The sequence below is a fragment of the Pseudomonas sp. LBUM920 genome (assembly GCF_003852315.1).
Taxonomy (GTDB): domain Bacteria; phylum Pseudomonadota; class Gammaproteobacteria; order Pseudomonadales; family Pseudomonadaceae; genus Aquipseudomonas.
The window spans coordinates 2,842,838-2,900,508 of record NZ_CP027762.1 but is presented as its reverse complement, the minus strand read 5'-3'; the positions used below and the strand labels follow the sequence as shown (position 1 = coordinate 2,900,508).

Here is a 57,671-nt window from a genome sequence, read left to right as displayed (position 1 = left end):
TTGTCGGGCGCTACAGCCTCGCGGATTTCGGCGAGCAGGCCGTAAAGTGCCTGCGTGCAGGCGAACCGTTTGTGGTGAATGACAACCGCGTGGAGTTCAGCCCCGAGGAAGCTGCCGCCTACCAGTCGCTGGGCGTGACGGCGACGGTGTGCTTTCCGTTGATCAAGGATGGGCGCCTGACTGCATTGATGGCCGTGCACCATAAATTCGCGCGCCTGTGGTCACCGTACGACCTGGCGCTGGTGGGCGAAGTCACCGAGCGCTCCTGGGCACACATAGAACGTGTGCGCGCCGACGCCGCCGTACGCGAGGGCCTGGCCGCGATCACCGAGCTGAATGCCACCCTGGAACAACGCGTGGAAGAACGCACCGCCGCGTTGACCCAGGCTGAAGCGGCGTTGCACCAGTCGCAAAAGCTCGAGGCGATCGGCCAGTTGACCGGCGGCGTGGCCCATGACTTCAACAACCTGCTGACGATCATTCGCTCCTCGGTGGATTTTCTGCGCCAGCCGGGGCTGTCCGAAGAGCGACGCACACGCTACATGAGCGCGGTTTCAGACACCGTCGAGCGCGCCAGCAAGCTCACCAGCCAGTTGCTCGCCTTCGCCCGCCGCCAACCATTGAACCCGGAAGTCTTTGATGTGTGCGAGCGGGTCAAGAACATCGGCGAGATGCTTGAAAGCGTGACCGGCGCGCGTATCACTGTGCAGATCGAACTGCCCCGCCTGCCCTGCTATGTGCGCGTCGACCCGAGCCAGTTTGAAACCGCGCTGATCAATATCGCGCTCAATGCCCGCGACGCCATGGACGGGCGCGGCACCCTGACACTGAGCGTCGCCACGGTGGCAGCGTTGCCGCTGATCCGTGGCGATGCGCAAGTACAGCAGCCGTTTGTGGCGATTGCCCTGGCCGACACCGGCAGCGGCATTGCCGACGACACCGTCGAGCGCATTTTCGAACCGTTCTTTACCACTAAGGCGGTGGGCAAAGGCACAGGCCTTGGCCTGTCGCAGGTGTTCGGGTTCGCCAAGCAATCGAGCGGTAACGTCGACGTGGCCAGTACCCTTGGGCAAGGCAGCGTGTTTACCCTGTACTTGCCCGAAGCAGAAGCCGAGACGGTGCAGGCCAGCCTGCCACAAGAGGACCGCTCGCTGGACCACGACACCGCGCAGCGACATATCCTGATCGTCGAAGACAACCTCGAAGTGGGCCGCTTCGCCAACCAGATCCTGCAGGACCTCGGTTACCAGACCACTTGGGCCACCGATGCCGAACAGGCACTCGCGCTGGCCGGCCCGGATGTGATGGCCTTCGACGCGATTTTTTCCGATGTGGTGATGCCGGGCATGACCGGCGTGGCGATGACCAAACTGCTGCGCCAGCGTCGGCCGGACCTGCCAGTGGTGCTGACCTCCGGCTACAGCGAAGAATTGGCCGACAGTGGGTATGAAGGGGTCGAGTTCCTGGCCAAGCCCTACTCCGCGGACCAAGTGGCACGCGTGCTGGCCAAGTCGATGCAGCGCGCCTGACGCCTACTCCGCGATCGCTACCTGGTTACGGCCCATGGCCTTGGCGCGATACAGCGCCTTGTCGGCCGTGTTCATCAGGCTGTGCAGGTCCTGATCAAGGCTGCGGGTCGTCGCCACACCGAGGCTGGCAGTCAAGCCCTGCACCGGTTCGGCGGCGAGGCCAGAGATGGCCTTGATCAGTTGCTCGGCGATAGCCCGGGCGGTTTCCAGCGAAGTATTGGGCAACAACACCGCAAACTCCTCGCCGCCGAGCCGCCCATACACATCGGCCTGGCGAAACGATGCACTGATCACCCCGCCAATCTGGCGCAAGACCTGGTCGCCAGCCTGGTGACCGTAGGTGTCATTGATGGCTTTGAAGTGATCCATGTCCATCATCAGCGCGCACAGCGGCTGCTGGTTATGGCGACATTGCGCGTACAGCACCTGGGCATGCTCGAAGAATGCGCGGCGGTTCATCAATCCGGTCAGTTCGTCGGTCTGGGCGGCGCGCGTGGAAATCGTGTGCGCACGTTCCATTTGCCGGGTCAGGCGAAAGGCTTTTTCCAGGGCATCCGCCAATTTGCGCGTGGCGCTCGCCACAAAGGTCGAGAACACCAGCACTGCCACGCCCACACCCACTTGCATCGACGAGGGCTGGAACAGCAGCCACAGCGTGCAGGGGAACAGCACCAGGACCATGGAGCCCAGCGTCATGTAACGGTAGGCGGAATAACACGAGACAGCGCTGACCGACATGCCCACGGTGAACAACATCACCAGCACCTGGGAGACGCGGTCGTCGGTGGGCATCACCGCCAACGCGCCAATGCCCCACACACCCGCCGACAGCATCAATGTCACCCAGTAGCGACGCTCCCAGCGGTCGGGTGTACGTTCGCTGTTCGGGCAGCGAAACCATTGCATGAACATCTGCACGCGCAGCAGCGATGTCACTGCCAACACCGATAACCAGACCAGCATGACGGTGTGGTCAAAGCGGTCCCAGCACAACCAGCAGAGCATGACGGCGGCCAGGTAACTGCCAAAAATGGCGGCGAAGGATTGACGAAACAGTTGATGCAAGCGGTCGGTTCGCACCAACTCTTCTATCAAACCATCCTGGTCCTGCCCACGCCCTAGGCCGTTCATTCAATACGCCTGCTTCGACTGCCGCGACAAAGGCGCCATTGTGGCACCCTGCCAGCAGCGCGGACAACCGAATCCGGCACCTTGGTGACCTTAAAGCGATTCCGGCCGCAGAATCAGCACACCCAATGGCGGCAAATTCAACGACAGCGACACTGGCTGCCCATGACGTGGCTCATCCTGTGTGAAAACTTCCCCGCCGTTGCCGTAGTTGGAACCGGCGTACATGTCGGCATCGCTGTTGATCACCTCGCTCCAGCGCCCGGCAAACGGCACGCCGACGGCGTAGGCTTCACGCGGCACCGGGGTGAAGTTAGCGACGACCAGCACCGCTTTGCCGTCCTTGCTCCAGCGCAGCCAGGCATAGACGCTGTTGATCGCATCGTCGCCGATCAGCCACTGGAAGCCCTGGGGCGCATCATCCTGCTCATGCAGCGCCGGTTCCTCACGGTACAGGCGGTTCAAATCGCCCACCAGTTTCTGCACGCCCTGGTGTTCAGGGTATTGCAGCAGGTACCAATCCAATTGCTGGTCGTGGTTCCACTCGCGCCACTGCCCAAACTCGCAGCCCATGAACAGCAGCTTCTTGCCGGGGTGCATCCACATGAAACTCAGGTAAGCGCGCAGGTTGGCAAACTTCTGCCAGCGGTCACCGGGCATCTTGTCGATCAGCGAATGCTTGCCGTGCACCACTTCATCGTGGGAGATCGGCAGGATAAAGCGCTCGGACCAGGCATACACCAGGCCAAAACTCAGCTCGTTGTGATGGTGAGCGCGGTACACCGGGTCTTGCTGGATGTAATGCAGCGAATCGTGCATCCAGCCCATGTTCCACTTGTAGTTAAAGCCCAATCCGCCCTGCTGGGTGCTTTGGCTCACACCCGGCCACGCGGTGGATTCTTCGGCGATCACCAGTGCGCCCGGCGCTTCCAGCGCCACCACGTCGTTCAAATGACGCAGGAAGTCGATGGCTTCCAGGTTCTCGCGACCGCCATGGCGGTTAGGCACCCACTCACCGGCTTTGCGCGAATAATCGCGATACAGCATCGAGGCCACGGCATCCACCCGCAGGCCGTCGATATGGAAGTGTTTGAGCCAGTGCAGCGCCGAAGCCAGCATAAACCCATGCACTTCGGTGCGGCCCAGGTTGTAGATCAGCGTGTCCCAATCCTGATGGAAGCCTTCCAGCGGGTTGGCATATTCGTACAGCGCGGTGCCGTCGAACTGGGCCAAACCGTGGGTATCGGTCGGAAAATGCGCCGGAACCCAGTCAAGGATCACACCGATATTGGCCTGATGGAGGGCGTTGACGAAGAAGCCGAAATCTTCCGGCGAGCCAAAGCGCGCAGTCGGAGCAAACTGCGACAGCGCCTGATAACCCCAGGAACCGCCGAACGGGTGCTCCATGATCGGCATCAGCTCAACGTGGGTGAAGCCCAATTGCTGCACATACGGAACCAAGCGCTCGGCCAGCTCGCGCCAACCGTACTGGCGAGAGACTTCACCGGCCTCGTCGAGCTCGCATTGCCAGGAGCCGACATGCAGCTCATAAATCGACAGCGGCGCCGAGGGCTTCTGCTTGTCGGCGCGCGACTGCATCCACTCATGGTCTTGCCAGTCCACCTGCAACGGCGCGGCGACTTTCGAGGCGGTGTCAGGCGGCAGCTGGGTCGCCAGCGCCATCGGGTCGGCCTTGAGCGGCAGAATGCCGTGGGCACCGAGAATCTCGTACTTATAGGCCGCGCCCGGTTGCAGGCGCGGGATGAAGATTTCCCAGACGCCCGAGGGGTGGCGCAACCGCATCGGATGGCGGCGGCCATCCCAGATATTGAAATCACCCACCACCGACACGCGCCGGGCGTTCGGCGCCCACACGGCAAAGCGCACACCTTGCACGCCATCGACGCTGGTCACTTGCGCGCCGAGGCAACTGCTCAGGTCACGGTGATTGCCTTCGGCAAACAGGTACAAGTCCATTTCACCGAGCAGCAACTGGCTGAAACTGTAAGGGTCTTCTGTGATCTGCTCGCCGCCGGCCCACTGGATTTTCAGCAGGTAGCTCTGGCGCGTCTTGAAGTGGCCGACAAACAAACCTGGCACCGGGCTGGCGTCCAGATTGCCGAGTGTCTCACCGCTGTCTCGCGCCAGCACCTGAACACTCAGGGCTTCGGGCAGAAACGCGCGGATGAACTGGCCGCCTTGCTCGTCATCATGTGGCCCGAGAATCGAGAACGGGTCATGGTGTTCGGCGCGTACCAGTGCTTCGACGTCCTTGGACGCCGGCATTGCAGTCAGTTTCGGTTGCAGCGGTTCTTTATTTGTAAAGCTCATGACGTCTCCCCACCGCGTGCAGTTTTCGATATAGGTGTTAGCCCGCTGAGCAGACCGTGCAAACCTTGCAACGGCACCGGCAACCAGGTCGGGCGATTTTCCGCTTCGTAGGCCACTTCATACGCGGCCTTTTCCAGGCTGAACAACGTCAGCGCAGCGCTTTGGCCTTTGGCATCCTGCCAGTCATGCGCCAGTGTAGACGTCGCCTGATGATAAGCCTGGGTAAATGCCTGACGTGCTTCACTCAAGTACCGGTCGGTCACGCGCTTGCGGGCAATGTCCGCTTCGGGCGAGTGATCCACACCTTGCACATTCAAGGCCATGGCGGCGGCGTAATCGAACGAGCGCAGCACGCCACTGACATCTTTATAGGGGCTGTGCTTGCCGCGTCGCTCATGCAGCGCACGCGCCGGTTCGCCTTCAAAGTCGATCAAGTAAGCATCGCCCTTGACCACCAGTACCTGGCCCAGGTGCAAGTCACCATGAACCCGAATCCGCAACCCGCCGGCCGTGGCTTTCGCCAGGGCCTGAACGTGCGCGCCGATGGCTTTTTTCTGCGTCAGCAATTCACTGACCAGCGCCTGATCGGCAGGGTTCAATTGACTTTGATGAAGCTTGAGCAAGTGCAGCGCGCGGTCGATCTGCGCGCCAACGTCCTTGGCCCAGGCCTGGGTATCCTTGACGCTCGTGACTTCGGGTTTGAAGTCTTTGTTGGTGGTTGTTGCCGCCAAGACCGCGTGCATCTCACCCAGGCGCTGGCCGAGCAAACCGGCAAAGTCTTGCAGTTCGCCAAGGGCGTTGTAGTGCTGTTCCTGTTCGGACATGGCTTCGGCCAGCTCGTCACGAATCGCCCGCTCCAGGCTGTTTTGCGTCCAGGCCCACGCATCGCCCTGGTTGCTGAGGTAGCCCTGGGCAATCATCAACAGGTTGTCTTGCCCTTCACCGTCACGACGCACCATCGAGCCCAACAACGGCGAGATGTTGGGGTAACCGGCTTCGGTCAGGTAAGCGCTCATTTCCAGCTCCGGGTGCACGCCGGCGCTGACTTTGCGGATGAGCTTGAGCACCAGGCTCTCGCCCACGACCACCGAACTGTTGGACTGTTCGGCGGACAGGTAGCGCACCTGCGATTCGTCGCCCAGTTGCAGCTTGGCCAGATGCGGCGTGGCCTCAAAGCGCAAGTCACCTTCGCCGGTATTCAGCACGGTGCCGGCTTGCAGGCCATGGATCACCGCGCGAATAAAATGCTCAAGGCTGAAGGCGTCGGTTACCAGGCCGACCTGACGCGCACGGCGTACACGGGCCAGTGCCAACTGCTGCGGCAACGCGCTGGTGAACTGGTCTTCGCCCAGAAAGCCAAATGGCAGTTGATAGCGGCTGACCTGGCCGGCGCTGCTCACCTCGATTTCGCTGAGCAGCACCGGGTGCTGCGGGTCGCCAAAGCGCACGCCGTAGGCAATGCGCACACTGTCGATGGCGGTGTCCTTGCCGGCAAACCAGCGCCGCTTGGGCAACCAGGTGGGCAACGAGGTTTGTTCCAGCGTGCTGCGGCACGGTTCTTCGAGCAGTTCTTCCATGCGTTTTTTCAATACCAGGGTGGTGAAGTCCGGGATGCTCTGCGCCGGTTCCACATGCCAGCTCGGCATCTGGTTTTCCGCCGCCAGCACAAACCAGTAGAAACCGTAAGGCGCCAGGGTCAGCAGGAAATTGAGCTGGCCAATCGGCGGGAAGGCATTCCCGCCGAGCATCTCCACCGGCACCATGCCGGCGAACGCCGACAAGTCCAGTTCGGCGGCCTGGGCACTGCGTGACACGTTAGCCACGCACAGGATGATTTCCGTGCGGCCATCTTCGCCGGTGAATTCACGGGTGTAGGCCAGGATGCGGCGGTTGCTCGGCGAGAGCATTTTCAAGCTGCCACGGCCGAAGGCCTTGGACTGCTTACGCACCGCGAGCATGCGCCGGGTCCAGTTCAGCAACGAGTGCGGGTCCTGAGCCTGGGTTTCGACGTTGACCGACTGGTAGCCGTAAAGCGGGTCCATGATCGGCGGCAGCACCAGGCTTGCCGGGTCGGCGCGGGAAAAGCCGCCGTTACGGTCGATGGACCACTGCATCGGCGTACGCACGCCGTCGCGGTCGCCCAGGTAGATGTTATCGCCCATGCCGATCTCATCGCCGTAATACAGGGTCGGCGTGCCCGGCATCGACAACAGCAGGCTATTGAGCAGTTCGACACGGCGGCGATCACGTTCCATCAGTGGCGCCAGGCGTCGACGAATACCCAGGTTGATCCGCGCGCGACGGTCGGCGGCGTAGTAATTCCACAGGTAGTCGCGTTCTTTGTCGGTGACCATTTCCAGGGTCAATTCATCGTGGTTGCGCAAGAAGATCGCCCACTGGCAGTTGGCGGGAATCTCCGGGGTCTGGCGCAAAATATCGGTGATGGGGAAGCGATCTTCCTGGGCCAGCGCCATGTACATGCGCGGCATCAGCGGGAAGTGGAACGCCATGTGGCATTCATCGCCGTCGTCACCCTTTTTGTCACCGAAGTACAGCTGCGTGTCTTCCGGCCATTGGTTGGCCTCGGCGAGCAGCATGCGGTCGGGATAATGCGCGTCGATCTCGGCACGGATCTGCTTGAGGACGTCGTGAGTTTCCGGGAGGTTTTCGTTATTGGTACCGTCGCGTTCGATCAGGTACGGAATGGCGTCCAGGCGCAGGCCGTCGATGCCCATGTCCAGCCAATAACGCATCACCGACAGCACCGCCTTCATCACCTGCGGGTTGTCGAAGTTGAGGTCCGGCTGGTGGGAATAGAAACGGTGCCAGAAGTACTGACCGGCGACCGGGTCCCAGGTCCAGTTGGATTTTTCGGTGTCGAGAAAGATGATGCGGGTGCCGTCGTATTTCTGGTCGTCATCGGACCACACATAGAAGTCGCGCGCGGCCGAACCCGGCTTGGCCTTGCGCGCACGCTGGAACCAGGGATGCTGGTCGGAGGTGTGGTTGATCACCAGTTCGGTGATGACCCGCAGGCCGCGTTGGTGGGCTTCGGCAATAAACCGCTTGGCGTCGGCCATGGTCCCGTAGTCGCTGTGCACGCCACGGTACTCGGCAATGTCATAGCCGTCGTCGCGGCGTGGCGAGGGGTAGAACGGCAAGAGCCAGATGGTGTTCACGCCCAGGTCGGCGATGTAATCGAGCTTGGCGATCAGCCCGGGAAAATCACCGATGCCGTCGTTGTTGGAGTCGAAATAGGATTTGACGTGAACCTGATAAATCACCGCGTCCTTGTACCAGAGCGGGTCTTTGATAAAGGTGGCAGCCTTGGGTTTCTTCGCCATTGGAAACTCCTGAAAATTCTGAAAAAACCAACTGGTGGAACACGCTCCCTGCAGGCGCCGTGTGCCGACGCCTGCAGGTGACTGGCTGGTTTCAGGAGGTGGTGATTCTCCAAATTCCAAACGGCATATGCGGCTCCAGCCGCGTCCACTGAGTCTTGCCGTACCAGGTCCAGCGATGCCCGTTCATCAAGTCTTCGCCTTGGGTCTGGGCGTCATCCGGCAAGCCCAGCTCCCACAGCGGCAACTCGAAATGGGCTTCCTGGGCATTGAACGGGTCGAGGTTCACCGCGACGAGGATGAAATTGCTGCCGTCTTCACTGCGCTTGCCGAAGTACAAAATGTTGTCGTTCCAGGCGTTGTAGAGCTTCAACCCCAGGTGCGTTTGCAACGCGGGGTTCTGCCGGCGGATACGATTGAGCTGCGCGATCTCGGCAATGATGTTGCCGGGCGCCGTGAAATCGCGCGGGCGGATCTCGTACTTCTCTGAATCCAGGTACTCTTCCTTGCCCGGCACCGGCGCGGCTTCGCACAACTCGAACCCCGAATACATGCCCCACAGGCCCGAGCCCATGGTGGCCAGTGCGGCGCGGATCAAGAAACCCGGCCGCCCGGATTCGTGCAGGAAGCCGGGGTTGATGTCCGGCGTGTTGACGAAGAAATTCGGTCGGTAGCACTCGCGCCAGGGCGATTCGTTCAATTGCGCAAAGTACTCGCTCAACTCGGCCTTGGTATTGCGCCAGGTAAAGTAGGTGTAACTCTGCGAATAACCGACCTTGCCCAGGCGCGCCATCATTGCAGGCGTGGTGAACGCTTCGGCGAGGAATATCACGTCAGGGTGTTTGCCGCGCACGTCGCTGATCAGCCATTGCCAGAAGGGCAGCGGTTTGGTGTGAGGGTTGTCGACCCGAAAGGTCTTCACGCCCTCTTCCACCCAGCCCAGCACGACGTCACGCAACTCAGTCCACAGGCTCGGAATCGCGTCGGCGGCATAGAAGTCGACGTTGACGATGTCCTGGTATTTCTTCGGCGGGTTCTCGGCGTATTTGATCGTGCCGTCCGGGCGCCAGTTGAACCAGCCCGGGTGCTGCTTGAGCCACGGGTGGTCCTGGGAACACTGGATGGCGAAGTCCAGAGCGATTTCCAGGCCGTGGTCGGCGGCGGCCTTGACCAACCGACGAAAGTCATCGCGGCTGCCCAGTTGCGGGTGGATGGCTTCATGGCCGCCCTCCTCGCTGCCAATCGCGTACGGGCTGCCGGGATCATCGGGGCCGGCGGTCAGGGAGTTGTTCTTGCCTTTGCGATGGCTGCGCCCGATGGGATGGATCGGCGGGAAGTACAGCACGTCAAAGCCCATGTCATGGATCATCGACAGCCGAGAGTGCACGTCGTTGAACGTGCCGTGGCGGGCAGGATCGTCAGTGATCGAGCGCGGAAACAGCTCGTACCAGCTGGCAAACTGCGCCGCGGTGCGCTCGACATCAACCGGATAGACCGGGCTGACGCTCAAGTAGGCACGGTGGTCGGCCTGGGTCATCAGGTGTGCACTGTCTTCGTGCAGAAACTGCGCGACCTGCTCGGTTTCCAGCAAACCGGACAGTTCGTGGTGCAACAGCATCAGGCGATCGCGCAGCTCGTTGTCACTGCGCTCGGCGGCCTGCAACACCAGGCTGCGACCTTCCTGCAACTCAAGGCTGACTGGCACGCCGGCCTCGTGTTTCTTGCGCAGCTCATAACAGAAGCTGGCAAAGGTATCGATCCAGGCTTCGATGCAATATTGGTGGGGGCCTTGCTGCGTCACAGTGAACGCGCCTTCCCAGCCATTGTTGCCGACGTCGGTCATCACCACGCTGTGCCAGCTTTCGTCCTGCAACGGGCGCCAGCGGATCAGTACGGCAAGCTTGTCGTGGCCATCAGCAAAGACCTTGCTGGTGACATTGATGCGCTGGCCGACCACGGCCTTCACGGCAAACTCGCCGCCGTCGATCACGGGCGCGGTACTTTCGATAGCGATCCTGGGCAATAACAACGCCTGGGACAGCGGCAAAATGGAATCGTCTGGAGCCAGTGTTTCAGCAGTCATCGAGCATCTTCCCCTTACGCCCTGTGGACGCTCTTTGCTTGATCCGAATTCTGATATGGCAACGCTCTCCCTGAGCAGGGCCGTAATAGGTCCGAGCCTGGCGTCAGGTGAAAAGTTCAGGTGGATATGTCGCCATTGGGCGGGGAATCAATTCCCCCAGGCGGATGTCCACCGCAAGAGCAAAGCACAAAGGAGGCCACACCGATGAATATCCCGATTCCGGCTGAAACACCCGATCCGAACATCGACGACCCAACGTTACCGCCCGCTGAGCCGAAGCCGATCCCTGAACAGGAACCCCCTGAAAACGATCCACCGCCGGTGCAGGAACCGCCAACGAGCGAGCCGCCGGCCATTCTGTGACGAGGCCCTTATAGGTTCAGCGTCCGCTCGCAAGGCACGGCGAGTACTGCCGACGCAGTACTGGCCGTTGAACCGTGACTCGCGAGCAGGCGTTGACGCAGAAAATTCCCACTCACTAGAAAGGCAAAGCCCTAATTCCAACCGATGCGATCGTTCTCATACTGATTTTGCGCTGACTTCATTTCCAGGCCCCTGGCCCCAGCGCTCGTCCGATTGGTTTTTGAGGATTCATCATGTCGACTATCCAGCAGCCGTCTCGTGCCCGCGCCGAACTCATCCCAGGCCACCTTCATTCCCACCCCATGCCGCCATCACCCGTGAGCGTGTCTGCTCAAGCGCTGGACGCCCTGCTCCGGTCGGCGCCGAACACCACCCGCGAGCCGATGCGTGCAGATGGTGCCGTACCCGCCGACCAGGCGGCGCTGGAAAAACAGCTCAAGCAACTCTGCGACCAGCTGGACCGCAAAACCGTTGAGCGCCTGATGCGCGACCCTGAGTCCAGCGAGTCAAAAGACACCTTCAACACCATCGACAGGCTGTTGACCCCCGACAACCTCAAGTGCCTGTTGAACAGCCCCAACGCAACGTCCTGCATCAAGATCCTCGCCAGGATCGAAACCCAACTGAACAAAGGTTCGCTCGACACGGTCTTGAGCCCCATTGAAACCGAGCAGGTCGGCGCCTATCGCAACTATGTGGAGGCGGCGCTGTTCGCGTTGAAAGCCAGCTTGATGAAAGCCTCACCGAGCAGTCGCTTTGATATGGTTCGCGCGTTCTCCCGCCAGGAACACGCGCCCCTGACGAGCATTCAGGACTATATGCATAGCCTGCAGGTTAAGAGCAAACACCTCTGCGACATTGCCACTCAGGTCCGGAAGGTGACCGAGCCGTTGCAATATGCGCATCTTGAAGATTGGCAGCGACGGGACCACTACGAGTCCGACTGTAAAAACCACCCCAAGACCTACAGTTTCACTAACACGCTTGAGTCCACGCTCGAGCACCCGTGTGAAATCAGGCACTTTGTCACCGACCGGGACAAGCTGGACGTCACCGGCATTCGCCGGCAACTGAATAAACCGCTGCACTGGGTCAACCAGTTATCCGGCGCCAGTGGTGAGATGCAGTTGAAATACTCGCGTGCGCACAACGCCAGCGTGCTGGTGATTGCCGGCAACCAGGGGGAGCCTGCGCTGGTTGCAAAGATATTTGGTCAGGTCAAAGAAAACGATCTACTCACCTGATCGGCGGTCATCCTCAATCTCGAATGCCCTGACGATCCGGGGCATCACGCTGAATACCGCCAAGGCCAGCAAGGTACTGAGCACCGCTGTCGATTCGCGGCCCATGCCGGCGGCAACCCCGATTGCCGCAGTCATCCACAGGCCGGCAGCGGTGGTCAGGCCTTTGACGTGCTGGCCCTGCTCATCTTCCTTGCCTTTGAGAATGGTGCCGGCGCCGAGAAATCCGATGCCGGCAATCACGCCTTGAAGCACCCGGCTCATCGCATCCGCCTGGCTGCCGGACGTCTGCGGCACCAATACAAACAGCGCGGCGCCCAACGCCACCAGCATGTGGGTGCGTACACCGGCCGCCTTGCCCTTCTGTTCCCGTTCGAACCCGAGAATACCGCCCAGGAGCGCGGCGATCAGCAAGCGCACGGTGATCTGGGTGAGTTGTTTCGCATCGCCGATGTCGGCAAATTCGGCTTGCAGGGTTTGCCACACTTCGCTCCACCAGGCATCCATGGAAAGCGGTCCTTTGTGATTATGGGTCTAGCATGGACAACGGCGACCGCCAGTCAGTTGCCTGGAACGCAGGGCAACCGGGTGAACCCTAATGATCACCCGCCAATGGAAAAGGAGATCACCATGCCTGTACGTATCGATAACCAGACGTGCTACTTCAAGGTTGATGAAGACGGCCAGGAGCGCAGCCTGCCTGCGCCCGACGTGACGGTCAGTACCGACAGCCTCAAAGCCATGTCTTTTGTGACGCTGGATAACGACAGGATCTACATCACCGAGGCCGAAGCCGATGCCTTGACCGTCGCCGGCGCCGTGGATGGACGCAAACACTTAAAGGCGACCGACAGTGATTCGGTAATTTGATTGATCTGTATCAATGTGCGCTGATTAGCGCTGCACTCCTGGCGCCACGGAGTGCAGCGACCGGCCACAGCCTTGTAGACGAACCCCATCTGATCCGCTTTTTATCGCCCTAGCTGAGTCTGTTATGCACACAGAGCGGCGTCCATAGTTCATCCGCCTGATGGAGGCTGATGAGCGAACGACCATGAGCGAAAGAATCCCAACCGTGGAAACCTTTGAGCCCATACACCCAAAGAAGGTGAAGGCCAAATCCAGCGACAACCTGATCCATACCCGCAGCTTTACCGGCCTGTTTCGTACCTTGCGCATAGCCGGCGCCGCGGTGCTGTTCCTGGCCTTTTTCGGCACCGTATGGCTGAACTGGGGTGGGCGCCAGGCCGTGCTGTGGGACCTGGCCGAGAGCAAATTCCACATCTTCGGCGCAACCTTCTGGCCCCAGGACTTCATCCTGTTGTCGGCGCTGCTGATCATCTGCGCCTTTGGCCTGTTTGCCATCACCGTGTTCGCAGGCCGGGTGTGGTGCGGCTACACCTGCCCGCAAAGCTCGTTTACCTGGCTGTTCATGTGGTGTGAAAAGGTCACCGAAGGCGAACGTAACCAGCGCATCAAGCTCCACGCAGCGCCATGGAGCCTGAACAAGCTGGCGCGGCGCTCGGCCAAACATGCCTTGTGGCTGGGCATCAGCGTGTTGACCGGGCTGACGTTTGTCGGCTACTTCACGCCCATCCGGCCTTTGGCCTTGGAGCTGCTGACGTGGCAAATGGGCGGCGTCAGCCTGTTCTGGGTGCTGTTTTTCACCGCGGCCACGTACATCAATGCCGGCTGGCTGCGTGAAGCGGTGTGCATGCACATGTGCCCCTATGCGCGCTTCCAGAGCGTGATGTTCGACAAGGACACCCTGACCATTTCATACGATGCGGCGCGTGGAGAACACCGCGGCCCGCGCAAACGAGACGTGACGCCCGCCGACGTCGGCCTGGGTGACTGCATCGACTGCCAGCTGTGCGTGCAGGTGTGCCCTACCGGCATTGATATCCGCGACGGCTTGCAGATGGAGTGCATCGGCTGCGCGGCCTGCATCGACGCCTGCGATTCGATCATGGACAAAATGGGCTATGCCCGCGGCCTGGTGAGCTATACCTCCGAGCATCAACTGCAGGGCGGCAAAACCCACCTGCTTCGGCCGCGATTGATCGGCTACAGTGCCGTGCTGCTGGTGATGATCGCCGCACTGGTGGTGGCCCTGGTAGGACGGCCGATGGTGTCGCTCGACGTCACCAAGGACCGCGGCATGTTTCGCGAAAACAGCCAGGGCTTGATCGAAAACATTTACAGCCTCAAGGTCATCAACAAAACCCAGCAGCGCCAGGACTATCGCCTGGCGTTGGTGGACGCCGAGGGTTTCGTGCTGCAAGGCAAGACCGAGCTCAGCCTGGCGCCGGGGGAAATCAGCGATGTGCCGGTGTCGGTGGCATTGTTGGCCGACAAGCCGGCGAGCAGTTCACAGACCCTGCGGTTCAAGGTGACAGACGTGGATGAGCCGTGGATCTACAGTGCGGCCGACAGCCGCTTTGTGGCGCCGATGAACCGCTGAGGTCTAACCGACACAGGCCCCCAGCCACTGTTTGCCCTGTGTTCATAATGAGAAAACTGTTTTTAAGGTCTTCATGAAACGCTACGAAAAATTCGCCGATGACATCGCAGAACTGATCCGCTCCGGCGTGCTCGGGCCCGGCCAGCGCGTGCCGTCGGTGCGCTATGCGAGCCAGACCTACGGCGTCAGCCCGTCCACGGTGTTCCAGGCGTATTACCTGCTCGAACGCCGTGGGCTGATCCGCGCGCGGCCGCGCTCCGGTTACTTCGTCAACACCCATGCACCGAGCCCGTTTTCCGAGCCGGTGGTGAGCGAGCATGTGCACGAATCCACCGAAGTCGATGTGAGTGAACTGGTGTTTTCGGTACTGGACTCCATCAAAGACCCCAACACCGTCCCCTTCGGTTCGGCCTTTCCCAGCCCGATGCTGTTCCCTTTGCCACGCCTGGCACGTTCGCTGGCCAGTGCCAGCCGCGAAATGGACCCACGCCTGGTCGTGACCGACATGTCACCGGGCAACCCGCAGCTGCGCAGGCAAATTGCCCTGCGTTACATGGTTGGCGGCCTGATGCTGCCGATGGAAGAGTTGCTGATCACCAACGGCGCGCTCGAAGCCCTGAACCTGTGCCTGCAGGCCGTGACCGAGCCGGGCGATCTGGTAGCCATCGAAGCGCCGGCGTTTTATGCCTGCCTGCAGGTGCTCGAACGTCTGAAGCTCAAGGCCGTGGAAATTCCGGTGCACCCACGCGACGGCATCGACCTCAACGCCTTGGCGCAAAGCCTTGAGCGCTACCCGATCAAGGCCTGCTGGACCATGACCAGCTTCCAGAACCCGATGGGCGCAACCCTGCCGGAGGCCAAAAAGCAGGCGTTGGTGGAACTGCTGCGCAGTCACCAGGTGCCGCTGATCGAAGACGACGTGTACGCCGAGTTGTATTACGGGCAGCAAGCGCCCAAACCGGCCAAGGCCTTCGACACCGAAGGCCTGGTGATGCACTGCGGCTCCTTTGCCAAAAGCCTGGCCCCGGGTTACCGCGTTGGCTGGGTGGCCGCCGGGCGCTATGCGCAGAAGGTCGAGCGCTTGAAGCTGATGACCTCGTTGTGCCCATCAATGCCGGCGCAGGCGGCGATTGCCGACTACCTGCAACACGGCGGTTATGACCGCCATTTGCGCAAGTTGCGCTATGCCCTGGAAGAACAGCAAAGCGCGATGCTGGCGGCCATCGCCCGCTATTTCCCGGCCCAGACACGGGTCAGCCAGCCGGCTGGCGGGTATTTTTTGTGGCTCGAACTGCCGGAGCAAACCGACTCGCTGAAGTTATTCCAGATGGCCCTGGCCCAAGGCATCAGCATTGCGCCGGGGCCGATTTTCTCGGCGACCCAGCGCTTCAGAAATTGCATCCGCTTGAATTACGGCAGCCCGTGGACCGAGGCGTCGGAGAAAGCGATGGAAACGCTGGGGCGGATCGTGCGCTCGTTTTGAACAGGCTCGCCGCAGCCAGACCGTCGGGCAACGCCCCTCCGGTTAGCGAAGACGTTTCAGCCTTGTTACACTCGCCGCCCCTCAACGCTCATGGATGACGCCGATGCTTCGCCCACTGTTATCCGCCCTTTGCTTGCTGGCGCTTGCCAGCCAGGCCCTGGGCCAAACCACTGCCGCCACCCCTGATCAGCTGTTCAGCGATTTCTCCCGCTGTGACGCACGCTTTTTCGAAACCCTCAACACCGCTTCCCTGCCCGCCGGCACCCTGCGCGTGGCCAAACAGGGCAACGTCAGCGCTCCATTGGTCATGAACCCACTGCAGGAAGGTGGTCGCTATCAGGCCTTTGAGCAACCGCTGATGGTCAACGGCGTGCGCCTTGTGGGGTATCACAATGAAGCCATGTCGCTGCCCAATGTCGGCAATTTGCTGTTCTGGGGATTCGTCGCCGAAGGTTCGGTGAGCGATGTTGCCGAGCACCTCAAGCCTTTGATCGCCGACCACGCACGTCTGGTAGCAGAACGAGGCAGCGTCAGCCGCGCCGATATTCGCCGGGTAGGCGACCCGATCGGCCAATGGCGCACCGAAGGTTTGGCGGGACCGGGCGTGGCCACGCCCTTTGGCTTTGTAGAGCGTACGCTGAGCCTGGAAAAAGGTCCGACCGAGGGGCGTACGAAGATCTTCTGCTCCTTGCAAGGCACCGTCACGCCTGCCCTGCTGCAAGTCTATCGCCCCGACCTCAACGCCAATCTGCTGGACTGACCAAGCATGCCTAACGCCTCTATTCGTGGTTTCGCCCTGCTGGCCGTTGCCGCAGTTGTCACCGGTTGCGCGCACCAGCCAACCCCCGCCGAACTCAACCTGCAGCATTGCGTCAACACCAGCAAGGCCATGAGAGCCGAGCAAAATCAGCAGGTGATTCAAGAGTCAGAGCTGTGCCTGACGAAGAACACCCTGCCGCCCAAAATCAAGAGCACCGTGTACCTGTTGCAGTCAGTGGCCTACACAAACCTCAAGCAGTATCCGCAAGCCATCAGCGCACGCGAAAAATCCATCGCCACCAACCCGCACCCCGAACCGCGTGCGACCCTGGAACTGAGCTACCTGTACCGCCTCAATGGCAACCCGCAAAAAGCCCTCGAACTGGTGCAGTCCAATCTGGATGCCGGCCTGGGTGAGAATGGCAAAGGCGCCGGGTTCAACATGCCGACGTTCTATCATTTGGGCCTGGCGCTCTACGACCTCGGCCAGTACCGCGAAGCCGCCGAAGCCTACAGCGCCGGACTGATCAAACAGCCTGACTACGCGTGGGCCTACTACCAGCGAGCGCTGGCTTACGACCGACTGGGCGACAAGGAAAACGCTCGACGCGACTTGACCCAGTTCGCCAAACGCGTCGACCCAAGCTCGGTGGAGGCGCAACACAAGGCCCAGTTGGCGGCGTATCAGATCAAGCTGCCCTGAACGTCACCGTGAGGCGCCCCTTGGGTGCCTCACTCAACAGCCGGCCAACAGCGGTGATCAGCGACCGCCGCCCAGGTCCAGGAAGGTGCCGGTGGTGTACGAGGCCTTGTCCGACAGTAACCAGATAATCGCCTCGGCCACTTCGTCCGGGCGCCCGCCACGGGCCATCGGAATGCCGGATTCAAGTTTGCTGACCCGGTCCGGATCACCACTCAGGGCGTGGAAGTCGGTAAAGATATAGCCGGGCCGCACGGCGTTAACGCGGATCCCTTCACCGGCAACTTCTTTCGACAGCCCCAGCGTGAAGGTGTCCAGTGCTCCCTTGGAGGCGGCATAGTCGACGTATTCACCCGGCGAACCCAGGCGCGCCGCCACTGACGACACGTTGACGATACTGCCACCCTGCCCGCCATGCCTTGGCGACATGCGCAGCACCGCATGCTTGGCGCACAGGATCGGCCCGAGCACGTTGGTTTTCATGATCTTGAGGATGCGGAATTCGGACATCTCGTCGACCCGCGACTTATGCCCCACGGTGCCGGCGTTGTTCACCAGCGCGGTGACGCGGCCCAGCTCGGCATCCACGCGACCGAACAGCGCGACCACTTCATCTTCGATGCTGACGTCCGCACGCACTGCAATCGCCTGGGCGCCGAGGGCGCGAACCTGTTCGAGCACGCTATGGGCGGCGTTTTCGTCGGACTGATAGTTGATGCAGATGCGGTAACCCTCGCGAGCGGCCAGCAATGCCGTCTCGGCGCCGATGCCGCGGCTGCCCCCAGTGATGATGACGACTTTGTCCATGCGTGCGGTCTCCTGACTCAACCTGATGTTTAGGGTTGGGGCCAAGAATACTCGTCACGCACGGCTTTTGTCAGGCGCTACCGCCTCTTCGGCACGCTGGATATCGGCCATGAAACCGTCAGCCGGCAAGGGATGCCCCAGCAGATAGCCTTGCAGCGAGTTGCACCCCAGGCGGGTGAGGAAACTCTGCTGCACATCGGTCTCCACGCCCTCGGCGACAATCCGCAGCCCCAGGGCCTGACCGAGGGCGACGATGGCCGAAACGATGGCGGCATCGTCGCTGTCGTGTTCCAGGTCGCGGACAAACCCGCGATCGATCTTCAGCTCATTGGCGGGCAGGCGCTTGAGGTACATCAGGCTCGAATAGCCGGTGCCGAAGTCATCGATGGACAGATCAACGCCCATGTCCGACAACTGCTGCAACACCGTCATGCTCGCGTCGGCGTCACTCATGGCAGTGGTTTCGGTAATTTCCAGGGTCAGGCTATTGGCCGGCAGCTGGTGACGGTCCAGGGCTGCGGCAACACTCTTGACCAGCCCGGCATGGCAAAACTGCAAGGCCGAGAGGTTTACCGCAATGCGCCAGTCTTCATAGCCCTGCGCATACCACAGACGCATCTGACGACAGGCTTCGTTCAATACCCACTCGCCGATAGGAATGATCAAACCGGTCTTTTCCGCCAGGTCGATAAACGTCGCAGGCAACAACAGCCCCTGCTGCGGATGCTCCCAGCGCAGCAAGGCTTCGGCGCCGACCGGGATGCCGCTCACCGCATCGAACTTGGGCTGGTAATACAGACAAAATTGCTCGTGCTCGAGGGCGTTGCGCAGGTCCTGCAATAACTGCAACTGCTTGCGCGCGTTGGTGTTCATCGACACATCGAAGAAACTGTAGCCGTTCTTGCCCATGCCCTTGGCGTGGTACATGGCGGCGTCGGCGTTCATCAACAACTCTTGCGGGTTGCTGCCGTTGCCCGGAAACAGCGCGATACCGATGCTGGCGGAGATTTTCAGTTCATGCTCGGCAACCTTGAAGGCACGGTTGATCAGGCCGACCTGACGTTCGGCGAGGCCGACGGCGTCGTCCGGCTGCGTCAATTGCACCAGCAACACAAACTCGTCCCCGCCGATACGGGCCAACGTGTCATGGCCGCGCAGGTCTTCGCGCAAGCGCAGGCCCACCTCGCGCAACAACTGGTCACCCATGTGGTGACCAAACGCATCGTTGACCGGTTTGAACCCATCCAGGTCGATAAACATCAGGGCAAAGCAACCGCCCTGCTCCTTCACCGCCTGAATGGCTTGCTGAATACGGTCGGCGAGCAACGTGCGATTGGGCAGGCCGGTGAGCATGTCGTGCAGGGCCAGGTGCGTCAGTTCCTGGTTGGCCAGGGTCAGGGAGTCGGCGAGTACGGCGGTGCGCGCCTCCAGGCGAGCGTCAAGCAACGAAGTCAGCAACGCGATGATCAATACCGCCAGCGTGGTCACCAGCACCAGGTTGTCCAGGCCCTTGCCACTCAGGCCCGTCAGTGCGGCGCCGCAGAAGCTGTTGTCATCAAAGCGCGCGGCAGCCATGCCGGTGTAGTGCATGCCCACGATTGCAATGCCCATCACCACGGCTGCGCCACCGCGTGCCAGGCGTACGTAAGGCGTGCTGCGACGCAAGTTGAAGGCGATCCACAGCGCAGCGCCGGACGCGACGACCGCGATCAACAATGAAGCGCCGAACAGGGTCGGGTCGTAGTCGATGCCCGGCGTCATGCGCATCGCGGCCATGCCGGTGTAGTGCATGCTGCTGATGCCCGCGCCCATAATCAGCGCACCGAACGCCAGTTGCCACGCCGGCAGGCGTGGCTGGCTGACCAGCCATAAGGCAAAGCCGCTGGACAACACGGCGATCAGCAGGGACAGCGCGGTAATGCCCAGGTCAAACCCGAGGGCAAACGGCAGGCGCAAGGCCAACATGCCGATAAAGTGCATGGACCACACGCCTACGCCCATCGCCAATGCGCCGCCCGTCATCCACACATACACGGCGCGGCCCCGGGCGGTCGCAAGACGGCCGGCGAGGTCCAGCGCGGTGTAGGACGCCAGGATCGCGACGAACAGGGAAATCACGACCAAGGAGGGGGAATAGCTACCGATCAGCATGGAATTTCTCAGAACTGACGGGCCTGGAGCGCCCGTGCCAAGTGGCAAAGCGGGCGATTGTAGCGAGAATAATTATGGGCGCGTTGATTAATTATCATGGGGCCACTAGTGGCGTTTTGACGTCAATCTACTGGCTTAATATTGCGGTGCTCGGGGGGTTGAAGTTGCGTCTGTATCGACGTCTTCGGCTCCGGGAGGGGCTTGCCCCCTCCCCCCTGCAGATGGCAGCAACGGACAGTTGCTCAATCACTCCTTGAACGCTACCTGCCCATCCCATCCACCGCCCAGCGCCGCAATCAACTGCACACTGGCCACCAACCGCGTCTGCAACAACGTCAGTACAGTCCGCTCATTGCTCAGGGCCGTAGCCTGCACCGTGACGACATCCAGATACGCAATCAACCCGGCCTTGTACTGATTCTGCGTCAACCGCAGCGATTCGCGCGCAGCTTCCAGCGCTTCATTGCTGACGACCGCCTCGTCCTCCAGCACCTTCAACTGCACCATGTAGTTTTCCACCTCGCGAAAACCATCCAGCACCGTCTGGCGATACTTGGCTACCGTCTCGTCATAGGAGGCCACGCTGCGATCGACCTCCGCCGAACGCTGCCCACCGTCGAACAACGTCATCGCCAACTTCGGCCCCACCGACCAGAAGCGGTTCGGCAAGCTGATCCAGTCGGCGTAGGTGCTGCTGGAATAGCCGCCCGCCAGACTCAAGGTCAAATCCGGATAATAAGCCGCCTTGGCCACACCGATATTTGCGTTTGCAGCGATCACCGCGCGCTCAGCCGAGGCAATGTCCGGACGGCGCTCCAACAGTTGCGACGGCAGGCTCACGGGAATCTGCGGCAACGCTGGAATATCTTTGCTCACCGCCAGGTTGAAGTTGGCCGGTGCCTCGCCGATCAACACCGCGATGGCGTTTTCCAACTGAGCCCGCTGCCAGATCAAGTCGATCAGGCTGGCCTGGGTGGTCTTGAGCTGAGTTTGCGCCTGAGCGATCGCATCCTTGCCGGACACACCGGCGCGGTATTGGTTTTCGGTCATTTGCAGCGAACGCTGATACGTGTCCAGCGTGGCTTGCAACAACCGCGTCTGTTCATCCATGACACGCAGTTGCAAGTAGTCCTGCACCAGCTCCGATTGCTGGCTCAAGCGCATCGCCGCCAAATCCGCCGAGCTGGCCTCGGCCGTGGCTTCATTGGCTTCCAGACCGCGACGCAATTTGCCCCACACATCTGCTTCCCAACTCACGCCCAGTTGCGCGTTGAGGGTGTCGCGGATACCGCTGCTGGAACTGCTCAGGCTGGCGTTACTGCTGCCGGTGCCCTGGCTCGCGCGGGTTTTTCCGGCACTCAGGTCCACCGTTGGAAAGAACGCACCGCGCGCGCTGCGCACCTGGGCCTGGGCCTGACGGAAACGCGCTTCGGCCTGGGCCACGGTCTGGTTGGCGTTGTTCAGGCGCGTCACCAGGTCATTCAGCTGGCGGTCGCCGTACAGCTCCCACCAGGCGCCCCGCGCCAGCGAATCGCTGGGCGTGGCCTGGCTCCAGCCCTGGGCTTCTTTGAACTGCACCGGCTCGATGACATCCGGGCGTTTGTAGTCAGGCCCGATGGCGCAAGCGCTGAGCAATGCGCCACACAGCAGGAGGCTGGCAACGCGCAAACCACGGGGCATGCTCATGGCCAATTGGGTCAAGGTTGAATCGCTCATAGCGCAGTGTCCAAGGCAGCATCGGTACGCACGCCGCGCCAGGCGTTGAAGCGGTGGCGCGCGCGGTCAAGATAGAGGTAAACCACCGGGGTGGTGTAAAGGGTCAGGATCTGGCTGAACACCAGGCCGCCGATAATCGTCAGGCCCAGCGGCTGGCGCATTTCCGCGCCGTCGCCGGAGCCGAGCAGCAATGGCAAGGCGCCGAGGATGGCGGCCAGCGTGGTCATCAGGATCGGGCGCAGGCGCAACAGGCAGGCACTGCGGATCGATTCCAACGGGCTCATGCCGTCATGGCGCTCCAGCTGCAGGGCCAGGTCGATCATCAGGATCGCGTTCTTCTTCACCACCCCGATCAACAGGAACAAGCCCAGCAGTGAGATCAGGCTGAACTCGCCGCCCAGCAGGTAGATCGAGAGCAACGCGCCGACACCGGCCGACGGCAAGGTCGAGAGGATGGTCAGCGGGTGAATGTAGCTTTCATACAGAATGCCCAACACCAGATAAACCGCCACCAGCGCGCCGAGGATCATGAACGGCTGGCCCTTCTGGGTCGCCGCAAACGCGTCGGCGGTGCCGGCCATCTTGGCGATCACGTCTTCGGGCAGGCCGACCTTGGCAATCGCGCGCTCGATGGCGGCCGTGCCCTGCTCCACCGTTACCCCGGGCGACATATCAAACGCGATGTTTTCCGAGGCGAACTGGCCTTCATGGCTGACCCGGTCGTCGGCCAGGCTGTTCTCGTAATGGGCAATGGTCGATAACGGCACCCGCGCACCGGTGGAGGTGATCACCTGCATCTGGTTCAGGGTGATCGGGTCCTGGGCGTATTTCGGGTTGACCTCCATCACCACCTGGTACTGGTTGAGGCTGTCGTAGATGGTGGAAATCTGCCGTTGGCTGTAGGCATTGTTCAGCACCGCCGTGACCATGCTCATGTCGATGCCCAAGCGCTTGGCCTGGTCACGGTCGACCACCAGCGTTACCTGCGCTGCACCACGGCCTTCACGGGCGTCGATGGCGGTCAGCTCCGGCAGCTCGCGCAACGCGGCGACCACTTTCGGGTACCACAGGCGCAACGCGGCCAGGTCACCACTTTGCAGGATGTAGGAATACTGCGCGCTGGTCTGGTCGCGACTGCCGCCAAATTGCAGGTCCTGGTCGGCCATCAGGAACAAGCGACCGCCCGGCACCAGCGGTACTTCCTTGCGAATACGCTCGATCACCGCCTGGGCCGAGATCTTGCGCTCGGCGATAGGCTTGAGGCGCACCAGCATCACCGCGTTGTTGGTGCCGTTGTTGCCGCCGATAAAGCCGGCCACGCTGAGCACCGCCGGGTCCTTGAGGACCGCCTTGCGAAAGGTCTCCATCTTCGGCTGCATCACGTTGAACGACAGCCCGTCGTCGCCGCGCACAAAGCCGATCAACTGACCGGTGTCCTGCTGCGGCATAAAGGTTTTCGGCACCACCACGTACAGCGCGATGTTCACGCCCACGGTAAGCAACAGGCTCAGCAGGGTCAGGCGTCGGTGACGCAGTACCCAGTCCAGGCTGGTGGCATACACCGCCACCATGCGCTCGTTGATCCTGTGGCTCCAGCGCTGCAAACCGCTCATATGCCCCTTGATGTGCGGTTTGAGCCAACGCGCGCAGAGCATCGGGGTCAAGGTCAGCGAGACGATCAGCGAGACGATGATCGCCGCCGACAAGGTGATGGAAAACTCTCGGAATAGGTTGGTGACGATACCGCCCATAAACAGGATGGACAGGAACACCGCCACCAGCGACACGTTCATCGACAACAAGGTAAAGCCGACTTCCTGCGCGCCCAGATACGCCGCCTTCATCGGCGGCACGCCGTCGTCGATATGCCGGGAAATGTTCTCCAGCACCACGATGGCATCGTCCACCACCAGGCCCGTGGCCAGAATCAGCGCCATCAGCGAGAAGTTGTTCAGCGAGAAGCCGAACAGGTACATCACCGCAAAGGTGCCCACCAACGACACCGGCACCGCCAGGGTCGGGATCAACGAAGCACGGAAATTGCCCAGGAACAGGTACACCACCAGCACCACCAGGGCCACGGCAATCAGCAAGGTCATCTCGGCTTCATGCAGGGTCGCGGTGATCACCGGGGAACGGTCCATGGCCAGGTTGAGCTTGACGCTGGACGGCAACACCGCCTGCAACGCCGGCAGCTGGGCCTTGATCTGCCGCACCGTCTCGATGATGTTGGCGCCGGACTGGCGGTTGATCACCAGCAGCACCGCCGAATCATTGTTGAAAAAGCCGCTGTTGTAGCGGTCTTCAACGCCGTCGCTGATTTTTGCCACGTCGCCCAGGCGCAAGGCCGCGCCGTTCTGGTAGCGAATCAGCAGCGGCTCGTAATCCTTGGCCTTTTCCAGTTGGTCGTTGGCCTGGATCTGCCAGTTGCGCTCGCTGTCTTCCAGCGAGCCCTTGGGCCGGCGCTGGTTGGCATTGGCAATGGTGTTGCGCACGTCGTCCAGGGCCACGCCGTACTGGTCGAGGGCCTTGGGTTCCAGCTCGATGCGCACCGCCGGCAGGGAGCTGCCGCCGATCTGCACTTCACCCACACCCGGCACCTGCGACAGGCTTTGCGAAAGAATGGTCGAGGCCAGGTCGTACAACTCGCCCTTTTGCAGCACGTCGGAGGTCAGCGACAGCACCATGATCGGCGCCTGGGACGGGTTGATCTTCTTGTAGGTCGGCATGCTGCGCATACCGCTGGGCAGCAGGTTGCGCGAAGCGTTGATGGCCGCCTGCACTTCGCGCGCCGCGCCGTTGATATCCCGGTCGGAGTCAAAGGCGAGGATTACCCGCGTCGAGCCCTGGCTCGACGAACTGCTCATGGTGGTGATGCCGGCAATCGCGCCGAACGAGCGCTCCAGCGGCGTGGCCACGGTGGACGCCATCACCTCGGGGCTGGCCCCGGGCAAACTGGCCGAGACCACGATCACCGGGAAGTCGATCTGCGGCAACGGCGACACCGGCAGCAAGTTGAAGCTGACGCCGCCGAGCAACATGATCGCCAGGCTCAGCAGCATGGTCGCTACCGGCCGGCGAATGAACGGTCCGGACAGGTTCATGACTCAACCGGCTCCAGGCTTTGCGGCTCTTTGCGCCAGCGGCGGCCAAGGCGGTCGAAGTACAGGTAGATCACCGGCGTGGTGAACAGGGTCAATACCTGGCTCACCAGCAAGCCGCCGACCATCACCAGGCCCAGGGGCTGGCGCAGCTCGGCGCCGGAGCCGGTGGCGAGCATCAACGGCACCGCACCGAACAGGGCGGCCAGGGTGGTCATCAGGATCGGCCGGAAACGCAGCAGCGCCGCCTGGTAGATCGCGGTCTGCGGGTCCAGGCCCTGGTTACGCTCGGCGTCGAGGGCGAAGTCGATCATCATGATCGCGTTCTTTTTCACGATACCGATCAGCAGGATGATGCCGATGATCGCGATCATGCCCAGGTCATTGCCGCTGAGCAGCAATGCCAGCAAGGCCCCCACCGCTGCCGACGGCAAGGTCGAAAGGATGGTGATCGGGTGGATGTAGCTCTCGTAGAGTACGCCCAGCACGATGTACATGGTGACCACCGCCGCCAGGATCAGCAGCAAGGTGCTCGACAGCGACGCTTCGAACGCCTGGGCCGCGCCCTGGAACTGGGTCTGCACCCCCACTGGCATGCCAATGTCTTTCTGGGTCTGGTTGATCAGCTCCACACCTTTGCCCAGCGCGACGCCGGGGGCCAGGTTGAACGACATCATCACCGCCGGGAACTGGCCGATGTGCGCGATCGCCAACTGCGCCTGGCGCTGCTCCACGTGGGCCAGGCTCGACAGGCGCACCTGGCCGCCGTCGGCGGTCTTCACGTGGATCTGGTTCAGCGCCGCCGGGCCGAGGGTTTCACCGGATTGGGCCTGCAAGACCACCCGGTACTGGCTGGCCTGCGTATAAATGGTGGAAATCTGCCGCTGGCCAAAGGCGTCGTACAGTGCGTCGGTGATGGTCGATACGCTGACGCCCAGGCGCGAAGCGGCGTCGCGGTCGATCACCAGGAACACCTGCAGGCCTTTGTCCTGCAGGTCGCTGGCGACGTCGGTAAGTTCCGGCAACTGGCTGAGGGCGTGTACCAGCTTGTCGCTCCACAGCGCCAGCAGGTCGGCGTCGGGCGACGACATGCTGAATTGGTACTGGGTACGGCTGACGCGGTCTTCGATCGTCAGGTCCTGCACCGGCTGCATGAACAGGCGAATGCCCACCAGCTTGTCGATTTCCGGCTGCAGCCGTGTGATCACCTGGGCCGCACTCAAGTCGCGCTGGCCGTGCGCCTTGAGGTTGATCAACAGGCGCCCGCTGTTGAGGGTGGCGTTATCGCCATCCACACCAATATAGGACGACAGGCTTTCCACCGCTGGATCAGCCAGGATCACCTTGGCCAGCTCTTGCTGGCGCTGGCTCATCGCGGCAAACGAAATCGACTGCGGCGCTTCGGAAATACCCTGGATGACCCCGGTGTCCTGCACCGGGAAGAAGCCCTTGGGCACCACCAGGTACAGCACGACCGTCAGGCCCAGGGTGGCGATGGCCACCAGCAAGGTCAGCGGCTGGTGCCTGAGCACCCACTGCAACTTGCGCCCGTAGGCTTCGATCAGCCAGTCGATCCAGGCGCCGCTGGCCTTGTAGAAACGGCCCTGTTCTTCTTCCTTGGGTTCGCGCTTGAGCAGCCGCGCGCACATCATCGGCGTGAGCGTCAGCGAGACCACCAGGGAAATCAGGATCGCCACCGCCAGGGTGATCGCGAACTCGCGGAACAGCCGCCCCACCACGTCAGCCATGAACAACAGCGGGATCAACACCGCGATCAGCGACAGGGTCAGGGAAATCAGGGTGAAGCCGATCTGCTTGGCGCCCTTGAGCGCAGCATTGAGCGGCGTCTCGCCCTCCTCGATATAGCGCGAGATGTTCTCCAGCATCACGATGGCATCGTCCACCACAAAACCGGTGGCGATGGTCAGGGCCATCAGCGTGAGGTTGTTGACGGAGAAGCCCGCCAGGTACATCACGCCAAAGGTGCCGATCAGCGACAGCGGCACGGCGATGGACGGAATGATCGTGGCGCTGACACGGCGTAAAAACAGAAACGTCACCATCACCACCAAGGCAATGGCGATCAGCAATTCATGTTGCACATCGGTGACCGAGGCGCGGATGGTCTGGGTACGGTCGGTGAGCACCGTCACGTCCAGGCCGGCCGGCAGGTTTTCGGTGATGCTCGGCAGCAACGCCTTGATACGGTCGACGACCTCAATCACGTTGGCGCCCGGCTGGCGCTGGATATTCAGCAGCACGGCCTGGTTTTCGTTGGCCCAGGCGGCAAGGCGCTCGTTTTCGGCGCCGTCGACGATCTGTGCCACATCCTTGAGGCGCAGGGGTGCGCCATTGTTGTAGGCCAGGATCAATTCGGCGTATTGCTGGGGCGAGACCAACTGGTCGTTGGCGTCCAGCATCGACACCCGCGTCGGGCCGTCGAAGTTGCCTTTAGGCTGGTTGACGTTGGACGCGGCGATCAGCGTGCGCACGTCCGACAGGTTCAAGCCATTGGCGGCCAGGGCCTCGGGGTTGACCTTGATGCGCACGGCCTGGCGTTGGCCGCCGGCGATGCTGACCATGCCGACGCCACTGATCTGGGCAATCTTTTGCGCCATGCGCGTATCCACCAAGTCATTGAGCTTGGGCAGCAGCATGGTCTTGGAGGTAATCGCCAGAGTCAGCACCGGGGTGTCCGCGGGGTTGACCTTGTTGTACACCGGCGGTGCCGGCAAATCCTTGGGCAGCAGGTTGGTCGCGGCGTTGATCGCGGCCTGCACCTGTTGCTCGGCGACATCCATATTGATGTCGAGGTTGAAACGCAAGGTCAGCACCGACGCACCGCCCGAGCTGGTGGACGCCATTTGGGTCAGGCCGGGCATTTGCCCGAACTGGCGCTCAAGCGGCGCGGTGACCGCGCTGGTCATCACATCGGGGCTGGCGCCGGGGTACAGGGTCATCACCCGGATGGTTGGGTAATCCACCTGGGGCAAGGCCGACACCGGCAGCAAGCGATAGGAAATGATGCCGGCCAGGACAATGGCCAGCATGCTCAGCGTGGTGGCAACCGGGCGAAGGATAAACAACCGCGACAGGTTCATGAACCGACCTTTTGCGCCTTGCCGGCGTTAGCGCCGGTCTCCCCTTTTGCCGCAGGCTTGCCTTGCAGGTGCTCGGTCGGGGTGGTCGGCACGTCGCTGCTGTCGTTGACCACTTCGATTTCGCTGCCATCCTTCAAGCGGTCGGTGCCTTCCATCACCACACGGTCGCCGGCCGCCAGGCCTTCCTTGATCACGGTGTTGTCGCCATCAGTATCGCCGACCACCAGTGGCTGGACCTTGACCTTCTTGTCGCCGTCGAGCTTGTAGACGAAGGTGCCGTTGTTGCCAAACTGAATCGCGGCAGACGGCGCCAGCACCACGTTGTGCAGGGTGTCGGCGAGCAGGTGCACGTTGACGAACTGGTTGGGGAACAGCGCCTGGTCCTTGTTATCGAAGCGGCCCTTGAATTTCAGGGTACCGGTGGTCACGTCGATCTGGTTGTCCAGGCTTTGCAGCACACCCACGGCCTGTTTTTTGGCGTCGCCACGGTCCCAGGCCTCCACCGGCAGCTTGTTGCCGGCGTGGTAACGGGCAAGGACGGTGTCCAGGGTGTTTTCCGGCAGGGTGAAAACCACACTGATCGGCTGCGTCTGGGTGATCACCGCCAGGAAGGTCGTGTCGTTGGCCGCCACCAGGTTGCCCACGTCGACCTGGCGCAAGCCCACACGGCCACCGATAGGCGCGCGGATCTTGGTGAATTCGAGGTTGAGCTTGGCGTCGTCCACTGCGCCCTGGTTGGTCTTGACCGTGCCCTGATATTGCAGGACCAGCGCTTCGGCGGTGTCCAGGGTCTGCTTGGCGATACTGTCCTGGGCATACAGGTCGCGGTAACGCTGGACATCAACCTGGGCGTTTTTCAACTGCGCCTGGTTTTGCAACAGCGTGCCCTGGGCCTGCAGCAAGGCATTCTGGTAGCTGCGCGGGTCGATTTCCGCCAGCAGGTCGCCAGCCTTGACCATCTGCCCTTCTTCAAAGGCAATCTTCACCAGCTCACCGCCCACCCGGCTGCGTACGTTAATGGTATTGAGCGCGGTGACCGTGCCCAATGCCTTGTAGTACACCGGGAACTCACCCAGCACCGCCGGCGCCACGCGCACGGGAATCGGGCCGGTGGAACCCCCGAAGCCCGGGCGCATCATCCCCGACTTGCCGGCATGCCCGGCCGGTTTTTTCTCGCCGGCATCCTTGTGGCTGCCGGGCCAGAACTTCCAGCACAGGACGGCGATAACCAGCAGCACGAGCAGGCCGAACAGCCAGCGGCGGGAGTTGCGGGGGGAGGATTGCATGGAGTGATCAACCATTGGGCGCGAGAGCTTCTACTTTGGGAGGCTGAAAGATAAGCACTGAGGCGCATTAAGAAAAGCGCCTTTACCGGCTATTTACCTTGGATTACAACTTTTAACTTCTGGCCTTAGTTTATGGGCTATTTAGCTAAGCCGCTGACTCTAAATGAAAACGGCCTGGACTAGGCCAGGCCGCAATCATCTATCAAGCGTGTTACTGCGAAAAGACAGTAATGCGCTGAAACAGTTACTTCAAAACAGCCAGGGCGGCTTCGTAGTTCGGCTCTTGGCCGATTTCGCTGACCAACTCGCTGTGCAGCACGTTGTTGTTTTCGTCCAGTACCACAACGGCACGGGCGGTCAGGCCGCGCAGCGCGCCTTCGACAATCGACACACCGTAGTCAACGGCGAAGCCCGGGTCGCGGAAATCCGACAGGTTCTTCACGTTTTCCAGGCCTTCAGTGCCGCAGAAACGGGCCTGGGCAAACGGCAGGTCGCTGGAAATGCACAGCACCACGGCATTGTTCAGGTCGTTGGCCTGAGCATTGAACTTGCGTACCGAAGTGGCGCAGGTTGGGGTGTCAACACTTGGGAAGATGTTGAGTACTTTGCGCTTGCCGGCGAATGTGGCCAGGGTTGCGTCCGACAGGTCGCCGGCAGTCAGGATGAAATCGGGGGCCTGGGTACCGGTTTGCGGCAGCTCGCCTTCAACCTTGATTGGGTTACCACGATGGGTGACTTGAGCCATGAAGAGAATCCTTATGCTGGGTTTATTGAAACGAATTCGAGACGCAGAAGTTAACCACAAACGGGCGAAGCTACCTATGGCCGGGCGTAAATTGTCATGCGGGCGCCCGATTAACAACGGCTATGGTTTAATTGCGCGCTTTTCGCCCGCCCTTCAAGGAATCCGTTGTTGATGAATCAGCCCGCCACCAAAGTCCTGGTCATTGGTTATGTCTGGCCGGAACCACGCTCCTCGGCCGCCGGCGGGCACATGATGCAGATATTGCAGAGCTTCCTGGACCAGGGCTGGGACATCACGTTCAGCAGCCCGGCAACCGTGGGCGAGCACAAGGCCGACTTGCCGGCGCTGGGCATCACCGAATGCGCCATCGAACTCAATAACAGCAGTTTCGATGATTTTATTCGCGAGCTGGCCCCGGATATCGTGGTATTCGACCGCTTCATGATGGAAGAGCAATTCGGCTGGCGCGTAGAGAAATGCTGCCCCGACGCCCTGCGCGTGCTGGAAACGTCCGATTTGCAAAGCCTGCGTGACGCTCGCCACCAGCGTTTCAAGGACCACCTCAAGGCCCACCCCGAGAGCGATGACTTCAGTGCGCTGTTCAATCCGGCGTTAAAGGAAGAATTCCGGCGGATGGCCGACACCGACCTGGCCAAGCGCGAAATCGCGGCGATTTACCGCTGTGATATCAGCCTGGTGATCTCCGACGTGGAAATCCGCCTGCTCACCGAACAGTTCAAAGTGCCCGCCGCCCTGCTCCACGGGTGCCCGTTGATGCTGGAACCGCCGACCGAACCCTTCGCACCGTTCGAGGACCGTGCGCACTTTCTGAGCATTGGCAACTTCCGCCATGCGCCCAACTGGGATGCGGTGTTATGGATGAAGAGCAGCCTGTGGCCGCTGATCCGTCAGCAATTACCAGGCGCGCAGTTACATATCTACGGTTCCTACACCCCGCCCAAGGCCACGGCATTGCACAACCCAGCGCAAGGGTTTCATGTGATGAACTGGGCCGAAGACGCCCTGCAAGTCATGAGCGCCGCGCGTATCTGCCTGGCACCGCTGCGCTTCGGCGCCGGGATCAAGGGCAAGCTGATGGACGCAATGCTCTGCGGCACGCCGAATGTCACCACGCCCATCGGTGCCGAAGGCATGGGTGATGAGCAACCGTGGCCGGGTGCGATCGAACACAGCGCGCCGGCCCTGGCAGCCGCCGCCGTGGCGCTGTACCAGGACCGCGAACGGTGGACCCAGGCCCAGGAGGATGGCCGGCGCCTGCTTGCCCGCCGCTACGACCAGGCCCTGCACGGCCCGGCGCTGGTGCAATGCCTGGAGCAGTGCCGCCTCCGGCTCGCGGCCCATCGCCGGGACAACTTCACCGGCAGCATGCTGCGCCACCATGCGCATAAAAGTACGCAGTACATGTCCCAGTGGATCGAGGCCAAAAACCGCAGCGTCTAGCCATCGAGGCTGGCGAGGTCGCGCGCAAGGGGGCATTATCCCTGGCAGCAACCACAATAAAGCGACGGCAGCATGACCCGAGCAACGCGAATCACCGACCCTTCCTACGAGCTGATGGACGATCACAACGGTCTGTCCATCATCTATCGCCAACACGGCTTCCCGTGCCCGCTGGTGCGCTGGCATTTCCACAAGGAATACGAGCTGCACTTGATTGTCGCCAGCTCCGGCAAGGTGTTTATCGGCGATTACATCGGCAATTTTTATCCGGAAAGCCTGTTCCTCACCGGCCCCAACCTGCCCCACAACTGGATCAGCCAGGTGGAGGAAGACGAGGTCGTGCCCAAGCGCGACATGCTGGTCAACTTTACCGATGAGCTGTTCGAGGGCGGCAGTCAGATCTTTACCGAGCTCAAGAGCCTCGCGCCGTTGCTTGAGCGCGCACAATACGGCATCGAGTTCCGCTGCAAAAAAACCATCGCCCAAGCCATGACGTTGATGCAGCGCATCGAAGACGCCCAGGGCATGGCGCGCCTGGGGCACTTTTTTATCTTGCTGGAAGTGCTGAGTGCGTGTGAGCACTACCAATTATTGTCTGGCGTGACCACGCCGCAACTGGCGGATGAGCACAGCATCGACCGCACCAACCGCGCGGTGGACTACATTTTCGCCCACTACGCCCGCGAGTTATCGCTGGAGGAAGTCGCGGAATACCTGGGGATGAAGCCGACGTATTTTTCCCGCGTATTCAAACAGGCCACGGGGCGCACGTTTATCGAGTTCGTAAACCGGTTGCGCATCAGCAAGTCCTGCGAATTGCTGGCAGACGGCGATAAAGCCGTGACCGACGTGTGCTTCGAGTCGGGTTTCAACAACATCTCCAACTTCAATCGGCGCTTTCAGCAGCTCAAAGGCATGACGCCCTCCCACTACCGGCGCCTGGCGGTGCAGCGGCTGACGGAACAAAACCTGGCTTAACTGTTTCAGCAACCTGGCTGATGAGTGCAAAAAAGTATCAGTCCAAGTGCGCCCAAGGATTTGTCATAACCCCATTTGAAGGCTGTAATCAACGCACACTCTTCCTGACTGTTCGTAGGAAGACACAACAACAATAACTGTCCTTCTGTAGCCCCTGGGCGCAGAAATGGAGTGCGCGATGAAGTTCACAGCAAAAACGCTGCTTGCCTGTTCTTGCATGACTGTATGCATGACCCTCAGCGCCGTCAGTTTTGGCGCGCAAACCCTGACCATTGCCACCGTCAACAACAGCGACATGATCCGCATGCAAAAACTCTCGAAGACCTTCGAGACCGAGCATCCGGACATCAAGTTGAACTGGGTGGTGCTCGAAGAAAACGTGCTGCGCCAACGCCTGACCACCGACATCGCCACCCAGGGCGGACAGTTCGACGTGTTGACCATTGGCATGTACGAAGCCGCACTCTGGGGCGCCAAGGGCTGGCTGGAGCCGATGAAAGATCTGCCGGCGTCCTACGACCTCGACGATGTTTTCCCTTCAGTGCGTGACGGTTTGTCCGTCAAGGGCTCGCTGTACGCCCTGCCGTTCTACGCCGAAAGCTCGATCACCTACTACCGCACCGACCTGTTCAAGGACGCCGGGCTGACCATGCCCGAGCACCCGACCTGGACCCAGATCGGCGAATTCGCGGCCAAACTCACCGACAAGACCAAAGAGCAGTACGGCCTGTGCCTGCGCGGCAAAGCCGGTTGGGGTGAGAATATGGCGCTGATCACGACCCTGGCCAACGGCTACGGCGCGCGCTGGTTCGATGAGAAGTGGCAACCCGAATTCAACGGTCCCGAGTGGAAGGACGCGCTGAACTTCTACGTCGACAACATGAAGAAATCCGGCCCGCCGGGTGCATCCAGCAACGGTTTCAACGAAAACCTGGCGCTGTTCAACAGCGGCAAGTGCGCGATTTGGGTCGATGCCAGCGTGGCCGGCTCGTTTGTCACCGACAAGACTCAGAGCAAGGTCTCCGATCACGTGGGCTTCACCTTTGCCCCGCACGAGACGACCGACAAGGGCACGTCGTGGCTGTACTCCTGGAGCCTGGCGATTCCCACCAGCTCCAAAGCCAAGGACGCGGCCAAGGTCTTCACCAGTTGGGCAACGTCCAAGGAATACAACCAGCTCGTGGCCAAGACCGACGGCATTGCCAACGTACCACCAGGCACGCGCAAGTCGACCTACAGCGACGAATACATGAAGGCCGCGCCGTTTGCCAAGGTAACGCTGGAATCGCTGAAAGTCGCCGACCCGACCAAACCGACCCTCAAGCCGGTGCCGTATATCGGTATCCAGTTGGTGACCATTCCTGAATTCCAGGCCATTGGTACCCAGGTCGGCAAGTTCTTCTCGGGCGCGCTGACCGGTCAGCAAACGGTGGATCAAGCCTTGACCGCCGCGCAGACCACCACCGAGCGTGAAATGAAGCGGGCGGGCTATCCCAAATAAGCGGGTTCATCCCTGTCAATGTGGGAACGGCTTTATGTAGGCGCTGCTTTCATGTGGGAGCTGGCTTGCCTGCGATACAGACACCTCGGTCTTTCTGTTTAAACCGAGTTGATGCCATCGCAGGCAAGCCAGCTCCCACACAAGCCAGCGCCCACATTGACCGCGCTTCGACTCTAGTTTTGCATGTACCTGACTGGTTCTGATCCTATGAATACCACCACTGCCAAAGTGCAAACCGCCGCGCCTGAAAAGCCGCGTAAAAGCCGCCTGGCCAACCCCGGCTGGTTCCTTGTCAGCCCCTCGGTGGCCTTGCTGCTGCTGTGGATGATCGTGCCGCTGGGCATGACCCTGTACTTTTCGCTGATCCGCTACAACCTGCTCTACCCCGGCGAAAACCAATTCGTGGGCCTGGAAAACTTCACTTACTTCATCACCGATTCAGGCTTCCTGCCCGGCGCCACCAATACGTTGCTGCTGGTGGGCAGCGTGCTGTTGATCAGCGTGGTGTTCGGCGTGTTGATCAGCGCCCTGCTCGAGGCCAGTGAGTTTTTCGGCCGTGGCGTGGTGCGGGTGATGTTGATTTCACCGTTCTTCATCATGCCCACCGTCGGTGCGCTGATCTGGAAGAACCTGATTTTTCACCCGGTGTCGGGGATTCTCGCCGCCGTGTGGAAGCTGTTCGGCGCCGAGCCCGTGGACTGGCTGGCGCACTACCCGTTGCTGTCGATCATCATCATCGTGTCGTGGCAATGGCTGCCCTTCGCCATCCTGCTGCTGATGACCGCCATGCAGTCCCTGGACCAGGAACAAAAGGAAGCCGCACGCCTGGACGGAGCCGGCGCCATCGCGATCTTCTGGCACCTGACCCTGCCCCACCTGGCGCGCCCGATTGCCGTGGTGGTGATGATCGAAACGATCTTCCTGCTCTCGGTGTTTGCCGAAATCTTCACCACCACCAACGGTGGTCCGGGTTACGCCTCGACCAACCTCGCCTACCTGATCTACAACCAGGCGCTGGTGCAGTTCGACGTGGGCATGGCCTCGGCCGGCGGCTTGATTGCCGTGGTCATCGCCAACATCGCGGCGATCATCCTGGTGCGGATGATCGGCAAAAACCTGACTGACAAGCCTTGAGGGCCGCGCCATGACGCTTCAACAATCCCGCCGCCTGCAAAGCCTGTTGCTCGGCACCCTGGCCTGGGCCATCGCGATCCTGATTTTCTTCCCGATCTTCTGGATGGTGTTGACCAGCTTCAAGACCGAAATCGACGCGTTCGCCACCCCGCCGCAGTTCATCTTCACGCCGACGCTGGAGAATTACCTGCACATCAACGAGCGCAGCAACTACTTCGCCTACGCCTGGAACTCAGTGGTGATTTCGTTCAGCGCCACGGCCTTGTGCCTGCTGATTTCGGTACCGGCCGCCTACTCCATGGCGTTCTACGAAACCCAGCGCACCAAGGGCACGCTGCTGTGGATGCTGTCCACTAAGATGCTGCCGCCGGTGGGCGTGCTGATGCCGATCTACCTGCTGGCCAAGAGCTTTGGCCTGCTGGATACGCGCATCGCGCTGATCATCATCTACACCCTGATCAACCTGCCGATTGTGGTGTGGATGGTTTACACCTACTTCAAAGACATCCCCAAGGACATCCTCGAAGCCGCGCGCCTGGATGGCGCTACGCTGTGGCAGGAAATGGTCCGCGTGCTGCTGCCGATTGCCAAGGGTGGCCTGGCCTCCACGGTATTGCTGTCGCTGATCCTGTGCTGGAACGAGGCGTTCTGGTCGTTGAACCTGACCTCCTCGAATGCCGCACCGCTGACCGCGCTGATCGCCTCCTACTCCAGCCCCGAAGGCTTGTTCTGGGCCAAATTGTCCGCCGTGTCGACCCTGGCCTGTGCGCCGATCCTGATTTTCGGCTGGATCAGCCAGAAACAGCTGGTGCGCGGTTTGTCCTTCGGCGCCGTCAAGTAACGGTTTCTTATAAAAATTCCAAGTGGAGGCCCATCCCATGGCCAACCTGAAAATCAAGAATCTGCAAAAAGGCTTCGAAGGCTTTTCCATCATCAAGGGCATCGACCTGGAAGTGAACGACAAGGAATTCGTCGTGTTCGTTGGCCCGTCGGGCTGCGGCAAATCCACCCTGCTGCGCCTGATTGCGGGCCTTGAAGAAGTCACCGAAGGCACCATCGAGCTGGATGGCCGCGACATCACCGAAGTCACCCCGGCCAAGCGCGACCTGGCGATGGTGTTCCAGACCTACGCGCTGTACCCGCACATGAGCGTGCGCAAGAACATGTCGTTTGCCCTGGACCTGGCCGGCGTCGACAAGAAGCTGGTGGAAAGCAAGGTCAGCGAAGCGGCGCGCATTCTCGAGCTCGGCCCGCTGCTGGAGCGCAAGCCCAAACAGTTGTCCGGCGGCCAGCGTCAGCGTGTGGCCATCGGCCGCGCGATTGTGCGTAACCCGAAGATCTTCCTGTTCGATGAACCGCTGTCCAACCTCGACGCCGCCCTGCGCGTGCAAATGCGCCTGGAACTGGCGCGCCTGCATAAAGAGCTGCAGGCGACCATGATTTACGTGACCCACGACCAGGTCGAAGCCATGACGCTGGCCGACAAAGTGGTGGTGCTCAACAGCGGCCGCATTGAACAAGTCGGCTCGCCGCTGGAGCTGTACCACCAGCCGGCCAACCTGTTTGTGGCAGGCTTTCTGGGCACGCCGAAAATGGGCTTTCTCAAGGGCAAGGTCACCCGTGTCGAAGGCCAGGGCTGCGAGGTGCAACTGGACGCCGGCACCACCATCAGCCTGCCATTGAGCGGCGCCACCCTGAGCGTCGGCAGCGCGGTGACCTTGGGCATTCGTCCGGAGCATCTGGAAATCGCCTCGCCCGGCCAAACCACGCTGACCGTCACCGCCGACGTCGGCGAACGCCTGGGCAGCGACACCTTCTGCCACGTGATCACCGCCAACGGCGAGCCGCTGACCATGCGGATTCGTGGCGACATGGCCAGCCAGTATGGCGAGACCCTGCACCTGCACCTGGACCCGGCGCACTGCCATCTGTTCGACACCGACGGCGTGGCCGTGGCCCGTCCACTGCGCGCTGCCGCCTGATTTCGCGAGATTTGTGATGAAACTGAATAAGCAGAACCTGACCCAACTGGCGCCGCAAGTGAAGGTCCCGTCCTATGCGATTGCCAGCACCACGCAGGGCATCGCGCATATCGGCGTCGGCGGTTTCCACCGCGCGCACCAGGCGTATTACACCGATGCCTTGATGAACACGGGCGAGGGCCTTGACTGGAGCATCTGCGGGGTCGGCCTGCGCGCCGAAGACCGCAGGGCTCGCGATGACCTGGCTGGCCAGGATTACCTGTTCACCCTGTATGAACTGGGCGACACCAACGACACCGAAGTGCGCGTGATCGGCTCGATCAGCGACATGCTGCTGGCCGAAGACGGCGCCCAGGCGTTGATCGACAAGCTCGCCGCCCCGCAGATTCGCATCGTTTCGTTGACCATCACCGAAGGCGGCTACTGCATCGACGACAGCAACGGCGAGTTCATGGCCCACTTGCCGCAGATCCAGCATGACCTGGCGCACCCCAAATCGCCGAAAACCGTGTTCGGCTTTATCTGCGCGGCGCTTACCCAACGCCGCGCGGCCGGTGTGCCGGCGTTTACCGTCATGTCCTGCGATAACCTGCCGCACAACGGCGCCGTCACGCGCAAAGCGCTGCTGGCTTTCGCCGCCCTGCACAACGCCGAGCTGCACGATTGGATCAAGGCCAACGTGAGCTTCCCGAACGCCATGGTCGACCGCATCACGCCGATGACCAGCACCGCCCACCGCTTGCAGCTGCATGACGAGCATGGCATCGACGATGCCTGGCCGGTGGTGTGCGAACCCTTTGTGCAGTGGGTGCTGGAAGACAAGTTCGTCAATGGACGCCCGGCCTGGGAAAAGGTCGGCGTACAGTTCACCGATGACGTCACGCCCTACGAAGAGATGAAGATTGGCCTGCTCAATGGCAGCCACCTGGCCCTGACGTACCTGGGTTTTCTCAAGGGTTACCGGTTTGTGCACGAGACCATGAACGACCCGGTGTTTGTCGCTTACATGCGCGCCTATATGGATCTGGACGTCACGCCAAACCTGGCGCCGGTGCCGGGCATCGACCTCGCCGAATACAAGCAGACCCTGGTGGATCGCTTCTCCAATCAGGCGATTGCCGACCAGTTGGAGCGGGTGTGTTCGGACGGTTCGTCGAAGTTTCCCAAGTTCACCGTGCCCACGATCAATCGCTTGATTGCTGATGGACGTGAGACTGACCGCGCGGCGCTGGTGGTCGCGGCCTGGGCGCTGTATTTGAAAGGTGTGGATGAGAATGGGGTGAGCTACACGATCCCGGATCCGCGTGCGCAGTTTTGCCAGGATTTGGTGAGTGATGATGCGTTGATCAGCCAGCGATTGTTGGGTGTGGAGGAGATCTTTGGCAAGGCTATTCCCAATTCTCCTGAGTTTGTGGCAGCGTTTGAGCGGTGCTATGCAAGCCTGCGCGACAAGGGCGTTACCCAAACCCTGCAAAACCTCTTGAAGAAATCGGCTTAACAATGTGGCAGGGGGCTTGCCCCCGATGGCGGTGTATCAGTCAAATACCCATCACTGACCCACTGCTTTCGGGGGCAAGCCCCCTCCCACATTTGATCGGGTTTTCAATCCAAAAAACCACACTGCTGAGCACTCCACCATGACCCGGCAAAACCTTTACCTTGGCATCGACTGCGGCACCCAAGGCACCAAAGCCATCGTCCTCGACGCCACCAGCGGCAAGGTACTGGGCCTGGGCGCCGCCGCGCACACGCTGATCAGCGGCGCCAATGGCCGGCGCGAACAACATACCCAGGAATGGCTGGACGCCTTTACCGAAGCCACGCACCGCGCCTTGCAACAGGCCGGCGTGGACGGCCAGGACATCCTCGGCATCGGCGTTTCCGGCCAGCAGCACGGGCTGGTGCTGCTGGATGACCAAGGCCAGGTGCTGCGCCCGGCCAAACTGTGGTGCGACACCGAAACCGCACCCGAAAACGACCGCCTGCTGCAACACCTGGGTGGCGAAAGCGGCTCCCTGGAACGCCTCGGCGTGGCGATTGCACCGGGTTACACCGTGTCCAAACTGCTGTGGACCCGCGAGCAGCACCCGGACGTGTTCGCACGCATCGCGCATATTTTGCTGCCCCATGATTACCTCAACTTCTGGCTCACCGGCCGCGCCGTCGCAGAATTCGGCGATGCGTCGGGCACCGGCTATTTCAACGTGCGCACGCGCGAATGGGACGTGGCGCTGCTTCAGCACATCGACCCCAGCGGCCGCCTGCAAGCTGCCTTGCCTGAACTGATCGAGGCGCATCAAAGCGTGGGCACGATCCTGCCAGCCATCGCCGAACGCCTGGGCATCAACCCCAACGCCCGCGTCTCCAGTGGCGGCGGCGACAACATGATGGGCGCCATCGGCACCGGCAACATCGCACCGGGCGTGATTACCATGAGCCTGGGTTCGTCGGGCACCGTGTATGCGTTTGCCGATCAGCCGACTGTGAGCCCACAAGCGTCGGTGGCGACTTTCTGCTCCTCCAGCGGCGGCTGGTTGCCATTGATTTGCACGATGAACCTGACCAACGCCACCGGCGTGATTCGCGAACTGTTCGACCTCGACCTGGCCGCCTTCAACGCCTTGGTCGCCCAAGCCCCCATCGGCGCCGACGGCGTCAGCATGCTGCCCTTTCTGAACGGCGAACGTGTGCCCGCCCTGCCCCACGCCACCGGCAGCGTGCACGGCTTGACCATGACCAACCTGACGCGCGCCAACCTCTGCCGTGCGGTAGTCGAGGGCACCACCTTTGGCCTGCGTTATGGCCTGGACCTGCTGCGCCAGACCGGCCTGCAAAGCCTGCGCATCCGCCTGATCGGCGGCGGTTCAAAAAGCCCGGTGTGGCGCCAGATGGTCGCCGATATCATGAACACCGAAGTCGTCTGCACCGAACAAAGCGAAGCCGCCGCCCTGGGCGCGGCGATCCAGGCGGCGTGGAGCCAGTCCGGCGAGTCCCTGGCCAGCTTGTGCGACAAATGCGTAAGCGTCGACCCGGCCAGCCGCACGCTGCCGGTGGCGGCCAGTGTCAGTGCCTACCAACACGCTTACGAGCGCTATCAACAACTCGTGGCAACCCTTTAAGAGCGAACGACTATGTATCTGGTGTGTGGCGAAGCGCTGTTTGATTTTTTCAGCGAGGAGGATGCCAGCGGTCAGGCGTCCAAGGTCAATTACAAGGCAATTGCCGGCGGCTCGCCGTTCAACGTGGCCGTGGGCTTGCGCCGTCTGGGCATCGACTCCGCGTTGTTCGGCGGGCTGTCCAATGATTTTCTCGGCCAGCGCTTGCTGCACGTGCTCAAGGACGAGGGCGTCAGCGAGCAATTTCTGGTCGAATTCCCCGCGCCGACCACCCTGGCGATGGTGGCTGTGGGCGCCAATGGCTCACCGCAGTACAGCTTTCGCGGCGAAGGCTGCGCCGACCGCCAGCTGCGGGTGGTGCACTTGCCCACGCTGGGCCATGAAATTCGCGGGCTGCACATCGGTTCGTTTTCGCTGGTGGTACAACCCATCGGCGACACGCTGCTGCACCTGGTCAAGCGCGAAAGCGGCAAACGCCTGATCAGCCTGGACCCCAACGTGCGGCTGAACCCGCAGCCGGATATCCAATTGTGGCGTGATCGCGTGGGCGAGTTGGTCAAGCATGCCGACCTGATCAAAGTCAGCGACGAAGACCTGCACCTGCTCTACCCCGACCAGTCGCCGGAAAGCGTGCTGCAGGGCTGGTTGCAGCACCGCTGCCAACTGGTGTTTCTCACCCGAGGCGGCGACGGCGCAACGGTGTTCAGTCGCCAGCACGGCAGTTGGTCTGCGCCGGCGGTCAAGGTGGTGATGGCCGATACCGTGGGTGCCGGTGACACCTTCCAGGCGGCGTTGATTGCCTGGCTGACCGAGCAGCAGCTTGATTCGGTAGAGGGCCTGCAACAACTGTCGCGCGAGCAGATCGACAGCATGCTCGGCTTCGCCATTCGCGCCGCCGCCCTGACGTGCGGCAAGACCGGGCCGGACCTGCCATACCGCGCTCAGCTGGGCTGATTACCCATCACAGCAGGCCACGTCTTTGGTGGCCTGTTGTCAGAACGCACGCGGCCCCCGCAGGGCCGTCAGCGCGAACAAAGCCTGCTGGCCGAGACGGGTGGCGGGCACATCTAATGCGTTGGGCTGTTTGTCAGCCAACACCGCAAGGTTGATAGATGAAGGTTTTGTCAGCCAAGGCAAAATTAATCGATGGTTAATCCCGCGAGCCGAGAGTGAAGGTGTACCCACTTGCGGAGAACTACCATGAAACTGCGCACTTTGATGCTTGGCGGCGCATTGGCGCTGGCATCCGTCTCGGGCCTGGCCCAGGCCGACACACAAGCCACTGCGACCAAACCGGTGCCCTACCAGTACGGCATGCCCATGAACGTTAAAACGGTGATTGCAATGCATGAAACCGACACCAACGTTTGCAAAGTCATCAATGCCGATATCAAGTTCGTCGATACTGCGGGCAAAGTCGAAGACGTCGGCTACCGGAAAATGTCCGAAGCCTGCGATTTCCAGAATTGATCCTTCACACTGGCGACAGAACCGTATTGGGCCTGGCATCTACCAGGCCCGCAGTTCCCCAGTGACTCAACCTCGCAACAACGGCTGATGACTAGCCGCGCCCTCCCACTCTTTGCAGAGCGGTTGAATGGGTGTGTTTGAGGTCTTCGCGCAAGCCGCTGATCAGGTTGCAAATGGCTCGACTGCTGTCGAGTTTGTCAGCGTTTATACCTTTTACTTCCAAATCCACCCGGTCGCGGTCACGGTCGTCATAGACTTTGATCGTCAACGAAGCATCTTCGGCTTTGGTGCATTCGCACCGTTTAGGCAGGAAACTTCCTTCAATAATACTGCGAAGTTCTAATTCCGAAAGCATGGCCAACCTCTCCTTTCATGAGACTGCCAACAGATTGTTATGTGTGCGGCAGGCGCGTGCCTGCCACGTCTTACCGACCCTGGAAGACGCTTACAATCACCAGCGTACTCGGCAAAAACCGTTCTCGTTGTAACTTTTCCTCATAAGCGGCACGCGGGTTTATATAACTCTGAAAACTCAGCGCAAATCCTCGGCGAACAGCGTTGATTAAACGGTTATGCACTAAGTTGAACCTTGCGCTGCGACTCTTTCTGCAACATGTCGCAAACTATCAAAGTTGATATTGGCCCCGGAATTCACCGCCACCAGGGTTTGCCCACGCACGGAGTTTTGCGCCACGTACTGGCGGATGCCCGCTACCGCCAGCGCGCCGGATGGCTCGGTGATGGAGCGCGTATCGTCATAGATCAACTTGATCGCACTGCACAGCTGGTCGTTGCTGACAGTGATGACTTCGTCCACCCAGTCGCGGCAGATTTCAAAGCCATACGCGCCGATCTGCGCCACAGCCGTGCCGTCGGCAAACCCGTCAACGCTGGGCAACACCACACGCTCGCCCGCGCGCAGCGCCGCCAACAGGCAGCTGGAACCTTCAGGTTCGACACCGACGATGCGCACCTGAGGCCGCAGGTATTTGACATACGCCGCGATCCCGGCGATCAGACCGCCACCGCCCACCGGCACGAAGATCGCGTCCAGCGCGCCCTGTTGCTGGCGCAGAATTTCCATCGCCACGGTGCCCTGGCCGGCGATCACGTCCGGGTCATCGAATGGCGAAACGAAGGTGCAACCCGAGGTCTCGGCCAATTGCAGCGCATGCGCCAGGGCAAACGGAAAGCTCTCGCCGTGCAGCACCGCCTCGGCGCCTCGGGAGCGAACGCCGAGCACCTTCAACTCAGGCGTGGTGCAGGGCATCACAATGCTTGCCTTGATCCCCAGTTCGCGCGCCGCCAGCGCTACACCTTGGGCGTGGTTGCCCGCCGACGCCGTCACCACGCCCCGCGCCTTCTGCGCCTGCGTGAGCTGCACCAACTTGTTGTACGCCCCGCGGATTTTGAAAGAAAAAGTCGGCTGCAGGTCTTCGCGCTTGAGCAACAGCTGATTGCCCAGCAAGGCCGAGAGTGCCGGTGCCGCTTGCAAGGGTGTGCGCACTGCCAGGTCATAGACCGGGGCGGCGAGAATCTTTTTCACATAGTGTTCAAGCAATGCCGTATCAGCGGTGTGGGGGACGGGGCACATGCTCATGGGGTGTCTCCTGGCTTTTTTACAGGGCCCCGAGACGGAAAAACAAAACCCGCCTCAAGGGCGGGTTGGGGTGCAGCCGTGTGCTATCCCGCCAAATGAGGAATGGCGGTAATAATGCTTGGCTGGCTGCGGAAGGCTTGAAATGTCATGTCACGAAATTAACCGCCACTCACCGGCCACGTCAATGCCCAACCACCGATTATCCAGCAGGGGTTTACGGCAAGCATACGAAACGTATACGCTTTGTATATAAATACAACACAGTGAACGTCATGGGCATCGTCAAGATCACCGACCAATTGCACGAACAACTCCGCTTGGCCAGCGCTGCCATGGACCGCTCCATCAACGCCCAGGCCGAGTTCTGGATCAAGATCGGCCTACTCGCCGAACTCAACCCGCACCTGCCCTACAACGAGCTGATCAACAAGCTGTTGCTGGACAAGCCCGACCTGATCCGGGGCCGCAGCTGATGACCAAGACGGCCGCCCAACTGGCAGTGATGCGTGAATCCGGACGCCTGCTGGCCAAGGTTTTCGACATGCTTGACGGCTTTGTCGCCGCCGGCCGCTCCACCCTGGAGCTGGACAGCGCCGTCGAGGCGTTCATTCGTAACGACCTCAACGCCCGCCCGGCAAGCCTGGGGCAATATGACTATCCCTTCTGCATCAACACCTCGATCAACGAGGTGGTGTGCCATGGCATGCCCAGCGCCAAGGATATTCTCAAGGACGGCGACATCATCAACATCGACATCACCTTGGAAAAAGGCGGTTTTATCGCTGACGCCAGCAAGATGTACATGATCGGCACCGTGGCGCCCAAGGCGCGGCGCCTGGTGGAACAGACCTTTGAGGCCATGTGGGCCGGCATTCGCCAAGTCAGGCCGGGCGCGCGCCTGGGTGATATCGGCCATGCGATCCAGAGCCATGCGCAGGCTAACGGCTACAGCGTGGTGCGCGAATACTGTGGCCATGGTATCGGCCGCCAGATGCATGAAGAACCGCAAATCCTCCACTTCGGCCGCCCCGGCACCGGCCTGGAACTGCGTGAAGGCATGGTGTTTACCATCGAGCCGATGCTTAACCAGGGCAGCGCAAAGGTGCGCGACTTGAAAGATGGCTGGACGGTGGTGACCAAGGACAACAGCCTGTCGGCGCAGTGGGAGCACACCGTGGCGGTGACGGCCGACGGGTTTGAGGTGCTTACCTTGCAGGTGCCGGATTGAGAAGTGTAGATGTGGGTGTGGCGACTGGTGCTGGGGCCTTTCCATTATTGGAGTGACAGCAGTTAAGTGGTTAGATCACGAGCAAAGCCGTGGCGGCCTGATTTTAGACGCTGAACCCAATCAAATGTGGGAGCTGGCTTGCCTGCGATGGCATCAACCCTGTTTACCTGATGGACCGAGGTGCCTGCATCGCCGCCAAGCCAGCTCCCACAGAAAAGCCCAGCACTGCATTGCTGCCAGCCGAATTCGGTCAACTTGTGGGAGCGGGCTTGCTCGCGAAGGCGGTGGAACAGTCAGCTAATTTGTAACTGACCCACCGCCTTCGCGAGCAAGCCCGCTCCACATTTTTGGATCTGATTACACCAAGGGATTCGGTGTGCAACGCGGGCCCGGAGCGTGGGTAAGGCGCACTACCAAACGGGCCTTAGCGCAGCAACGGCTGTGTACTCACACCCCACTGGCCCCGCCCGCGATTCGCTTCAGCCCCAGCACCATCAAGCCCGCCCCCAACGCCATCGCGGCCATCAGCAGCGGGTACGACACCCACCACGGCGTACCCGCCGTCATCATGCTGAATTCCGACATGCCACCCACACTGGCAATCAGGTTAAGCGGCAGGAACACCACGTTAATCAGGGTCAACTTGCGCAGCAGGTTGTTCATGCTGTTGTTCATCAGGTTGCCGCGCGCATCGATCAGCCCGGAAAACACATTGGAGTAGATCTCTGCCTGCTTGTAGCACTGGTGGTTCTCGATGATCAGGTCATCGATCAACCCCAGGATCTCAGCACTGAAATGCTCTTTTTCAGCGTGATTACGCAACCGCGACAACACCGCGCCGTTGCTGTGCAGCGCATTGATGTAATAGATCAGGCTTTCGCTGAGGCTGAACATCTGCATCAGGTGATGGTTGCTCATCGACGCGTTGAACTGCTGCTGCAATTCGCGCGCAACCAGCTTGATCACCTTGAGGTGGCCCAGGTAGTGGTGGATGTTGTTGAGCAACAAATCCAGCAGCACATCCAACGGCGTGTGCAGCGGCCGGCGCGCGCCGAGCCCGGACAGCGGGGTTTCATCGGTGGCGATCACCAGCAGGCGATCCTGCGAAAACAACAAGCCGCACGACGACACCTCAAACACCAGGTTGCCGCCGCCGGAGTAGTTTTCCGGGCGTTTCCAGATCAGGAACAGGTTGTCGGGATGAAATTCGATGCGTGACACTTCATCCGGGTCAAGGGCCGAGGCCAGGGCATGTTCATCCAGCTTGTGGTGGTCACGCAGCCATTCGCGTTCGGCCAGGTCCGGGTTGTTGAACAACATGATCGGCGCATCATCACTTCCCGCGCCGCACAACTTCCCACCGGTCAATTCAAAGCGCTGGATCATCGCGCGTCACCACACCTGGCCCTGGCGCTTCAACTCCAGGCGCCGCACGAACTCCTCCAGCACCAGGGCGTATAGGTCGTCCTGCAGGTAGGCGTCTTCGATACCGGCATCCATGTTGGGGTTGTCGTTGACCTCGATCACCACCACCTTGTCGCCGGACTGCTTGAGGTCAACACCGTAAAGGCCGTCGCCGATCAGGTTGGCGGTCTTCACCGCCAGTTCTACCACCGCCTTGGGTGCTTCGTGGACCGCCAGGGTGCGGCATTCGCCGTTGATGTCCTGGCCGATAGCCTTGTGGTTGTAAATCTGCCAATGGCCCTTGGACATGAAGTACTGGCAGGCAAAGATCGGCTTGCGGTTGAGTACACCGATGCGCCAGTCGTACTCGGTGTAGAAAAATTCCTGGGCCAGCAACAGCACCGAATGCTCGAACAACTCAGCGGTGGCCTTGAGCAAGGCCTCCTGGCTTTCCACCTTGATCACACCGCGCGAAAAACAGCCGTCTGGGATCTTCAACACCAGCGGGAAGCCCAGGCGCTCGCCCACCCGCTCGAAATCTTCCGGTCGCTCCTTGTACAGAATCTCGGTGGCCGGCATGCCCAGTTGGTGGCTGTTGAGCAGGTCGGTGAGGTAGACCTTGTTGGTGCAGCGCAGGATCGACGCCGGGTCGTCCATCACCACCAGGCCTTCGCTCTCGGCCTTCTTGGCGAAGCGGTAGGTGTGATTATCGACGCTGGTGGTCTCGCGGATCAGCAAGGCGTCGTACTCGGCGAGGCGCGAGTAATCCTTGCGCTCGATCAGTTCCACATCGATGCCCAGGCCCTTGCCGACCCGCACGAAGTTTTCCAGGGCGCGGGCATTGGAGGGCGGCAATTGCTCCTGCGGATCGTGCAGGATTGCCAGGTCGTAACGGGCCAGCCTGCGTGAACGCGGTTGGCGCCAGATCTTGCGGCTGAAGTTGTCGAGGGCGTGGGCAAACTGGTCTTCCTGGTCATCACGCAACTTGTGCAACACGCCGGATTTGACCCCTTCGATGTGCCAGCCGTTGTTCTTGCGAAACTCAACTAACAGAATCGGGCACGGGAAGGTTTCAAACAACTGACGGGCCAACTCCTGCAACGGCTCTATATTGGTCCGGCCAAAATAAAGTGTCAGGGTAAAGCCTTCGGTGTTGCTGTAGAGGTGATGACTCAAGGCTTTATCGAGGGTTTTATCCAGGTCATCCAGCGACAGGCCATACAGCGACTTTTTCGTCAGTTCACTGATGGTGCGCACCGACGGAATCACCTTGTGCCCGCGCGCCTCGGCCAACAGCGAGCAGTAATAACCATGCCCCAGGTACTTGTAGCTGCGGCACAGGTTGATCACCTGCACACGCTTGCCCGTCTCGCTCTCGCGGGTTTGCTCCAGGTATTCCTGAGCGGTGACGATGTCTTCGCTGGGGAAATAAGAAGCCCAATCTTCCTTGCGTTCGACAATGATCACGACTTGACTGGAACCCTTGAGAGGTGCGGAAAAATAACCGTTGGAAGTTATTGTCGCCGCGACGGTTTGCTCGGATACTTCACGCCAATGACTTTGTACCGCCGACATAATATTTGATCCGCTTTAGAGAACTCGACCTTTTCTATTAAGCACGATCTTTTAGAGAAGTCCCGTTTCGTTACGCAACTTTTACGGCGGTCATATGGCTCTTTCCTTTCGCGTTGCAACCCCCGCTGACGTGCCCGAATTGGTGGCACTGGAACAGCACTGTTTCACCACCGACCGGCTTTCGCCGCGCAGTTTCCAGTGGATGATCAGCCGCGCTCATGGCCAGTTGCTCGTCGCCGAAAATGACAGCGTTTTGCTCGGTTACGCCTTGGTGCTGTTCCATCGCGGCACCTCACTGGCTCGCCTGTACTCCATCGCCATCGCCGAACATGCGCGCGGTATGGGCCTGGGCAAGCAATTGCTGGCGCGCATCGAAGCCTGCGCCGTGGCGCATGATTGCGCCTACCTGCGCCTGGAAGTGCGCACCGACAACCCCGGCGCCCTCGCCTTGTACGAGCGCAATGGCTACCGGCGCTTCGCGCTGATCAATGATTATTACGAAGACCATGCACCGGCCCTGCGCCTGGAAAAACGCATCGTCCAGCACCAGGACGCGCGCCCGCAAAACGTGCCGTATTACCAGCAAACCACCGACTTCACCTGTGGCGCCGCGTGCCTGCTGATGGCCATGGGCGCACTGGTGCCGACGCGCGTGGCCGGCCGGCGCGAAGAACTGCAAATCTGGCGTGAAGCGACCACCGTGTTCATGACCGCCGGCCACGGCGGCTGCAGCCCGCAAGGCTTGGCCCTGGCAGCATGGCGCCGGGGCTTTTGCGTGCGCATGCAGGTGAATGTACGGGGCCCGCTGTTTCTGGACGGCGTGCGCGACCAACATAAAAAGGACGTCATGCGCCTGGTGCACGAAGCATTTGAAGAAGAACTGGCCGGCAGCGACGTCGAGCAGGTGCTCGGCGGCGCGTTGGATTTGCCGCAGGTACTGCGCGATGGCGGGCAGCCGCTGGTGTTGATCAGCAGCTACCGCCTCACCCGCTCCAAGTCGCCGCACTGGGTGATGGTCACCGATTGCGACGAGGACTTTGTCTACCTGCACGACCCGGATGTGGACCACAGCCAGCACCGCCAGCCCCTGGACTGCCAGCACTTGCCGGTCAGTCATGGGGAGTTCGAACGCATGTGCCGCTTTGGCAATAACAAGTTGCGCGCGGCGGTGGTGCTCTTCAAGCCACTTGCTTGATCCCGGCCTTGGCTTCCAGCTCACGCACCAGCGGCAACACGCGTTTGCCGAAGTATTCGACTTCCTCCTGGAAGTGCAGGAAGCCGGCCAGCACCAGGTCCACGCCCACGGCCTTGAGCGCGACGATGCGCTCGGCAATCTGCTGCGGCGTGCCGATCAGGTCTGTCTTGAAGCCGTCGTTGTACTGCACCAGGTCTTCGAAACTGGATTTGGCCCAGTTGCCCTCGCCTTCCGGTGAGGCTTTGCCGGCCTGCTTGGCCGCGTCACTAAAGGCATTCACGGCCTCCGGGTCGGCCTTGTCGATGATTTCAGCGAGCACCGCGCGGGCCTCTTCTTCGGTGTCGCGGGCGATCACAAAGGCGTTTACGCCGACTTTGACCGAATGGTTATTCGCCGCCGCCTTGGCGCGGATGTCATCGACCTGAGCCTTGATGCCTTGCGGGGTGTTGCCGTTGGTGAAATACCAGTCCGACACGCGCGCCGCCATGTCCCGCGCGGCGCGCGAGCTGCCGCCCTGGAACACTTCCGGTTGGCCAAGGGGCTTGGGCTTGAGGGTGTAATCGTTGAAGCGGTAGAAGTCGCCCTTGAAGGTGAAGTCGTCCTGAGTCCAGATGCCTTTTAACGCGCGGATGAACTCCTCGGAACGGCGATAACGCTCATCGTGTTCCAGCCAGTGTTCGCCGATGGCCTGGAACTCGCCCTTGAACCAGCCACTGACGATGTTCACCGCGATACGGCCATTGGTGAGCTGGTCGATCGTCGCCAGTTGCTTGGCCGCCAATGCCGGTTGCCACGGGCCGGGCAGGATGGCTGCGATCACCTTGAGCGTGGTGGTCGCCGCCAGCAGCGCATGGCTGAAGGCTACGGATTCATGCTGGTTTTCGGCGCCGTAGCCGGCGGTGAAGCGAATTTGCGTAAGACCGTATTCAAAACCGGCCGCTTCGGCCAACTGCGCCAGTTTGCGGTTGTAGTCGATGCCCCAATGGGTGCGTTGCTCGATCTTGCTGACCACCAGCCCACCGCTGACGTTGGGCACCCAATAGGCAAATTTCACGGCTTGCTGACTCATCTGGCAGTACCTCGCACGAAGGGATGTTCCAGGGCCAGAGCAGCAAGCGTGCCAGGCCGGTGCAAACGCCCTGGCCATGGGCGTCGCGGTAAAAATTCCAATCTCGCAGGGCTGAGCTGTCAATGTCATGGATCACACCGGTTTGTCGATCCGCTGTTGCCGGAGCAACAGTGAATGGCCCACCTTCCCCGCAAACACGGGCCGCCGCCATCGGCACGAACTGTGCAATCACCCAAGGACTGATACTGCCAAGGAGCTGCCCCCATGACCGAGCAACACGTCATCAACCCGCTGTCCACGGGTGCCGATTACCCCACGTTGGCCGCGCGTTTTCGGCCGATATTCGAGCGCATTGCCGCGGGCGCGGTAGCGCGCGAACAGACCCGCGCCCTGCCCTATGAACCGATCCAATGGCTCAAGCAGGCCGGCTTTGGCGCAGTGCGGGTGCCGGCGGAATACGGCGGCGGTGGCGCGTCGCTGCCGCAGTTGTTCGAGTTGCTGATCGAGCTGGCCGCTGCCGATTCGAATGTGCCCCAGGCGTTGCGCGGGCATTTCGCCTTCGCCGAGGACCGTCTGAATGCGCCACCCAGCGCTGGCCGCGACCTGTGGTTCAAGCGCTTTGTCGACGGCGACATCGTCGGCTGCGCCTGGACCGAAATCGGCAACGTGGCTATTGGCGAGGTGGCCACTCAAGTGAGCCCCGACGGCGATAAATGGAAACTCAACGGTGAAAAGTTCTACAGCACCGGCAGCCTTTTCTCCGACTGGATCGACGTGTACGCCCAGCGCAGCGATACCGGCGCCGATGTGATCGCCGCCACCCGCACGCGCCAACCTGGCGTGGTGCAAAGCGATGACTGGGATGGCTTTGGCCAGCGCACCACCGGCAGCGGCACCAGCCGTTTTACCGATGCCGTGGTGGACGCGGAAAACGTCATCGACTTTGCCACTCGGTTCAAGTACCAGACCGCGTTTTATCAGTTGGTGTTGCTGGCGAGCCTGGCCGGGATTGGTCGTGCGGCACTGAGCGACGTGGCTCATCAGGTGCGCAGTCGCAAGCGCATCTACAGCCACGGCAATGCCGCGCATGTCAGCCAGGATGCGCAGGTTCAACAAGTGGTGGGTGAGGTGGCGGCGCTGGTGTATGCCGCCGAGGCCAGTGCGTTGAAGGCGGCGGTGCCGGCGCAACAGGCGTACCTGGCGCGGTTTGCGGGGGATGAGGTGGCCGAGCGGGAGGCGAATGTGGCAGCCGAGATTGAATCGGCGACGGCGCAGGTGGTGGTGTCGGCGCTGGTACAGCGGGCCACTACGGAGTTGTTCAATGCGCTGGGGGCGTCGGATGTGCGCCAGGGTAAAGCGCTCGATCGCCACTGGCGGAATGCCCGAACGGTGTCGTCGCATAATCCGGTGATCTACAAGGCGCGGATTGTCGGGGACTGGGTGATTAACGGGACTGAGCCGCCGTTTGTGTGGCAAATCGGGAATGGGCCGGCCAGGGGGTAGGCTTTTTTGATCGCTAAGGGTTGGGGTGTATATCCGTTGTTTGGGTGATGGCCGCTTTAGGTTCCGCCCTTACGGCGGGTCACTTTGGAAAAGCCCCAAAGTAACCAAAGGGCTCTTGCCCCACCACTCGGCACCTCGCCTAGGCTCGGTGTGCCCTCACTCCGGCTTGAATCCGTGGGCCGCCGTGACGGGCCATCCATGGCCCAACACGGCGGCCCACGGATTCAAGCCTGCGTTCGGCCAGCGTGGTTTAACGGGGCGCCTAAGATCAAAATCAAAAGCAGATCAAGATCAAAAGCAGAGCACGGCGGCCTGGTAGCCGACCTGAGTGGTTAAATCAAAAGCGGAAGCGAGGCGGCCTGACAGCCGACCTGATCTTGGAAGCTGAACTCAATCAAATGTGGGAGCTGGCTTGCCTGCGATGGCATCAACTGGTTGTGCCTGATACACCGAGGTGTCCGCATCGCAGGCAAGCCAGCTCCCACAGAAAAGCCAAGCAGTGCGTTGGTGGAGGCTGAACTCGGTCAACTTGTGGGAGCGGGCTTGCTCGCGAAGGCGGTGTGTCAGTGATAAATGAGCTGACTGACCCACCGCATTCGCGAGCAAGCCCGCTCCCACATTTGGATTTCTGTTAATCAGATAGATGGGTCTCGTTTGCACTCGGTCAAAGGTGGGAGCTGGCTTGCCTGCGATGGCATCTACTGGTTATGCCTGATACACCGAGTTGTCTGCATCGCAGGCAAGCCAGCTCCTACAGAAAAGCCAAGCAGTGCGCTGCTGGCAGCTGCACTCGCTCAAATTGTGGGAGCGGGCTTGCTCGCGAAGGCGGTGGGTCAGTGACACATGAGTTGACTGACCCACCGCATTCGCGAGCAAGCCCGCTCCCACATTTGGATTTCTGTGAATCAGATAGATGGGTGTCGTTTGCACTCGGTCAAAGGTGGGAGCTGGCTTGCCTGCGATGGCATCTACTGGTTATGCCTGATACACCGAGTTGTCTGCATCGCAGGCAAGCCAGCTCCTACAGAAAAGCCAAGCAGTGCGCTGCTGGCAGCTGCACTCGCTCAAATTGTGGGAGCGGGCTTGCTCGCGAAGGCGGTGGGCCAGTGATACATGAGCTGACTGAACCACCGCATTCGCGGGCAAGCCCGCTCCCACATTTGGATCGCAGTGCATCAGATAGAGATGTGCTGCTGTGCTGTTGCCCTGCTTTTGCTTCAACCACTCAGGTCGGCTACTAGGCCGCCGTGCTCTGCTCTTGATCTTGCTTTTGACTTTGATCTGACAGGCCCCGTCAACCACGCTGGCCGAACGCAGGCTTGAATCCGTGGGTAACCCGGCAGGACGCCGGGTTAGCCGCGTTGGGCCATGGATGGCCCGTCGCGGCGGCCCACGGATTCAAGCCGGAGTGAGGGCACACCGAGCCTAAGCGAGGGGCCGAGTGGTGGGGCAAAGACCTTTTGGTTACTTTTGGGGCGTTTGCCAAAAGTGACCCGCTGTAAGAGCGGAACCCTAAGCCGCCGTGACCGCAGCAACGGATATGTACCCACCCACCCAAACCCCCGAAAACATCAGAACGCCAACTTATAGCCAATAGTCATCAACATAACCGCCAGACAAGGCCGCAACACACCATCAGGAACCTTACCGGTCATGTGACTCCCCAGGTAAATCCCCGGCAACGACCCCATCAGCAAAAGGCCCAGCAAATGCCAATCCATATTACCCATGCTCGCGTGCCCCAGCCCGGCGACCAATGTCAGCGGCACGGCATGGGCAATCTCGGTACCCACCAACCGACGCGTCGCCAGAAACGGGTACAGAATAAACAGCGCCACGGTACCAAGCGCACCCGCCCCGATGGACGTCAGAGCAACCATGGTGCCAAGGATCGCACCGGTCACCACCGTCAACACGTTCAAATTGCGCGGGCTCATGTGATAGTCATCACCCGCATGACGCTGGGCAAAAGCCAGCAGGCTTTTCTTGAACAGAATCGCCAGCGCCGTCAGCAGCAACACCCCACCAAGCGCCTGCTTGATCACCGCGTTCATGGCGCTGGGGTCGGTATGCAAACTGGCAAGGAACCACAGGGTCAGCAGCACCGCAGGCACACTGCCCAAGGTCAGCCAACCGGTGATGGTCCAGTCGATATTCCTGTTCTTGCTGTGCACCAGCACGCCACCTGACTTGGTGATGGCCGCGTACAACAAGTCAGTGCCCACGGCGGTCGCCGGGTTGATGCCGAACCACAACAGGATCGGGGTCATCAAAGACCCTCCGCCGACGCCAGTCATGCCAACGATAAAACCAACCACCAGGCCAGCGATGACAAAACCAAAATCACCCACATCCATACAGCTACCCGCGGCCTTATAAATTTCTGGCCGCAGGATAGCGATTTTTCTTATAACGACTTATATCAATATGATCTGACTTTATGCCTTTTGTGTCAGCCGATGACAGACGTAAGCTTGCGTCTGATACGGAAAAGCCACGGTGTCACGCCCCCGCAAGGCAGGATGCGTGTCGATCAGCGCCTGCAATTGCGCAGTCACGCTGGCTTTTTCGGCGGCGGGCAGCGCCGCGATAAAGCTCACCGACAGGAAGCGATCCATGATCACCTCCCCAGGGCTGCCGACATGCTGATAGGCAAAACAGGTTATTTGGGGCGCAGAAAAATATTCGCCGGTGAAGGCTTCGCGCCAGCGGCCTGAATGAAAGCGCGGCGTGTCGCCTTCATAGGGGGTGATGATGTCGGTGATGGCGGCAACCCAATCCACCGATTCATCGCGCACATTCCACACCAACCCCAGGCGCCCATCGGGTTTGAGCACGCGGTGGATTTCTGCCAGCGCGGCTTCGGTAGAAAACCAATGGAACGCCTGCGCACAGACCACCGCATCGGCGACGGCGGTTTCCAGGGGAATGGATTCGGCCGTGCCATTGACCAGGCGCACATCGGGCAACAGTTTATTGAGCTGCGCGCCCATCGCTTCGACCGGTTCGACCGCCACCAGCGTGGGCGCCAGGGTGCTGAGCAAACGGGTGAACTTGCCGGTACCGGCGCCCAGGTCGATTACCGTCGATTGCGCATCGATGTGCAGCGCATCAGTGAGCCAGCCGGTGAGTTGTCGTGGATAGTCGGGCCGGCCTTGGGCGTAAGTGACGGCCTGGGTAGAGAAACCTTGTTGAGCAGACGTGTGAACACCAGTCATTGCCAATCTCTCCTCGGGTAAAACGGGGGCACAGTGTGCGCCCTTGCGCATTTATTTTCTAATCACTGCATCCAATCGAGCGCGGCCTGGGTAGTGCTTACAGTGACCCCGCTGTTTTACTCAATGGAGAACCACCCATGAACGCTAAAGCACTGTTCTGCCTGACCGCCCTGCTGGCCGCTGCGCCAACGGTTTTCGCCCAGACCGGCTTGCCCGACAGCATCAAGGTGCCGGATGGGCACAAGGTGGCGCTGGAGACCACAGGCGTCGGCGAAATCACCTACGAATGCCGCGACAAAGCTAACGCCGCGGGCCAGACCGAGTGGACGTTTGTCGGTCCCAAGGCGGTGTTGAATGACCGCAGCGGCAAGCCAGTGGGCACCTATTTCGGCCCACCCGCTACATGGCAAGCCCAGGACGGTTCGAAAGTCACCGGCACGCAGTTGGCCGTGGCGCCCTCCGGTGCTGGCAACCTGCCGTATCAACTGGTCAAGGCCAACCCGGCCGAAGGCAAAGGCGCAATGAGCGGTGTGAGTTATATCCAGCGCGTGGCCCTCAAGGGTGGCGTGGCGCCGAGCACCGAGTGCAGCGCGGCCAACAAAGGCACCCAGGCAGTGGTGAAGTACCAGGCCGACTACATCTTCTGGGCGGCCAACTGAGAACAAACTCAGCTACGCTGCCCCTGTAAGGGCCGGCTTGGCGGCGAGGGTCGTCAACGATGACGCAGGGCACCTGGGTTATACGCTGCGCCCGTGCCCTTTTTCGCCGGCACGCCGGCGCCCTGCAGTGCGGTGGCGATTGTTATGACAGTGGTGGACACACGTGGCCTTGCCTGACGCCGATTTTGATTACGAAGCCTGTCTGCTGGCCTGCGCCCGTGGGGATCAACGTGCCTTGCGCCAGCTCTATGAGCAGGACAGCAGCCGTTTGCTCGGCGTGGCCTTTCGCATTGCCAGGGACAAGTCCCTGGCCGAAGACATCGTGCATGACGCGTTTATCAAGATCTGGCGTGGCGCCGGCAGTTTCGACCCCAACCGTGGCGCGGCGCGCGGCTGGGTGTTCAGCGTGACCCGGCATCTGGCGCTTAATGCCGTGCGCAATCACTACCGGGAATTACCCCTGGGCGACGCGCACGAGCACATCGCCACACCCGACACCTTTGAATTCGCTTCGCGCTCGGGGCAGGTCCACGCCTGCCTGGAGCAGCTCGATCCGGCCCGTCGCGCGTGCATCCTGCATGCCTATGTCGACGGCTATTCCCACAGCCAAATCGCACAGAAACTGGACACTCCGCTGGGGACCGTCAAAGCCTGGATCAAACGCAGCCTCGCTGCGCTGCGGGAGTGCATGGCATGAGCAACCCTCTGGACGAACTGGCTGGCGAATACGTGCTGGGCACCCTGCCCGCCGCGCAACGCGCCGAGGTTGAGCAGCGCTTATCCGAGGATGCCGCGTTGCGCGCGGCGGTGGACGCATGGGAGCAGCGCCTTTTGCCGCTGACCGCATTGGCCGAACCGGTGCCCCCTTATGCCCAGCTGTGGCGGCGCATCGAGCGCACCGTCACGCCTGCCGGCACCCGCACCGACCGCCAAACACCGTGGTGGAACCTGCTGGCGCTCTGGCGTGGTTTGGCCGGCGCGGGGCTGGTGGCGACGTTGGTCCTGGCGACGCTGCTGCTGACCCGCCCGCCCACTGCTGAACCCACCTTTGTGGTGGTGTTGGTGGCGCCGCAAAGCCAGGCTCCGGGGTGGGTGATCCAGGCCAGCAATACTCAGCAGATCCAGTTGATTCCATTGGGTGTGATGCAAGTGCCTGCCGACAAGGCGCTGCAATTCTGGACCAAGGCGGATGGCTGGCAAGGCCCGGTGTCGCTGGGGTTGGTCAAGCCAGGGCAAACACTGTCGGTGCCGCTGGACAAACTGCCGCCACTGGCGCCCAACCAATTGTTCGAGTTGACCCTGGAAGACCCGAATGGCTCGCCGACCGGTAAACCCACCGGGCCGATCCAGGCGATCGGCCGCGCCGTAAAGGTGCTCTGATCAGCTGACGCTGGGCAACCACAGGCGAAACCGTGCCCCGCCCAAGGGTGATGCCTGGGCCGTCAACGTGCCGCCCTGGGCTTCCATCGCACGCCGGCTGATGGCCAGGCCGAGGCCGAAGCCACCCGTGGCGCGGTCGCGGCTGCGGTCCAGGCGGTAGAAGGGTTCGAAGATCCGCTCGCGCTGGTCTACCGGGATGCCGATGCCATCGTCATCCACGCAGATTTCACAGCCTTTGGCACACACCTTGACGCCCACCTGGATGCGCCTGTCGCAATAGCGCGTGGCATTGCGCAACAAGTTTTGCAGCGCGCGGGCGGTGAGACGCGGGTCGAGGCGGAAGCGCTCCACCGCGCAATCGAGCGCCACGTCGATGACAATCTCGGGGTTTTCCAATTCGTCATCGACGCTGCCCAGCACGCTGTCGACAAACTCGTCGAGCACCACGTCCACTCGCTCCGGCAGTTGCGCCGGGTTTTGCAGGCGGCTGTACGACAGCAATTCCAGCACCAGCTCGTCCAGCTCACGAATGTGCGCCACCAGGCTTTGCAGGCGCTCGCGACTGGCATGGGGCAAGTCTTCGGACAACGCCAGCGCCAAGCCGAAATCCAGGCGGGTCAGCGGCGTGCGCAGTTCATGGGAGACCGCATTGAGCAGGTCGCGCTGCTGATTGAGCAGGCGCTCGATATCGTCGGCCATGGTGTCGAACACCGATGCCAGGCTGCCAATGTTGGAACTGGGCGGAATATGCGTGCGCTCGCCCAGGTTGCCCTTGCCCAGTTGTGCGGCAGTGCTTTTCAGGCGCTCCAGGTCACGCCAGTGCGGGCGCAGCCAAAACAGCAGGCAAGCCAGCAGCGCGGCGCCGATCA

General features: G+C 61.1%; 45 protein-coding genes (2 of these 45 running past the window's edge). 25 read left to right on the top strand and 20 right to left on the bottom strand.

Annotated elements, in window-relative coordinates; all coding sequences use genetic code 11:
• Nucleotides 1–1,529, top strand: partial view of a response regulator gene (locus tag C4J83_RS13395; RefSeq protein ID WP_124417268.1) — the 3' portion only. 658 nt of this gene lie to the left of the window's left edge; 1,529 of the gene's 2,187 nt are visible here — the last part of the coding sequence; its start codon lies beyond the left edge, outside the window; its stop codon occupies nucleotides 1,527–1,529.
• A 3-nt stretch (nucleotides 1,530–1,532) separates the two neighbouring features.
• Here C4J83_RS13395 and C4J83_RS13390 read toward each other — a convergent pair whose 3' ends face one another.
• From C4J83_RS13390 to C4J83_RS13375, 4 genes are all read right to left on the bottom strand, one after another.
• Complete coding sequence (locus tag C4J83_RS13390; RefSeq protein ID WP_106577901.1) at nucleotides 1,533–2,660, bottom strand: GGDEF domain-containing protein; 1,128 nt, start codon at nucleotides 2,658–2,660, stop codon at nucleotides 1,533–1,535.
• Nucleotides 2,661–2,750: 90 nt separating this feature from the next.
• Entirely contained in the window at nucleotides 2,751–4,988 is a 2,238-nt protein-coding gene (gene glgB, locus C4J83_RS13385) for a 1,4-alpha-glucan branching protein GlgB (RefSeq protein ID WP_124417267.1), read from the bottom strand.
• Nucleotides 4,985–8,332 (bottom strand): maltose alpha-D-glucosyltransferase, encoded by a 3,348-nt coding sequence (gene treS / locus C4J83_RS13380; protein ID WP_124417266.1) that lies wholly within the window; start codon nucleotides 8,330–8,332, stop codon nucleotides 4,985–4,987. The genes glgB and treS overlap by 4 nt, the downstream gene beginning before the upstream one ends.
• Before the next feature lie 91 nt (nucleotides 8,333–8,423).
• Nucleotides 8,424–10,412 (bottom strand): alpha-1,4-glucan--maltose-1-phosphate maltosyltransferase, encoded by a 1,989-nt coding sequence (locus C4J83_RS13375; protein WP_124417265.1) that lies wholly within the window; start codon nucleotides 10,410–10,412, stop codon nucleotides 8,424–8,426.
• A gap of 204 nt (nucleotides 10,413–10,616) precedes the next feature.
• Here C4J83_RS13375 and C4J83_RS30480 point away from each other — a divergent pair, with 204 nt between their 5' ends.
• Both C4J83_RS30480 and C4J83_RS13370 read left to right on the top strand, forming a co-directional pair.
• Entirely contained in the window at nucleotides 10,617–10,775 is a 159-nt protein-coding gene (locus tag C4J83_RS30480) for a hypothetical protein (RefSeq protein ID WP_164487928.1), read from the top strand.
• A gap of 233 nt (nucleotides 10,776–11,008) precedes the next feature.
• The gene (locus C4J83_RS13370; RefSeq protein WP_106577897.1) at nucleotides 11,009–12,019 is read left to right on the top strand and encodes a M10 family metallopeptidase C-terminal domain-containing protein; all 1,011 of its coding nucleotides are present in this window, start codon (nucleotides 11,009–11,011) and stop codon (nucleotides 12,017–12,019) included.
• Here C4J83_RS13370 and C4J83_RS13365 read toward each other — a convergent pair.
• A complete protein-coding gene (locus C4J83_RS13365) occupies nucleotides 12,008–12,523 on the bottom strand; it encodes an MgtC/SapB family protein (RefSeq protein ID WP_124417264.1) in 516 nt (171 codons plus the stop codon). The two genes, C4J83_RS13370 and C4J83_RS13365, sit on opposite strands and share 12 nt — an antisense overlap.
• 123 nt (nucleotides 12,524–12,646) lie before the next feature.
• On the opposite strand from C4J83_RS13365, the gene C4J83_RS13360 reads away from it, so the two are divergent.
• From C4J83_RS13360 to C4J83_RS13340, 5 genes are all read left to right on the top strand, one after another.
• The gene (locus C4J83_RS13360) at nucleotides 12,647–12,886 is read left to right on the top strand and encodes a DUF3203 family protein (RefSeq protein ID WP_124417263.1); all 240 of its coding nucleotides are present in this window, start codon (nucleotides 12,647–12,649) and stop codon (nucleotides 12,884–12,886) included.
• 184 nt (nucleotides 12,887–13,070) lie between these two features.
• Nucleotides 13,071–14,480: a cytochrome c oxidase accessory protein CcoG gene (gene ccoG, locus C4J83_RS13355; RefSeq protein WP_119741907.1), complete on the top strand. Its 1,410-nt coding sequence runs from the start codon at nucleotides 13,071–13,073 to the stop codon at nucleotides 14,478–14,480.
• A 73-nt stretch (nucleotides 14,481–14,553) separates the two neighbouring features.
• Nucleotides 14,554–15,963 carry a GntR family transcriptional regulator MpaR gene (mapR, locus tag C4J83_RS13350; protein WP_106577894.1) on the top strand — a complete coding sequence of 470 codons (1,410 nt, stop codon included), beginning with the start codon at nucleotides 14,554–14,556 and terminating at the stop codon, nucleotides 15,961–15,963.
• Nucleotides 15,964–16,066: 103 nt separating this feature from the next.
• On the top strand, nucleotides 16,067–16,723 hold the full coding sequence (locus C4J83_RS13345) for a hypothetical protein (protein ID WP_256660674.1): 657 nt from the start codon (nucleotides 16,067–16,069) through the stop codon (nucleotides 16,721–16,723).
• A 6-nt stretch (nucleotides 16,724–16,729) separates the two neighbouring features.
• A complete protein-coding gene (locus C4J83_RS13340) occupies nucleotides 16,730–17,425 on the top strand; it encodes a tetratricopeptide repeat protein (RefSeq protein WP_124417261.1) in 696 nt (231 codons plus the stop codon).
• A 57-nt stretch (nucleotides 17,426–17,482) separates the two neighbouring features.
• Here the strand turns inward: C4J83_RS13340 and C4J83_RS13335 are convergent, their stop codons facing one another.
• The 7 genes from C4J83_RS13335 to tpx all read right to left on the bottom strand — a co-directional run bounded on the left by C4J83_RS13335 (nucleotide 17,483) and on the right by tpx (nucleotide 30,329).
• Nucleotides 17,483–18,229, bottom strand: coding sequence for an SDR family oxidoreductase (locus C4J83_RS13335; protein ID WP_124417260.1), 747 nt, complete (start codon nucleotides 18,227–18,229; stop codon nucleotides 17,483–17,485).
• Between the two features lie 54 nt (nucleotides 18,230–18,283).
• The gene (locus C4J83_RS13330) at nucleotides 18,284–20,380 is read right to left on the bottom strand and encodes a putative bifunctional diguanylate cyclase/phosphodiesterase (protein ID WP_106577890.1); all 2,097 of its coding nucleotides are present in this window, start codon (nucleotides 20,378–20,380) and stop codon (nucleotides 18,284–18,286) included.
• Between the two features lie 246 nt (nucleotides 20,381–20,626).
• Nucleotides 20,627–22,096 carry an efflux transporter outer membrane subunit gene (locus tag C4J83_RS13325; protein ID WP_106577889.1) on the bottom strand — a complete coding sequence of 490 codons (1,470 nt, stop codon included), beginning with the start codon at nucleotides 22,094–22,096 and terminating at the stop codon, nucleotides 20,627–20,629.
• On the bottom strand, nucleotides 22,093–25,200 hold the full coding sequence (locus tag C4J83_RS13320; RefSeq protein WP_119741899.1) for an efflux RND transporter permease subunit: 3,108 nt from the start codon (nucleotides 25,198–25,200) through the stop codon (nucleotides 22,093–22,095). The genes C4J83_RS13325 and C4J83_RS13320 overlap by 4 nt, the downstream gene beginning before the upstream one ends.
• Nucleotides 25,197–28,298: an MdtB/MuxB family multidrug efflux RND transporter permease subunit gene (locus tag C4J83_RS13315; protein WP_124417259.1), complete on the bottom strand. Its 3,102-nt coding sequence runs from the start codon at nucleotides 28,296–28,298 to the stop codon at nucleotides 25,197–25,199. The genes C4J83_RS13320 and C4J83_RS13315 overlap by 4 nt, the downstream gene beginning before the upstream one ends.
• Complete coding sequence (locus C4J83_RS13310) at nucleotides 28,295–29,599, bottom strand: MdtA/MuxA family multidrug efflux RND transporter periplasmic adaptor subunit (protein ID WP_124417258.1); 1,305 nt, start codon at nucleotides 29,597–29,599, stop codon at nucleotides 28,295–28,297. Before C4J83_RS13310 ends, C4J83_RS13315 begins: the two co-directional genes overlap by 4 nt.
• Nucleotides 29,600–29,828: 229 nt before the next feature.
• A complete protein-coding gene (gene tpx / locus C4J83_RS13305) occupies nucleotides 29,829–30,329 on the bottom strand; it encodes a thiol peroxidase (RefSeq protein ID WP_106577885.1) in 501 nt (166 codons plus the stop codon).
• 171 nt (nucleotides 30,330–30,500) lie between these two features.
• Here tpx and C4J83_RS13300 point away from each other — a divergent pair, with 171 nt between their 5' ends.
• The 10 genes from C4J83_RS13300 to C4J83_RS13255 all read left to right on the top strand — a co-directional run bounded on the left by C4J83_RS13300 (nucleotide 30,501) and on the right by C4J83_RS13255 (nucleotide 41,971).
• Nucleotides 30,501–31,790, top strand: a complete 1,290-nt coding sequence (locus C4J83_RS13300; RefSeq protein ID WP_106577884.1) for a glycosyltransferase — start codon at nucleotides 30,501–30,503, stop codon at nucleotides 31,788–31,790.
• Between the two features lie 72 nt (nucleotides 31,791–31,862).
• Entirely contained in the window at nucleotides 31,863–32,768 is a 906-nt protein-coding gene (locus tag C4J83_RS13295; protein ID WP_106577883.1) for an AraC family transcriptional regulator, read from the top strand.
• A 217-nt stretch (nucleotides 32,769–32,985) separates the two neighbouring features.
• Nucleotides 32,986–34,269 carry an ABC transporter substrate-binding protein gene (locus C4J83_RS13290; RefSeq protein ID WP_372239326.1) on the top strand — a complete coding sequence of 428 codons (1,284 nt, stop codon included), beginning with the start codon at nucleotides 32,986–32,988 and terminating at the stop codon, nucleotides 34,267–34,269.
• 207 nt (nucleotides 34,270–34,476) lie between these two features.
• Nucleotides 34,477–35,403, top strand: coding sequence for a carbohydrate ABC transporter permease (locus C4J83_RS13285; protein WP_106577881.1), 927 nt, complete (start codon nucleotides 34,477–34,479; stop codon nucleotides 35,401–35,403).
• A gap of 10 nt (nucleotides 35,404–35,413) precedes the next feature.
• Nucleotides 35,414–36,244 (top strand): carbohydrate ABC transporter permease, encoded by an 831-nt coding sequence (locus C4J83_RS13280; RefSeq protein ID WP_016968929.1) that lies wholly within the window; start codon nucleotides 35,414–35,416, stop codon nucleotides 36,242–36,244.
• 37 nt (nucleotides 36,245–36,281) lie between these two features.
• On the top strand, nucleotides 36,282–37,385 hold the full coding sequence (locus tag C4J83_RS13275) for an ABC transporter ATP-binding protein (RefSeq protein WP_106577880.1): 1,104 nt from the start codon (nucleotides 36,282–36,284) through the stop codon (nucleotides 37,383–37,385).
• Nucleotides 37,386–37,401: 16 nt separating this feature from the next.
• A complete protein-coding gene (locus C4J83_RS13270; protein ID WP_124417256.1) occupies nucleotides 37,402–38,883 on the top strand; it encodes a mannitol dehydrogenase family protein in 1,482 nt (493 codons plus the stop codon).
• A 139-nt stretch (nucleotides 38,884–39,022) separates the two neighbouring features.
• Nucleotides 39,023–40,504: a xylulokinase gene (xylB, locus tag C4J83_RS13265; protein WP_124417255.1), complete on the top strand. Its 1,482-nt coding sequence runs from the start codon at nucleotides 39,023–39,025 to the stop codon at nucleotides 40,502–40,504.
• 12 nt (nucleotides 40,505–40,516) lie between these two features.
• Entirely contained in the window at nucleotides 40,517–41,455 is a 939-nt protein-coding gene (locus C4J83_RS13260) for a carbohydrate kinase family protein (protein ID WP_124417254.1), read from the top strand.
• A gap of 246 nt (nucleotides 41,456–41,701) precedes the next feature.
• Nucleotides 41,702–41,971: a DUF2790 domain-containing protein gene (locus C4J83_RS13255; RefSeq protein WP_124417253.1), complete on the top strand. Its 270-nt coding sequence runs from the start codon at nucleotides 41,702–41,704 to the stop codon at nucleotides 41,969–41,971.
• Between the two features lie 91 nt (nucleotides 41,972–42,062).
• On the opposite strand, the gene C4J83_RS13250 is transcribed toward C4J83_RS13255, so the two are convergent.
• Both C4J83_RS13250 and ilvA read right to left on the bottom strand, forming a co-directional pair.
• Nucleotides 42,063–42,326: a DUF1652 domain-containing protein gene (locus C4J83_RS13250; protein WP_106577875.1), complete on the bottom strand. Its 264-nt coding sequence runs from the start codon at nucleotides 42,324–42,326 to the stop codon at nucleotides 42,063–42,065.
• 222 nt (nucleotides 42,327–42,548) lie between these two features.
• On the bottom strand, nucleotides 42,549–43,571 hold the full coding sequence (gene ilvA, locus C4J83_RS13245) for a threonine ammonia-lyase, biosynthetic (protein ID WP_124417252.1): 1,023 nt from the start codon (nucleotides 43,569–43,571) through the stop codon (nucleotides 42,549–42,551).
• 272 nt (nucleotides 43,572–43,843) lie between these two features.
• Here ilvA and C4J83_RS13240 point away from each other — a divergent pair, with 272 nt between their 5' ends.
• Both C4J83_RS13240 and map read left to right on the top strand, forming a co-directional pair.
• Nucleotides 43,844–44,044, top strand: coding sequence for a ParD-like family protein (locus C4J83_RS13240; protein ID WP_003190946.1), 201 nt, complete (start codon nucleotides 43,844–43,846; stop codon nucleotides 44,042–44,044).
• Entirely contained in the window at nucleotides 44,044–44,799 is a 756-nt protein-coding gene (map, locus tag C4J83_RS13235; protein ID WP_124417251.1) for a type I methionyl aminopeptidase, read from the top strand. Before C4J83_RS13240 ends, map begins: the two co-directional genes overlap by 1 nt.
• A 447-nt stretch (nucleotides 44,800–45,246) precedes the next feature.
• Here map and C4J83_RS13230 read toward each other — a convergent pair whose 3' ends face one another.
• On the bottom strand, nucleotides 45,247–46,185 hold the full coding sequence (locus C4J83_RS13230) for a magnesium transporter CorA family protein (protein WP_106577872.1): 939 nt from the start codon (nucleotides 46,183–46,185) through the stop codon (nucleotides 45,247–45,249).
• Between the two features lie 6 nt (nucleotides 46,186–46,191).
• Nucleotides 46,192–47,778 (bottom strand): RimK family ATP-grasp domain-containing protein, encoded by a 1,587-nt coding sequence (locus tag C4J83_RS13225; RefSeq protein WP_124417250.1) that lies wholly within the window; start codon nucleotides 47,776–47,778, stop codon nucleotides 46,192–46,194.
• Nucleotides 47,779–47,872: 94 nt separating this feature from the next.
• Between C4J83_RS13225 and C4J83_RS13220 the strand changes: the two genes are divergently transcribed.
• Nucleotides 47,873–48,973 (top strand): GNAT family N-acetyltransferase/peptidase C39 family protein, encoded by a 1,101-nt coding sequence (locus tag C4J83_RS13220; RefSeq protein WP_124417249.1) that lies wholly within the window; start codon nucleotides 47,873–47,875, stop codon nucleotides 48,971–48,973.
• Here the strand turns inward: C4J83_RS13220 and sfnG are convergent.
• A complete protein-coding gene (gene sfnG, locus C4J83_RS13215) occupies nucleotides 48,957–50,042 on the bottom strand; it encodes a dimethylsulfone monooxygenase SfnG (protein ID WP_124417248.1) in 1,086 nt (361 codons plus the stop codon). The two genes, C4J83_RS13220 and sfnG, sit on opposite strands and share 17 nt — an antisense overlap.
• A gap of 264 nt (nucleotides 50,043–50,306) precedes the next feature.
• Here sfnG and C4J83_RS13210 point away from each other — a divergent pair, with 264 nt between their 5' ends.
• Complete coding sequence (locus C4J83_RS13210; RefSeq protein ID WP_119741874.1) at nucleotides 50,307–51,545, top strand: acyl-CoA dehydrogenase family protein; 1,239 nt, start codon at nucleotides 50,307–50,309, stop codon at nucleotides 51,543–51,545.
• Between the two features lie 1,571 nt (nucleotides 51,546–53,116).
• Here C4J83_RS13210 and C4J83_RS13195 read toward each other — a convergent pair.
• Nucleotides 53,117–53,902: a sulfite exporter TauE/SafE family protein gene (locus tag C4J83_RS13195; RefSeq protein ID WP_124417246.1), complete on the bottom strand. Its 786-nt coding sequence runs from the start codon at nucleotides 53,900–53,902 to the stop codon at nucleotides 53,117–53,119.
• Between the two features lie 81 nt (nucleotides 53,903–53,983).
• Entirely contained in the window at nucleotides 53,984–54,763 is a 780-nt protein-coding gene (locus C4J83_RS13190; protein ID WP_106577866.1) for a class I SAM-dependent methyltransferase, read from the bottom strand.
• A 137-nt stretch (nucleotides 54,764–54,900) separates the two neighbouring features.
• On the opposite strand from C4J83_RS13190, the gene C4J83_RS13185 reads away from it, so the two are divergent.
• From C4J83_RS13185 to C4J83_RS13175, 3 genes are all read left to right on the top strand, one after another.
• Complete coding sequence (locus C4J83_RS13185; RefSeq protein WP_119741868.1) at nucleotides 54,901–55,422, top strand: DUF3455 domain-containing protein; 522 nt, start codon at nucleotides 54,901–54,903, stop codon at nucleotides 55,420–55,422.
• Between the two features lie 169 nt (nucleotides 55,423–55,591).
• On the top strand, nucleotides 55,592–56,119 hold the full coding sequence (locus tag C4J83_RS13180) for a sigma-70 family RNA polymerase sigma factor (RefSeq protein ID WP_106578152.1): 528 nt from the start codon (nucleotides 55,592–55,594) through the stop codon (nucleotides 56,117–56,119).
• Nucleotides 56,116–56,802 carry an anti-sigma factor gene (locus tag C4J83_RS13175; protein ID WP_124417245.1) on the top strand — a complete coding sequence of 229 codons (687 nt, stop codon included), beginning with the start codon at nucleotides 56,116–56,118 and terminating at the stop codon, nucleotides 56,800–56,802. Before C4J83_RS13180 ends, C4J83_RS13175 begins: the two co-directional genes overlap by 4 nt.
• Here the strand turns inward: C4J83_RS13175 and C4J83_RS13170 are convergent, their stop codons facing one another.
• A protein-coding gene (locus tag C4J83_RS13170; protein ID WP_106577863.1) for an ATP-binding protein crosses the window boundary here: on the bottom strand, nucleotides 56,803–57,671 show its 3' portion. It continues 433 nt past the right edge of the window; 869 of the gene's 1,302 nt are visible here — the last part of the coding sequence; its start codon lies off the right edge, out of view — the gene reads right to left on this strand; its stop codon occupies nucleotides 56,803–56,805.

Bases quoted from the DNA above. Each gene is read 5' to 3' on its own strand.
- C4J83_RS13390 (WP_106577901.1), bottom strand. From the start codon at position 2,660: ATGAACGGCCTAGGGCGTGGGCAGGACCAGGATGGTTTGATAGAAGAG.
- glgB (WP_124417267.1), bottom strand. From the start codon at position 4,988: ATGAGCTTTACAAATAAAGAACCGCTGCAACCGAAACTGACTGCAATG.
- treS (WP_124417266.1), bottom strand. From the start codon at position 8,332: ATGGCGAAGAAACCCAAGGCTGCCACCTTTATCAAAGACCCGCTCTGG.
- C4J83_RS13375 (WP_124417265.1), bottom strand. From the start codon at position 10,412: ATGACTGCTGAAACACTGGCTCCAGACGATTCCATTTTGCCGCTGTCC.
- C4J83_RS30480 (WP_164487928.1), top strand. From the start codon at position 10,617: ATGAATATCCCGATTCCGGCTGAAACACCCGATCCGAACATCGACGAC.
- C4J83_RS13370 (WP_106577897.1), top strand. From the start codon at position 11,009: ATGTCGACTATCCAGCAGCCGTCTCGTGCCCGCGCCGAACTCATCCCA.
- C4J83_RS13365 (WP_124417264.1), bottom strand. From the start codon at position 12,523: ATGGATGCCTGGTGGAGCGAAGTGTGGCAAACCCTGCAAGCCGAATTT.
- C4J83_RS13360 (WP_124417263.1), top strand. From the start codon at position 12,647: ATGCCTGTACGTATCGATAACCAGACGTGCTACTTCAAGGTTGATGAA.
- ccoG (WP_119741907.1), top strand. From the start codon at position 13,071: ATGAGCGAAAGAATCCCAACCGTGGAAACCTTTGAGCCCATACACCCA.
- mapR (WP_106577894.1), top strand. From the start codon at position 14,554: ATGAAACGCTACGAAAAATTCGCCGATGACATCGCAGAACTGATCCGC.
- C4J83_RS13345 (WP_256660674.1), top strand. From the start codon at position 16,067: ATGCTTCGCCCACTGTTATCCGCCCTTTGCTTGCTGGCGCTTGCCAGC.
- C4J83_RS13340 (WP_124417261.1), top strand. From the start codon at position 16,730: ATGCCTAACGCCTCTATTCGTGGTTTCGCCCTGCTGGCCGTTGCCGCA.
- C4J83_RS13335 (WP_124417260.1), bottom strand. From the start codon at position 18,229: ATGGACAAAGTCGTCATCATCACTGGGGGCAGCCGCGGCATCGGCGCC.
- C4J83_RS13330 (WP_106577890.1), bottom strand. From the start codon at position 20,380: ATGCTGATCGGTAGCTATTCCCCCTCCTTGGTCGTGATTTCCCTGTTC.
- C4J83_RS13325 (WP_106577889.1), bottom strand. From the start codon at position 22,096: ATGAGCGATTCAACCTTGACCCAATTGGCCATGAGCATGCCCCGTGGT.
- C4J83_RS13320 (WP_119741899.1), bottom strand. From the start codon at position 25,200: ATGAACCTGTCCGGACCGTTCATTCGCCGGCCGGTAGCGACCATGCTG.
- C4J83_RS13315 (WP_124417259.1), bottom strand. From the start codon at position 28,298: ATGAACCTGTCGCGGTTGTTTATCCTTCGCCCGGTTGCCACCACGCTG.
- C4J83_RS13310 (WP_124417258.1), bottom strand. From the start codon at position 29,599: ATGGTTGATCACTCCATGCAATCCTCCCCCCGCAACTCCCGCCGCTGG.
- tpx (WP_106577885.1), bottom strand. From the start codon at position 30,329: ATGGCTCAAGTCACCCATCGTGGTAACCCAATCAAGGTTGAAGGCGAG.
- C4J83_RS13300 (WP_106577884.1), top strand. From the start codon at position 30,501: ATGAATCAGCCCGCCACCAAAGTCCTGGTCATTGGTTATGTCTGGCCG.
- C4J83_RS13295 (WP_106577883.1), top strand. From the start codon at position 31,863: ATGACCCGAGCAACGCGAATCACCGACCCTTCCTACGAGCTGATGGAC.
- C4J83_RS13290 (WP_372239326.1), top strand. From the start codon at position 32,986: ATGACTGTATGCATGACCCTCAGCGCCGTCAGTTTTGGCGCGCAAACC.
- C4J83_RS13285 (WP_106577881.1), top strand. From the start codon at position 34,477: ATGAATACCACCACTGCCAAAGTGCAAACCGCCGCGCCTGAAAAGCCG.
- C4J83_RS13280 (WP_016968929.1), top strand. From the start codon at position 35,414: ATGACGCTTCAACAATCCCGCCGCCTGCAAAGCCTGTTGCTCGGCACC.
- C4J83_RS13275 (WP_106577880.1), top strand. From the start codon at position 36,282: ATGGCCAACCTGAAAATCAAGAATCTGCAAAAAGGCTTCGAAGGCTTT.
- C4J83_RS13270 (WP_124417256.1), top strand. From the start codon at position 37,402: ATGAAACTGAATAAGCAGAACCTGACCCAACTGGCGCCGCAAGTGAAG.
- xylB (WP_124417255.1), top strand. From the start codon at position 39,023: ATGACCCGGCAAAACCTTTACCTTGGCATCGACTGCGGCACCCAAGGC.
- C4J83_RS13260 (WP_124417254.1), top strand. From the start codon at position 40,517: ATGTATCTGGTGTGTGGCGAAGCGCTGTTTGATTTTTTCAGCGAGGAG.
- C4J83_RS13255 (WP_124417253.1), top strand. From the start codon at position 41,702: ATGAAACTGCGCACTTTGATGCTTGGCGGCGCATTGGCGCTGGCATCC.
- C4J83_RS13250 (WP_106577875.1), bottom strand. From the start codon at position 42,326: ATGCTTTCGGAATTAGAACTTCGCAGTATTATTGAAGGAAGTTTCCTG.
- ilvA (WP_124417252.1), bottom strand. From the start codon at position 43,571: ATGAGCATGTGCCCCGTCCCCCACACCGCTGATACGGCATTGCTTGAA.
- C4J83_RS13240 (WP_003190946.1), top strand. From the start codon at position 43,844: ATGGGCATCGTCAAGATCACCGACCAATTGCACGAACAACTCCGCTTG.
- map (WP_124417251.1), top strand. From the start codon at position 44,044: ATGACCAAGACGGCCGCCCAACTGGCAGTGATGCGTGAATCCGGACGC.
- C4J83_RS13230 (WP_106577872.1), bottom strand. From the start codon at position 46,185: ATGATCCAGCGCTTTGAATTGACCGGTGGGAAGTTGTGCGGCGCGGGA.
- C4J83_RS13225 (WP_124417250.1), bottom strand. From the start codon at position 47,778: ATGTCGGCGGTACAAAGTCATTGGCGTGAAGTATCCGAGCAAACCGTC.
- C4J83_RS13220 (WP_124417249.1), top strand. From the start codon at position 47,873: ATGGCTCTTTCCTTTCGCGTTGCAACCCCCGCTGACGTGCCCGAATTG.
- sfnG (WP_124417248.1), bottom strand. From the start codon at position 50,042: ATGAGTCAGCAAGCCGTGAAATTTGCCTATTGGGTGCCCAACGTCAGC.
- C4J83_RS13210 (WP_119741874.1), top strand. From the start codon at position 50,307: ATGACCGAGCAACACGTCATCAACCCGCTGTCCACGGGTGCCGATTAC.
- C4J83_RS13195 (WP_124417246.1), bottom strand. From the start codon at position 53,902: ATGGATGTGGGTGATTTTGGTTTTGTCATCGCTGGCCTGGTGGTTGGT.
- C4J83_RS13190 (WP_106577866.1), bottom strand. From the start codon at position 54,763: ATGACTGGTGTTCACACGTCTGCTCAACAAGGTTTCTCTACCCAGGCC.
- C4J83_RS13185 (WP_119741868.1), top strand. From the start codon at position 54,901: ATGAACGCTAAAGCACTGTTCTGCCTGACCGCCCTGCTGGCCGCTGCG.
- C4J83_RS13175 (WP_124417245.1), top strand. From the start codon at position 56,116: ATGAGCAACCCTCTGGACGAACTGGCTGGCGAATACGTGCTGGGCACC.